The organism is Streptomyces sp. NPDC020597 (genome assembly GCF_044335095.1).
GTDB lineage: Bacteria > Actinomycetota > Actinomycetes > Streptomycetales > Streptomycetaceae > Streptomyces.
On record NZ_JBIRUL010000014.1, the window covers coordinates 168,101 to 211,885 of the forward strand.

The 43,785-nt window shown below is 71.3% G+C and carries 37 protein-coding genes and 1 pseudogene (1 of these 38 running past the window's edge); 21 read left to right on the top strand and 17 right to left on the bottom strand.

Annotation, left to right across the window (positions count from 1 at the left end; translation table 11 throughout):
* From ACH4ZA_RS24385 to ACH4ZA_RS24395, 3 genes are all read left to right on the top strand, one after another.
* Positions 1 to 500: the 3' portion of a YihY/virulence factor BrkB family protein gene (locus tag ACH4ZA_RS24385; RefSeq protein ID WP_398431598.1), read on the top strand. It extends 454 nt beyond the left edge of the window; 500 of the gene's 954 nt are visible here — the last part of the coding sequence; its start codon lies beyond the left edge, outside the window; it ends in the stop codon at positions 498 to 500.
* Complete coding sequence (locus tag ACH4ZA_RS24390) at positions 501 to 1,268, top strand: phosphatase PAP2 family protein (protein ID WP_398431599.1); 768 nt, start codon at positions 501 to 503, stop codon at positions 1,266 to 1,268.
* Positions 1,269 to 1,825: 557 nt separating this feature from the next.
* Complete coding sequence (locus tag ACH4ZA_RS24395; RefSeq protein WP_398431600.1) at positions 1,826 to 2,191, top strand: hypothetical protein; 366 nt, start codon at positions 1,826 to 1,828, stop codon at positions 2,189 to 2,191.
* A gap of 102 nt (positions 2,192 to 2,293) precedes the next feature.
* On the opposite strand, the gene ACH4ZA_RS24400 is transcribed toward ACH4ZA_RS24395, so the two are convergent.
* The 4 genes from ACH4ZA_RS24400 to ACH4ZA_RS24415 all read right to left on the bottom strand — a co-directional run bounded on the left by ACH4ZA_RS24400 (position 2,294) and on the right by ACH4ZA_RS24415 (position 5,624).
* Positions 2,294 to 3,127, bottom strand: a complete 834-nt coding sequence (locus ACH4ZA_RS24400; RefSeq protein ID WP_398431601.1) for a PIG-L family deacetylase — start codon at positions 3,125 to 3,127, stop codon at positions 2,294 to 2,296.
* Between the two features lie 186 nt (positions 3,128 to 3,313).
* Positions 3,314 to 4,012: a class F sortase gene (locus ACH4ZA_RS24405; protein ID WP_398431602.1), complete on the bottom strand. Its 699-nt coding sequence runs from the start codon at positions 4,010 to 4,012 to the stop codon at positions 3,314 to 3,316.
* 133 nt (positions 4,013 to 4,145) lie between these two features.
* A complete protein-coding gene (locus ACH4ZA_RS24410; RefSeq protein ID WP_398431603.1) occupies positions 4,146 to 4,637 on the bottom strand; it encodes a sortase in 492 nt (163 codons plus the stop codon).
* 294 nt (positions 4,638 to 4,931) lie between these two features.
* The gene (locus tag ACH4ZA_RS24415; protein WP_398431604.1) at positions 4,932 to 5,624 is read right to left on the bottom strand and encodes an NAD(P)-dependent oxidoreductase; all 693 of its coding nucleotides are present in this window, start codon (positions 5,622 to 5,624) and stop codon (positions 4,932 to 4,934) included.
* Positions 5,625 to 5,700: 76 nt separating this feature from the next.
* On the opposite strand from ACH4ZA_RS24415, the gene ACH4ZA_RS24420 reads away from it, so the two are divergent.
* From ACH4ZA_RS24420 to ACH4ZA_RS24430, 3 genes are all read left to right on the top strand, one after another.
* Positions 5,701 to 6,357, top strand: a complete 657-nt coding sequence (locus tag ACH4ZA_RS24420; protein ID WP_398431605.1) for a TetR/AcrR family transcriptional regulator — start codon at positions 5,701 to 5,703, stop codon at positions 6,355 to 6,357.
* Positions 6,358 to 6,457: 100 nt separating this feature from the next.
* Entirely contained in the window at positions 6,458 to 6,982 is a 525-nt protein-coding gene (locus tag ACH4ZA_RS24425; RefSeq protein ID WP_398431606.1) for a hypothetical protein, read from the top strand.
* Between the two features lie 229 nt (positions 6,983 to 7,211).
* A complete protein-coding gene (locus tag ACH4ZA_RS24430) occupies positions 7,212 to 8,045 on the top strand; it encodes a class I SAM-dependent methyltransferase (RefSeq protein ID WP_398431607.1) in 834 nt (277 codons plus the stop codon).
* Between the two features lie 132 nt (positions 8,046 to 8,177).
* Here the strand turns inward: ACH4ZA_RS24430 and ACH4ZA_RS24435 are convergent, their stop codons facing one another.
* The 4 genes from ACH4ZA_RS24435 to ACH4ZA_RS24450 all read right to left on the bottom strand — a co-directional run bounded on the left by ACH4ZA_RS24435 (position 8,178) and on the right by ACH4ZA_RS24450 (position 12,978).
* Entirely contained in the window at positions 8,178 to 8,945 is a 768-nt protein-coding gene (locus ACH4ZA_RS24435) for a class I SAM-dependent methyltransferase (RefSeq protein ID WP_398431639.1), read from the bottom strand.
* Positions 8,946 to 9,189: 244 nt separating this feature from the next.
* Positions 9,190 to 10,065, bottom strand: a complete 876-nt coding sequence (locus ACH4ZA_RS24440; RefSeq protein WP_398431608.1) for a geranyl diphosphate 2-C-methyltransferase — start codon at positions 10,063 to 10,065, stop codon at positions 9,190 to 9,192.
* Between the two features lie 15 nt (positions 10,066 to 10,080).
* Positions 10,081 to 11,481 (bottom strand): family 2 encapsulin nanocompartment cargo protein terpene cyclase, encoded by a 1,401-nt coding sequence (locus ACH4ZA_RS24445; RefSeq protein ID WP_398431609.1) that lies wholly within the window; start codon positions 11,479 to 11,481, stop codon positions 10,081 to 10,083.
* A gap of 81 nt (positions 11,482 to 11,562) precedes the next feature.
* Positions 11,563 to 12,978 (bottom strand): family 2B encapsulin nanocompartment shell protein, encoded by a 1,416-nt coding sequence (locus ACH4ZA_RS24450; protein WP_398431610.1) that lies wholly within the window; start codon positions 12,976 to 12,978, stop codon positions 11,563 to 11,565.
* Between the two features lie 1,492 nt (positions 12,979 to 14,470).
* On the opposite strand from ACH4ZA_RS24450, the gene ACH4ZA_RS24455 reads away from it, so the two are divergent.
* Complete coding sequence (locus ACH4ZA_RS24455) at positions 14,471 to 15,295, top strand: MHYT domain-containing protein (protein WP_398431611.1); 825 nt, start codon at positions 14,471 to 14,473, stop codon at positions 15,293 to 15,295.
* 81 nt (positions 15,296 to 15,376) lie between these two features.
* Here the strand turns inward: ACH4ZA_RS24455 and ACH4ZA_RS24460 are convergent, their stop codons facing one another.
* Positions 15,377 to 16,186, bottom strand: a complete 810-nt coding sequence (locus ACH4ZA_RS24460; protein WP_398431612.1) for an IclR family transcriptional regulator — start codon at positions 16,184 to 16,186, stop codon at positions 15,377 to 15,379.
* A 218-nt stretch (positions 16,187 to 16,404) separates the two neighbouring features.
* Between ACH4ZA_RS24460 and ACH4ZA_RS24465 the strand changes: the two genes are divergently transcribed.
* Genes ACH4ZA_RS24465 through ACH4ZA_RS24475 form a run of 3 tightly spaced genes read left to right on the top strand, consistent with a single transcriptional unit; the run spans position 16,405 to position 20,394 of the window.
* Entirely contained in the window at positions 16,405 to 17,490 is a 1,086-nt protein-coding gene (locus tag ACH4ZA_RS24465) for a homoserine dehydrogenase (protein WP_398431613.1), read from the top strand.
* Positions 17,483 to 18,970: an aldehyde dehydrogenase family protein gene (locus ACH4ZA_RS24470; RefSeq protein ID WP_398431614.1), complete on the top strand. Its 1,488-nt coding sequence runs from the start codon at positions 17,483 to 17,485 to the stop codon at positions 18,968 to 18,970. Before ACH4ZA_RS24465 ends, ACH4ZA_RS24470 begins: the two co-directional genes overlap by 8 nt.
* Positions 18,967 to 20,394, top strand: coding sequence for an aspartate ammonia-lyase (locus ACH4ZA_RS24475; RefSeq protein WP_398431615.1), 1,428 nt, complete (start codon positions 18,967 to 18,969; stop codon positions 20,392 to 20,394). The genes ACH4ZA_RS24470 and ACH4ZA_RS24475 overlap by 4 nt, the downstream gene beginning before the upstream one ends.
* Here ACH4ZA_RS24475 and ACH4ZA_RS24480 read toward each other — a convergent pair.
* The 5 genes from ACH4ZA_RS24480 to ACH4ZA_RS24500 form a co-directional block, all read right to left on the bottom strand.
* The gene (locus ACH4ZA_RS24480) at positions 20,375 to 20,815 is read right to left on the bottom strand and encodes an Lrp/AsnC family transcriptional regulator (RefSeq protein ID WP_398431616.1); all 441 of its coding nucleotides are present in this window, start codon (positions 20,813 to 20,815) and stop codon (positions 20,375 to 20,377) included. The two genes, ACH4ZA_RS24475 and ACH4ZA_RS24480, sit on opposite strands and share 20 nt — an antisense overlap.
* 158 nt (positions 20,816 to 20,973) lie before the next feature.
* Positions 20,974 to 21,765 (bottom strand): cyclase family protein, encoded by a 792-nt coding sequence (locus tag ACH4ZA_RS24485; protein ID WP_398431617.1) that lies wholly within the window; start codon positions 21,763 to 21,765, stop codon positions 20,974 to 20,976.
* Positions 21,762 to 22,463 (bottom strand): HAD hydrolase-like protein, encoded by a 702-nt coding sequence (locus ACH4ZA_RS24490; RefSeq protein WP_398431618.1) that lies wholly within the window; start codon positions 22,461 to 22,463, stop codon positions 21,762 to 21,764. The genes ACH4ZA_RS24485 and ACH4ZA_RS24490 overlap by 4 nt, the downstream gene beginning before the upstream one ends.
* Entirely contained in the window at positions 22,460 to 23,905 is a 1,446-nt protein-coding gene (locus ACH4ZA_RS24495; RefSeq protein ID WP_398431619.1) for an amino acid permease, read from the bottom strand. Before ACH4ZA_RS24495 ends, ACH4ZA_RS24490 begins: the two co-directional genes overlap by 4 nt.
* Positions 23,906 to 24,086: 181 nt before the next feature.
* Positions 24,087 to 24,560 carry a hypothetical protein gene (locus tag ACH4ZA_RS24500; protein WP_398431620.1) on the bottom strand — a complete coding sequence of 158 codons (474 nt, stop codon included), beginning with the start codon at positions 24,558 to 24,560 and terminating at the stop codon, positions 24,087 to 24,089.
* A gap of 564 nt (positions 24,561 to 25,124) precedes the next feature.
* Here ACH4ZA_RS24500 and ACH4ZA_RS24505 point away from each other — a divergent pair.
* Together ACH4ZA_RS24505 and sigJ are read left to right on the top strand one after the other, a co-directional pair.
* Positions 25,125 to 26,318 carry an NAD(P)/FAD-dependent oxidoreductase gene (locus tag ACH4ZA_RS24505; protein ID WP_398431621.1) on the top strand — a complete coding sequence of 398 codons (1,194 nt, stop codon included), beginning with the start codon at positions 25,125 to 25,127 and terminating at the stop codon, positions 26,316 to 26,318.
* Positions 26,315 to 27,205: an RNA polymerase sigma factor SigJ gene (gene sigJ / locus ACH4ZA_RS24510; protein ID WP_398431622.1), complete on the top strand. Its 891-nt coding sequence runs from the start codon at positions 26,315 to 26,317 to the stop codon at positions 27,203 to 27,205. Before ACH4ZA_RS24505 ends, sigJ begins: the two co-directional genes overlap by 4 nt.
* A 230-nt stretch (positions 27,206 to 27,435) precedes the next feature.
* Here the strand turns inward: sigJ and ACH4ZA_RS24515 are convergent, their stop codons facing one another.
* Entirely contained in the window at positions 27,436 to 30,033 is a 2,598-nt protein-coding gene (locus ACH4ZA_RS24515) for a SpoIIE family protein phosphatase (protein ID WP_398431623.1), read from the bottom strand.
* A 509-nt stretch (positions 30,034 to 30,542) separates the two neighbouring features.
* Between ACH4ZA_RS24515 and ACH4ZA_RS24520 the strand changes: the two genes are divergently transcribed.
* The 4 genes from ACH4ZA_RS24520 to ACH4ZA_RS24535 all read left to right on the top strand — a co-directional run bounded on the left by ACH4ZA_RS24520 (position 30,543) and on the right by ACH4ZA_RS24535 (position 35,955).
* Positions 30,543 to 32,858 (top strand): FdhF/YdeP family oxidoreductase, encoded by a 2,316-nt coding sequence (locus tag ACH4ZA_RS24520; RefSeq protein WP_398431624.1) that lies wholly within the window; start codon positions 30,543 to 30,545, stop codon positions 32,856 to 32,858.
* A gap of 313 nt (positions 32,859 to 33,171) precedes the next feature.
* On the top strand, positions 33,172 to 33,534 hold the full coding sequence (locus tag ACH4ZA_RS24525) for a bifunctional 3-phenylpropionate/cinnamic acid dioxygenase ferredoxin subunit (protein ID WP_398431625.1): 363 nt from the start codon (positions 33,172 to 33,174) through the stop codon (positions 33,532 to 33,534).
* Positions 33,531 to 34,694 (top strand): NAD(P)/FAD-dependent oxidoreductase, encoded by a 1,164-nt coding sequence (locus tag ACH4ZA_RS24530; RefSeq protein ID WP_398431626.1) that lies wholly within the window; start codon positions 33,531 to 33,533, stop codon positions 34,692 to 34,694. Before ACH4ZA_RS24525 ends, ACH4ZA_RS24530 begins: the two co-directional genes overlap by 4 nt.
* Positions 34,695 to 34,824: 130 nt before the next feature.
* Positions 34,825 to 35,955 (top strand): aromatic ring-hydroxylating dioxygenase subunit alpha, encoded by a 1,131-nt coding sequence (locus ACH4ZA_RS24535; protein ID WP_398431627.1) that lies wholly within the window; start codon positions 34,825 to 34,827, stop codon positions 35,953 to 35,955.
* A 1-nt stretch (position 35,956) separates the two neighbouring features.
* Here ACH4ZA_RS24535 and ACH4ZA_RS24540 read toward each other — a convergent pair whose 3' ends face one another.
* Entirely contained in the window at positions 35,957 to 36,703 is a 747-nt protein-coding gene (locus ACH4ZA_RS24540; protein ID WP_398431641.1) for an IclR family transcriptional regulator, read from the bottom strand.
* 201 nt (positions 36,704 to 36,904) lie between these two features.
* On the opposite strand from ACH4ZA_RS24540, the gene betA reads away from it, so the two are divergent.
* Both betA and ACH4ZA_RS24550 read left to right on the top strand, forming a co-directional pair.
* Positions 36,905 to 38,575 carry a choline dehydrogenase gene (gene betA, locus ACH4ZA_RS24545; RefSeq protein ID WP_398431628.1) on the top strand — a complete coding sequence of 557 codons (1,671 nt, stop codon included), beginning with the start codon at positions 36,905 to 36,907 and terminating at the stop codon, positions 38,573 to 38,575.
* Positions 38,576 to 38,578: 3 nt separating this feature from the next.
* Positions 38,579 to 39,415, top strand: a complete 837-nt coding sequence (locus ACH4ZA_RS24550) for a 5,10-methylenetetrahydrofolate reductase (RefSeq protein ID WP_398431629.1) — start codon at positions 38,579 to 38,581, stop codon at positions 39,413 to 39,415.
* Positions 39,416 to 39,514: 99 nt separating this feature from the next.
* Here ACH4ZA_RS24550 and purU read toward each other — a convergent pair whose 3' ends face one another.
* Entirely contained in the window at positions 39,515 to 40,387 is an 873-nt protein-coding gene (purU, locus tag ACH4ZA_RS24555) for a formyltetrahydrofolate deformylase (protein WP_398431630.1), read from the bottom strand.
* Positions 40,388 to 40,605: 218 nt separating this feature from the next.
* Between purU and ACH4ZA_RS24560 the strand changes: the two genes are divergently transcribed.
* The 3 genes and pseudogenes from ACH4ZA_RS24560 to ACH4ZA_RS24570 form a co-directional block, all read left to right on the top strand.
* Positions 40,606 to 42,075, top strand: a complete 1,470-nt coding sequence (locus ACH4ZA_RS24560; RefSeq protein WP_398431631.1) for an aldehyde dehydrogenase family protein — start codon at positions 40,606 to 40,608, stop codon at positions 42,073 to 42,075.
* A 20-nt stretch (positions 42,076 to 42,095) separates the two neighbouring features.
* Positions 42,096 to 43,184, top strand: a complete 1,089-nt coding sequence (locus ACH4ZA_RS24565; RefSeq protein WP_398431632.1) for a glycine betaine/L-proline ABC transporter ATP-binding protein — start codon at positions 42,096 to 42,098, stop codon at positions 43,182 to 43,184.
* A pseudogene (locus ACH4ZA_RS24570) lies at positions 43,181 to 43,785 on the top strand (ABC transporter permease); the annotation flags it as partial. The gene ACH4ZA_RS24565 and the pseudogene ACH4ZA_RS24570, both read left to right, overlap by 4 nt.

Sequence of the window (43,785 nt, forward strand, 5' to 3'; positions counted from 1 at the left end):
ACCGGCCCTTCGGCCAGAAGTACCTGCGCGGTCTGGTGATGTCCGTCAGCGCCGGACTGCCCCTCGGACTCGGTTTCGTCGTGATGGTGGCCGGCGGCGACCTCGCCTCCGCGGCGGTGACCGTCTACCGGCTCGACGGAGGGGCCCAGACAGCCTGGCAGATACTGCGCTGGCCCTTCGGACTGCTGCTCGCGCTGATCTCGGCCAGCGTGATCTTCCGCCGGTCGCCCCGCCGCAGACAGCCCGGATACACCTGGCTGGCCTTCGGCGCCGCCGTGTACCTGGTGCTGTGGACGACGCTCACCTGGCTGCTGAGCCTGTACCTCGGGATCAGCGGCTCCTTCGACACCGTCTACGGCCCGCTCAGCGCCTTCATGTCCCTGCTGCTGTGGGCCTATCTCACCTCGATCGCCCTCTTCCTCGGGCTGGCGTTCGCCGCGCAGCTGGAGGCCGCGCGCGCCCTGCGCTCCGCCCCCGTCGAACCCGACCCTGGAGTCTGAATGGCTGTGCGAGCCGCGGTCCTGCACCTTCGAGACCGCCGCCGGGCGGCCGACCGCAGATTCGGCGTCCGGCTCCTCGGGGCGGCCGTCGTCGCAGCCGTCGCAGCCGTGCCCTTCGCACTGCTGCTGGTCCTGGTCGAGGGCCGGTGGACGCCGTTGCGGCGGGTGGACGTCGGCGCCGCCGAGCGGCTTCACCGGACGGCCGTGACACATCCGGCGTGGACCAGGATCCTGCGCTTCCTCTCCGACTGGGTGTGGGACCCCGCCGTGCTGCGGACGGTCGTCGCGTTGCTGACGGTCTGGCTGCTGTACCGCAGAGCCTGGCGGCTGGCCGTCTGGTGTGCCGTGACTGCGGTGGCGGGCGCGCTGATCGGGCTCGTCGTCAAGACGGTCGTCGAGCGTGCCCGGCCGTCCCTCGACGATCCGGTGGCGCACGCGCCGGGATTCTCCTTCCCGTCGGGCCACGCGATGACGGGCACCACGTCGTTCGCGGTCCTGCTGCTGGTCCTGCTGCCTCTGGTGCCACGGGCCTGGAGGCCGCTGTGCTGGTGCGTGGCGGTGGTGTCCGTGCTGGGCGTCGGCTTCACCCGCGTCGCGCTCGGTGTGCACTGGTTCAGCGACGTGGTGGGCGGCTGGCTGCTGGGTCTGGCCGTCGTCGCCTCCACCGCCTGGGCCTTCGAGGCCTGGCGCGCCGACGCCGGCCGGGGTCGCACCGAGGTGGCCGAGGGACTGGAGCCCGAACTCGTCGATGCCCGCCCCGAGGCCTGACCGGCGGCGGAACGGGTTCCGCCTGCTCCCTCCTCGCCCGCCACCCGGCCGGGTACCCCGTGCAGCCGTGTAGGCCGTTCGCCGTTGTCGTCGTGCGCCGTCGCACAGCGGTGCCGACGATGCCGAAGGTGTGCCCACCGGGCGATGACGCCTGGCCGGTGTCCGGGCACGCGTACGGAGGTACGTGAGCGTGCGACGTCGTATCGGCGGTCTGGCCGTGGCAGGGGTGCCGGCAGCAGCGGTCGCGGTCGGCGCGACGGCCCCCGAGCCCCCGCCCGGATACGGGGACTCGCCCCCACCGGGACCGACCACCGCTCTGCCGGGCGCCGGCCTGGACGGTGAGGCGTGGGCCTGGACCCAGCTGACCGGCGACGGCATCCATGTCCGCTACGTGTCCACGGACTCCGGCCGAACATGCCCCAGCGTCGCTGCACCAACGGGGGAAGCGGGCGCACGGACTGCTGAGACCCAGGCCCTGATTCCCGCACGGCACAAACCATCGCCTTGCATCAGCCCCCTATGCTGGCACCCGGCAGGACAGGGGGAAGGGGCAGCCGATGGACTGGTTCTGGTGGGTTCTCATCGTCTTCTGGACGGGCGGCTTCGCCTGGGCCGCCGACAACATCCGCACCGCGCTCCGGCACCGGCACGAGCGCAAGTTGCAGCTGATGGAGGCGGCGAAGCAGGAACGACTGGCCGTCGAAGCGGCGCACAGGCCGCCGGAGCCGGTGTGCGGATGCACGCACCATCTCGCCAAGCACGACAAGCAGGGCCGCTGCCACGAACGCGTCGAACTGCCCACCGCCTGGGACGAGAACAAGAAACCGCTGCGCTACGAGGCCGGCCAGTGCAACTGCCAGCAGTACGTGGGACCGCAGCCTCTGTCACAGGTGTTCGCCGAGGACCTGACCGACCTCGCCTGACGCATACGGGCAGGGCGTGTTCCCCGGCTGATCGGGACCGCTGCGGTGCCGTGGGCGCGAGGTCGGCCGACCTCGCACCCACGGCACCGGGAGACGGGTGGATCAGCGGAGTCCGGCGAAGAGGTCGTTCTCCGGCGAGGCCGCGCCGGTGGTGTCCTGGACGCGCACGAAGGTCTCGACGCCCATCAACTCGGTGAACTTCTCCTTGCCCATCCGCAGGAAGAAGATGTTCTCGCCCTGGCTGGCGTGTGCGGCCAGCGCGTCGAACTTCTGACCGCCGAACGCGGAGGTGTCCACCCAGGTGGTGATCTCCTCGTCCGGGAGCCCGATCTCGGCCATCGCGGCGGCCTCGGCGGGATCCGGCTCCTGCCAGTCCGCTCCGAACTCGCGCATGACCTCCCCGAACCGCTGCATCATCGAGCGGGGCGCCGTCGTCCAGTACACCTTCGGCGTCGGCTCGGTCATCGCCAGCGCCGCCATCGTGATGCGGTTGGCCTGGATGTGATCGGGGTGACCGTAGAAGCCGTTCTCGTCGTAGGTGACGACCACGTCGGGCCGGTAGCGCCGCAGGAGTTCCGCGAGCCGGGCCGCGCCCTCCTCCACCGGCGTCCGCCAGAACGATCCGGGGGCGTCATTGGTCGCCCAGCCCATCATCCCGGAGTCGGCGTAGTCCAGCGTCTCCAGGTGACTGATCTTCAGGACGTCGCAGCTCGCCTCGAGTTCCTTGCGCCGCATCAAGGCGACGGCCGCCGGATCGTGCCCGGGATCGCCCGGCTTGACGCCTCCCGGTCCGTCACCGCAACCGCCGTCGGTACACGTCACGAGGACCGTGCGCACGCCCTCCGCCGCGTACCGTGCCAGGACGCCCCCGGTTCCCGTGGCCTCGTCGTCGGGGTGTGCGTGCACCGCCATGAGCGTCAAGGGCCGGTCAGTCATGAAACGTCCTCCTGTGTGAGTAAGAAGGGGCGGTAGGAGTCCCCTCCGTGACCTGGACGGACGTCGTCAGCACGGGTCCGGCCGTCCTGGCCAACCGCCGGGGAACCTCGTCCATTCCCCGGGCGTGCGGCTCACCGTGGTCGGTGGACATCGGCGAGGATGATCCCTCCGATCGGCGGACCGTGCTCACTCGACGGCGGTGAGCGTCGCGTAGACCACGATGTTCGCCTGGTAACCGGTGCGCCGGGAGTAGCCGCCGCCGCAGGTGATCAGTCGTAGTCCGGCCCGCTCGGAGCTGCCGTACACCTTCTCGCTCGGGAAGTGTTTCTTGTCGTAGACCTCGAGAGCGTCGACGGTGAACACGGCGGTGCGCAGGTCGGCCCGGTCGATCTCGATGGTGTCGCCCTTGGTCAGTGCGCCGAGCTCGTAGAAGACGCCCGGGGCGCCGCCGGGCAGGTCCACGTGGCCCGCGGTGACGGCCGTCCCGGCGGATCCCGGTGCCGTGCCCTCGCTGTACCAGCCGACGCGGTTGGGAGGGTCCGCGGGCGGGGGCTCGAGCGCCCCGGACGAGTCGAGGTGCAGCTTGGCGACGGGGGCGTCCACGTGGACGGCCGGGATGCGCAGCCGGAGCGGTTCCGCGGGCGGGAGCGGGGTCAGGACGGGGTCCACCGGTGCGGCGGTGCGGTGGACCGCGGCTCCTGGACGGGGCGAGAACGACTGACCCGCTGAAGGCTGCGGTGGTTGCTCGTCGTGTACGGCGCCGGCCATCAGCAGGGTCCCCACCACGAGCGTCCAGGCCAGAAGCCTGACCGACGGGACGCGCGAGGACGACGGCGGGGAAGAAGGCGGGGGAGGGGACGAGTCGGTGGTCTGCCTGGTGGCCATCGAGGTGGGTTCTTTCCTCGCAGCGGGGGAGGGGCGAGGGAGACGACACCTCCAGCGGCTCCCGGGACAGGGAAGGCTCCGGGAGCCGCTGGGGGTGAGGTGAGAGGGCCGGCGGGAAGCGGGCGGCGGGCGGTCAGGTGACGTTCGTGTTCGAGCGGTGACGCCTCCTCACCAGAACGCCGGCGGCGGCCGCGGCGACCAGCGCCGCGCCGAGGGTGAGCTGCGGCGCCTTCAGCCCGGCGTCTCCGAAGCCGGCCTCGACCGCACCGTCGGGCCGCCGCGTCGGGAGCTCGTACGAGTCCGTCATCATGATCCGCGGCGGGCACTTGACGACGACGGTGTCGCTGCCGGTCGACGCGCCTTCCGGCACGGTGAACTCACCGGTGAGAACGCCCTTGGTCTCGCCTCCGAAGAGGTGGAACGCCCCTGCCGCCTCGGACTCGCCCTTTCCGTAGGTGACGTCCGCACCGCATGCGGTGGTGCTGACGGTGACCGTGGAGCCGTTGGCGGTCTGCCGCGAGTGGATGTCGAGACCCGAGTCACCGGCGGCAGCGGCGACCGGAACCTGAAGAGCCAGAAAGCCGGCCATCAGGCCGATGCCGATGCCGACACGTGTATTGCCCACAAGAACCCCTCCAGCGAAGCAGCGTCCGGTCTGTCGTACGGCGCGCGAAGTGCGCACCACTGCCGAGACAACCGACGCTGCGTCACATCCGCAACGCGACGGACCGACGCGTACCTCGCTCGGACGGACGTATCGATGCTCCGATGACGTGCATTCACGCAGGTCAGAGAGGGTTGGGTCGAAGTGGCGGGGGAACCGCCTGAGGTCGGCGAACAGGCTAACGGGACGTCCGGGCGGGTGCGGACCGGACGAGGAACGCCCTTGTCCCGGCCTGAAGTTCGACGGCGGCCCGGCTCACCTCTTCTTCACGCCCTCGTTCCAGATCAGCTTGACGATGCTCGGCTTCACGGCCGTGGTGATCACACCCATGGCCGTACGGACGTAGTCCCGCGCCTCCACCTCTCGCAGCATGCTCGCGGCGAGATCGGCACGGGCGGTGAAGACGCCGTCGGCGCTGGTCTCGGCGGTGCGGTAGTCCGTGACGACAGGGTGCTCGAAGAGGCCCGAAGGCCGGACGAGGGTCCAGTCGAGGTCCGTCTGCCGGACCACGGCCTCCATGCGGCGCATGTCCTCGTGCAGGGTGCGCCCGAGGCGCCGGTTCACCAGCGGGTCGAGCACATGGTTGAAGAAGTGCGCATCTGTCGGGCGCCAGCTCGGGTCGGCGATGCTGGAGCTCACGACGAGCAACCGCTTGACGCCATGGCGGGACATGGCGCCGGTGATGGCCCTGGCGCTCGCCGAGTACGTGGTGATGTCCTCCTTGCTGAAGCGGACGCCGACAGCGGAGAGGACCGCGTCCGCCCCGCCGATCGCGGCCGCGACGGCGGTCGGGTCGGTGGCGTCGGCGACGGCCACGTCGAGCCCGGGCCGCGCGGCGAGGGAGCCGGGGCGGCGGGTCACGGCGACGACGTCGTGGCCGGCGGCGAGGGCCTGGTCGGTGAGGTGGCGGCCGGTCGGTCCGTTGGCGCCGAAGACTGCGATACGCATGGCGTCGGGTCATCCCTTCGAGTGGTCATCGGAACGCCCTTGACTGTGCCGATCACGAAACGCAAGCTCAACGCTGATGAATATCGCCGGCCCAGCCCCCGCCCGCACCCGAGGCCGCCCCCGCGGCAACCCACCGACCCGCGAGTCGATCGTCTCGGCGGCCCGTGCGCTGTTCCTGCGGCACGGCTACCGGGGCACCACGCTGCGTGCGGTGGCCGGGGCCGCCGGGGTCGATCCCGCGCTCATCGCGTACCACTTCGGCTCGAAGAAGGGCCTGTTCGCCGACGTGATGCAGATCCAGTGCGTCAACGCGCTGGCGATGGACACCGTCCTCGGCGGCGACCCCGCCACCCTTCCCGACCGCCTGATCGACGCGGTGACGGACCTGTGGGAGAACGCCGACTTCCGTCAGCTCACCGCTCAGGGCGCGGAGGCTGCCGAGGTGATCCGCGAGTACCTGGAACGCGAGCTGCTGGCCCGGCTTGCTGAATTTCTCGGCGGACGGGACGGGACCGCACGCGCCACGGCCGTGGTGACGCTCCTCGGCGGACTCATCTACACCCGCTACCTCAATCCCCTCCCCACCCCCTCCGCCCTCACCCCGTCCGAGACCCGCCACGTGCTCCTCCCTGCGCTGCGAGCGGCACTGGCTCCGAGACGCCGTACCGCGTCGATCGCCGGCGCGGGCCGTGGCGGCTCGCCGGCCGCCGGGGGAGGCGCCGTCCGGCTCTGACTCCCTGAGCCCGCCCGCGCGGGCCGCGGTGCGTCACCCGTGCCGGTGATCGTCAGCGAGGCGGCCCCACAGGTGTGCCCGGCGTTGCCATCCTGGGGGCATGCGCCGCCCGCTCTCCCTCGCCGCCGTCCTGGCCTGCGTCCTGTTCGCCGGAGGTTGCGTCTCCGTCCCCGCCGACGTCCCGCCGCCCGTCCCGCGCCTGGACGCGGCCGCAGTGCACACGCCGTCACCGTCGCCCGCGACCCAGGCCTCCGCTCGCACGGCTCTCGTCGCCACCACCCCCGTCCGAAAGGCGGCGAAGCGGCCCGCGGACCGCCGCGCCGCACAGCCGCGTCCCGCGGGCGCCACGGGGCGCGAGCACTCCCGCCGCATGCCGCAGGCACAGCAGCCGCAGCAGCCGCACAGGGCCGTGCGTGCGGCGCCCGCCCGGCCCGCGCCGCCGCGCACCCGCCACCGCGGGACCGCCCCGACCGTGCCCGGCCATCGCTCGACGCGGCCGCATCCCGCCCGGCCCCGTCCCGCCCGGCCGCGGTCCACCTACGACCTGCGCACCGTGTGCGGCTGGGCCCATCGGGTTCCGGCATCCGCCGGCGCCGCATCCCTCTGTGACTCCTACGTACGCTGAACCGCCCGGCGACCGGAACGCCGTCACCGGACCGCTGTGAACGGACCGCCACGAGCGGAGAGCGTCCGACGGCGGCCGCAGCGTGGTTCGTGCGAGTCCCGGCGCGGACGGTCGAACCGTGAGACAGTCGTAGGAGGCGCCGAGGCGGCTGAACGCGGGCGCGCCGGTCCGAGACGGCGGCCACCGCCCGGCACCGTACGCACACGGTGCGGCAGCGGAGGGATCCGTCATGACCGAGGCGAGCGAAGCGATCCGCGAGGACCAAGCGCTGAAGGCGAAGCACCGGGCCATGTGGGCGCTGGGCGACTATCCCCTGGTGGCCGCGGACGTGATCCCCGATCTGGGGCCGGAGCTCATACGGGGGACCGGCGTGCAGCCGGGTTCGCGCGTCCTCGACGTCGCGGCAGGCTCGGGGAACGCCGCCATCCCGGCCGCTCTCGCGGGAGCCGACGTGGTGGCCGTGGACCTGACACCGGAACTGCTGGAGGCCGGACGGGAGCTGGCCGCCGAGCGCGGCGTCCGACTGGAGTGGCGCGAGGGCGACGCGGAGGCGCTGCCGTTCGCGGACGCGGAATTCGACGCGGTGGTCTCCTGCGTCGGCGTCATGTTCGCCCCGCACCACCAGCGGGCGGCCGACGAACTGGTCCGCGTGTGCCGACCGGGCGGCAGCATCGGCCTGGTCAACTGGACCCCGGAAGGGTTCATCGGCCAGATGTTCGCCGCCATGCGTCCGTACGCGCCCCCGCCTCCGCCCGGGGCGCAGCCGCCACCGCTGTGGGGCAGCGAGGAGCACGTGCGTTCCCTGCTCGGCGACCGCGTGAGCGCCGTCGACGCCGATCGCCGGCAGTTGCGCGTCGACCGGTTCGGCCGGCCCGAGGAGTTCCTGGAGTTCTTCAAGTCCTGCTACGGCCCGACGCTCGCGGTGTACCGGGCCATCGCCGACGACCCCGACAAGGTGTCCGCGCTCGACGCGGCGCTGACGGATCTGGCCGCCCGGTATCTCGCTAACGGGTCGATGGAGTGGGAGTACCTGCTGGTCAAGGCAGAGCGGAACACCGGCTGAGCGGTTCGCTCCGACGGGATCGACGGCATCCCGGACGTCATCCGGGAAGGACGGCGGCTGCGGGCGCGGTGTCTGCCGGGTCGCCCGGCAGGAGCGGCCCGGTGGCGCGCCGTGCAGACCGGCCGACGAGCGTCATCGCCTGCGGTGCGCGGTGTAGACGGTCGCGGTCATCGCCGCCGTCACCGGGCCGGTGCCGAGCCTGTCGGTCATCTTCTGCGCGACCGAGGCGCTGACGGACCGCGCGTCCTGGCGGGCTTCCAGGGCGGCGCCGACCGGTGTGCCGGTGAGGAAACCGGTGGCCACGGAGGCGGCCGACACCGCGACGCCGTCCAGGGTGACCTCGTCGGTCGCGTCGAGGGTCAGTCCGGCCGCGGCGAGGTCCGAGGCGACCAGGGCCGGATTCGTGTAGCCGTGGGGCACGTCTTCGAGGAAGGCGGGCGCCCGGCCGGGCATGGCGTCCTCCAGGGCGTTCTGAAAGGCGGACGCGAACCCGTGCGTGGCCAGCGGGCCCCAGCTGTTGAACAAGAACCGCCCCGGCGGGGCCAGCACCCTGCGCACCTCTGCGTAGGCGGCCGGTCTGTCGGGAAAGAACATCACCCCGAACTGGCACACCACGAGGTCGAAGTCGCCGTCCTCGAAGGGCAGTTCCTGCCCGTCGGCCTGCCGCCAGTCGGCGCGCGGCTCTCGTGCCGACCCGGCGGCGACCATCGCCTCGTTGAGGTCGCTGGCCACCACGGAGGCCGTGGGCGCCGCGGTGAGCAGGGCCGAGGTCAACGCCCCGGTCCCTGCGGCGAGCTCCAGGACCCTACGGGGCCGTAGCGCGGCCGCCCTGGCTGCCAGGTCGGCGGCGAACGGGCGGAAGAAGACCGGCACGAGGTGCCGTTCGTAGGCCTCGGGCATGGATCGCGTCCATCGCCGGTCCGCGTCGTCTGCGTTCACCCGACAGACAGTAGTCCTGCGCCGGCCGCGACGGCGGGCGGCAGGCTGACCTCTGCTCCCACTGACCCGGACGGTCCTGGAGGGTCGTGGACGGCGGTGACCCGGCGTCGCGGGCGCGAGTTGCGGGAGAGGGGCGGGCGAGCTTCGCGCCTGGCGGGGTCGGGGTCGCCGGTGAGGGTACGGCCGCGGCCCCGCCAGGCCCGGCTCACACCCGGTCGGCCGCGATCAGGACGTACTGGAAGGAGCCGTCCCGATAGGACTCGATGAACGCCTCCTCGATCCCGGTGACCAGCGACGACGTGGCCCGCAGCTCCCAGTAGGGCAGCGTGTCCGGGGTGAGGTCCACGATGGTGTGCGGCACGAGCCGGTTGTCGGCCATGGCACGCAGGTACTCGCGACGGGAGTGGATGTTGCACTCGAAGTGGGCGTTGATCTGCGAGACCCACTTCGACGGCTGGCCGTAACGGGGGTTCCAGCAGCCCGTGATCGTCACGTACCGGCCGCCCACCTTCAGGAAGCGCGAGTGCTCGGCGAACAGGTCGTGCAGGTCGACGTACATGGTCGACTCGTTGTTCCACGAGGCCGTGATGCTGCCCTTGTCGAAGGGCGTGTCCAGCATGTTGCAGACGCGGGAGCGGACGTGGTCCTCGATACGCAGTTCCCGCGCGCGCCGGTTGCCGAAGTCGGCCTGGGCGGTGGAGAGGGTGACGCCCTCGACCTTGCAGCCGAAGCGGCGGTGCGCCATGACCATGGACCCGCCGCGTCCGCAGCCGGCGTCGACGAGGGTGTCGTCGGGACCGACGGCGCCGAGATGGTCCATGAGGAGCTCTGCCTGTGCCGACTCCAGACGGTGCAGTTCCGCGATGAGCTTCTTCTCGTATGCGCTGTCGGCCGGGTCACCGAGCGCGGCATGGTCCACGTCACCGATTCCGTAGTGGTGGTGGTACAGCCCGTCCACGTCACCGAGGCGGAGGTTGACCGGTCGTGCCTCGGCGTTCCAGTAGCGGGCGATGTCCTCCTGGTACGCGGTCGCCGGCGCAGGGATCTTCGCGGTGGCGGTGGAGGTCGTCTCAGTGGTCACAGAAATATCCGTTCTCTACCAGAAGTCGGGCAGGCTGTATCGGTAGGTGTTGGTGCGGTGCCAGTCGTGGTTGCCGTCGACCCAGGCGGCCACTCCCCGCAGGAAGCGCAGCACAGGGGGCAGGGGACAGGCCTTCGCGAGGTCGGCCGCGGCGGCCTCGAAGGCGTGCTGGAGTTCGTTGTGGATCTCGACGGCCTTGAGATAGGCGTCGCGCTCGGAGAGCCGCTCGCGTTGCGCGATGACCACCGGCAGGTTCAGGTGGAGGCCCGGGCTGTCGAGTTCCTTGGTGTACGAGTAGAGGTCGTTGACGATGGTGGTCGCGTTGCCCGCGAGGGCGATGACCCGCTGCATGTCCGGCCGCGCGTGCAGATCGGCGGGCAGCTCGTATTCGCCGACGGTGTCCGTGATGGTGGGGCAGGGACGGAAGTTGTTGAACTGGCGCATCGCCAGGTACTCCCACACCTCCGGGACGTGACCGGTCTGGGCCCAGGCGGCCTCGGCGAGGTAGCCCATGTGCAGCCGCGCCATGTCGTGCCGGTAGCGGTCGGCCTGCGAGGGCGTGGCCGCGCGGACGAAGTAGTCCATCGCGCTGCGGTACGCCCGGCGGGGAGCGTCCGAGACGAGCGACTCCTGCCATGCCGACGCGTACGCGGCCGTGGTGTGGACGTGGTCGAGCGCCGTGTGCGCGAGGAGGAGGCGCCCGCCGAGACCTACGGGTGACCCGCCGTGGTCCTCGCAGTAGCAGTCGTCCACCGCGTTCTCGGCGACCATGAGCCGCGTGGCGATCATCAGGTGGTCGACGGTCGGGGCGTCGGGGTGGCAGCCGACCATGTACCGGCCGACGGAGAAGCCGTCGAACTGCCCCTCCCACTCCTCGGGATAGAGCCGCACCTCGTCCTCGGCCCACTGCTTGATCCGGCGGCTGACCTCCTCGACGCGCACGGGGTCGGGCTCCGGGACGCAGTGGTGGTAGAGACCGGGGACGGCCCGCCCCGCGGCCGGCGGGGCGGGTGTGACGGACACCGGTTGCGGAAGCGGCACTTCGTCCCGGGCGGACAGGGCGAGACAGCTCGTGCCCAGTCCGGTGGGTCCGCGCAGGACTCCCCGCAGAGCGGTTTCCTGGAAGGCGGTTTCAGGGGAGGCGGTTTCGTGGGTGGCGCTCCCGCGCAGAGCGGAGCAGGCCGCCGCGGTGTCCGGCGGGTGTGGTGCGGCGGAGGTGGGCGCCGGGGGCGATGGCGGGTCGGGGATCGTGACCGGCGGATGCAGTGCCGCCAGAAATCCGGAGGCGGCCGACGGTGCCGGAAGGCCGGGGACCGGAGGGTCGGGGACCACCGGTGCGGGGGCGTCCGGCTGGGTCGTGCGCGGCGTCGGCAGCCGCTGAGGCGGGGATGATCCGAGGGGCCCGGAGTCGGGCATCGTCGGCTCCTTGCTGCGGTGGGGTGGGCGGTCCGGGCAAGCTCGGACGTGTCAGGCGTGGATCCGAGGCGGAGCAGGGCTTCAGCGCGGCCTTGGGGCGATCTGCACGTTCTCCATCACGCCGAGGGCGTCGGGCAGGAGCACCGCGGCGGAGTAGTAGGTGCTGACGAGATAGGAGATGATCGCCTGTTCGTTGATGCCCATGAACCGTACGGAGAGCCCCGGTTCGTACTCGTCGAGCAGTCCTGTCTGCCGCAGGCCGATGACGCCCTGGTTCTTCTCGCCGGTGCGCATCGCGATGATGGAACTGGTCTGCTCCTTGCTGATCGGGATCTTGTTGCAGGGCAGGATCGGGACCCCGCGCCAGGCGGGGACCGACTGTCCGCCGAGATCGACATGGTCGGGGTAGAGACCGCACGCGTTGAAGCCGCGTCCGATGGCGGCGATCGTCCTCGGGTGTGCGAGGAACAGTTTGGTGCCGCGCCTGCGGCACAGCAGATCGTCCATGTCGTCCGGGGTGGGCGGGCCGAAGCGGGGCTGGATGCGCTGCTTGAAGTCCGCGTTGTGCAGCAGCCCGAACTCGCGGTTGTTGATCAGCTCGTGTTCCTGACGTTCCCGCAACGCCTCGACGGTGAGCCTGAGTTGCTCCTCGCTCTGGTTCATCGGACCGTTGTAGAGGTCGGCGACCCGCGTGTGGATGCGCAGCACGGTCTGTGCGACGGAGAGCTCGTACTCACGGGGCTTCGGCTCGTAGTCGACATAGGTGCCCGGCAGTTCGGCCTCGCCGACGTGACCGGCCGACACGGCGATCTCCGCCTCGCCGTGCTTGTTCTGCCGCTGCCGCGCGCGGGAGCTGAACCGGGCGACGTGGGCCCGGAGTTCGGGTGCGCGCTCCAGGACGGCGCCGAAGTCGGTGCGGGAGAGGGTGAGGACGGCGCCGGAGGTCTCGGCGGTGACCGTGCAGTCGTGACGGGCGTCGGCGTCCGACAGGGCTTTCTCGCCGAAGTGGTCGCCGTCCGCGAGCACCGCGAGGGTGTTCTCTGCGCCGTACGGGCCCTCGGAGGTCTGGACGAGCCGGCCATGGGCGATCAGGTGGATCCGGTCTGCGGGGCTGCCGCGCTCGACGAGGACCTCGCCCGCAGTGAAATCGCGCTGCGTGCAGCGGTCCGCGAGGGCGCAGAGGACGTCCTCGTCCTCGAATCCGCGCAGAAGGGCCAGTTCACCGAGCTCTCGTGGGATCACCCGGACCGTGGCGCCCTCCTGGACGAACTCGATGTGCCCGTCGCCGAGGGTGTGGCGCAACCGCCGGTTGACCCGGTAGGCGCCGCCCTTGGCCTCGACCCAGGGCAGCATCCGCAGGAGCCAGCGAGAGGTGATCTCCTGCATCTGCGGGGCGGACTTGGTGGTGGTGGCGAGGTTGCGGGCAGCGGAGGTGCTCAGGGACTGCTGGGCCGCGACGGGTGGGGTGTGGGTATCCGGGACGCTGTCGACGGACATTTCGGGGGCGTTCTCCTTGCGCGCAGGCCGTCCGGCGCACAGGCGTGCGCCGGACGGGAGACAGGGAGGGGTGGGCAACGAGCGGGAGGGATCACGGGCATCCGTCCACCTGCAGAAAGCTAGCCGCTGGAACGGCCGCATCCACCGGGGAGACGGGATGCTTACCTCGAAGCGGTGACAATCAGTTGATTGCGGTTTATCGCCCCGGAGATCGTCTTTGTTGCCCCACACGCCACGGGTCTGCTCGCGGCCCGCCAGCGCAGGGCTGAGACGCCGGCGAGGAAGACGTCGACTCCGACGAGGAACTGTTCGCGGTCTTCGTGCTCGCCGAGTTGGATCGCCGCCGCGTGCACGAACGGATACCGGCCGGGATCGACCTGCGCCCACTGTGCGGCGGCGTTCTCCAGGAACGCCTCCCGGCCCTGGTCGCCGCGTTCGCGCAGCCGCGCGTTCGAAGGCGTTCTGCGCGGCGACGCCGAGGACGTGGTTCACAAGCGCGCCGGCCGCGTCGAAGCGCACCCGTTCCGGGACTTCGAGGGCGTTCAGCAGCCGGCCGATGCTCTCGTAGAAGTCCAGGAGTGCGGGCCGCCACGGCCGGCGGGAGAGTTCCGCCCCGATCCAGGGGTGGGCGTCGATCGCGTCCAACAGGCCGAGGGCGAGGCGGCGCAGAGCACACGCCCGAGGAGTCGGGCTGCGTCTAGTCCGGGACTGGCCGCTCACCCACTGGCGCAGGCTCGGCCCGCCCGCTTCACAGACCGACGGGACCGTGGTCCCGCACCGCGAACTGGCCGGTCTGGAAAGCGGCTTGTCGAACGCCTCGGTCGCGGAGGTGGACGGGTTCCGCATGGCGTCCGCGCTGACGTGCCGGTGCTCTCGCCGACCACGGTGATCGGCTTCTTCCCGATCATCGACCACATCGGTCAAGCGCTACGGGGAACTGCGCCCGATGCGCGCCCAGCACGTGCGCGCAGGGCTGATCAACCCGCTGAAGGTCGAGTACGTGCCTTGTCGGAGCTCAAGGTGAACGGGTGCAGCGGAAAGATCGTCCGGCTGATCGACGAGCGTCTGGACCGAGCCCGGCGGTCCGACCCGGCGGTCCGGGAGACGGCCTTTGCGAACCGGGCTGTCCTGAAACAGCGGTAGCACGACGGCCCGTGGCCGCGGTCCCGGGACCCGCTCCGGCGACCTGCCGGGGGCGCTGAGCCGGGGCCCCGGGGCCGTGACGCCGCGGAGCGGGGTGCTTTCGGGTGAAGCGTGGCGAAGTATCGATTCGGCGAATGAGTGTGCAGAGCATGGAGGATTGGTGTGCACGGCGTGGTTGAATCGTGTACAACTAGTCACCTGGCTTGATCCGGTCGTTCGGCATCTCCAGGCCTGCCCGTTCGCCGGGACGGCGGGGCTCCGAACCACCCGCGCCCGGTGGCGCGCGGACGCGCGCGCTGAACCGCTTCGGCTCAGCCGTCGGCCCTCACCCACCCCGAAGGACACGTCGATGACCGCCACCGTCTCCAATTTCTACTACGGGGCCGCGACGCCGATCGCGGCCTACCTGATGGCCTGCCTCGGTGCGGCGCTCGGACTGCGCTGCACGACACGCTCCCTGCGGCGCCCGCACCACAGAGCCAGATGGCTGGCCCTCGGGGCCGTGTCCATCGGCTGCGGCATCTGGACCATGCACTTCATCGCCATGATCGGTTTCAACGTCCAGGGCGCACTGGTCGAGTACGACTCGACGAAGACCGTGCTCAGCCTCGCCGTCGCCATCGTCGTCGTCGCCATCGGCGTCTTCCTCGTCGGCTACCGCGGCGGCTCGGCCGTGAACCTCGCCGTCGCGGGCACGATCACCGGGCTCGGGGTCGCGGCCATGCACTACCTCGGCATGGGCGCCATCCACACCAACGGCGGCCTGCAGTACGACATGCCGACGGTGGCGCTGTCCGTGGCCATCGCCGTCGCGGCCGCAACGGCGGCACTGTGGGCGGCGGTCTCCATCCGCGGCCTGTGGTCGAGCCTGGGAGCGAGCCTCGTCATGGGGGTGGCCGTGACCGGCATGCACTACACCGGCATGGCTGCGGTCTCCGTGCATCTCACCGGCGGTTCAGCAGTCTCGCAGTCCTCCACCGGTCTGCTCTCGTTCCTCCTGCTGATGCTGGCCGGACCGCTCGTGGTGCTCCTGGTCGCCGCCGTCATCGTCATGTTCGACCCCGACATGATGCTCGGCGACGACGAGCCGGCGGCCCTGCCGGCGCACCGCGCCGGGACCGACGTTCCGACACGCTGGGAGGCCGGGTCCTCGCAGCCCTACAACCCCTGGTGACGGGCCCGCGACGGCACAGCCGCCCGGCGCCTTCGGGCGGCCCGGGCGCACTCCACGACACGCTCCGAGCCGCGAAAGTCCCTACCGTGCGGGGTCGCTGCCGCCGAGGGTGTCCGTCAGCGCGGCGGCGGCAGCGGCGAGGTCCGTGCGGATCGCCCGCGCGTGCGGAAGCAGATCCCGCTCCCTGCCGACGACCGACACGGCGGCCCTGATGCGCCCGTCGGGGTCGCGCACCGGGACCGCGTACTCGGTGACCCCGTGTTCGAACTCCCCGTGTGCGGCGACGACACCGCGCAGACGGTCGTGGTCGTTGGCCGCGACGAGTTCTGCGGCGGTGCGCGCCGCGTTGGGGCCGCCGACACCGATCAGCTCGTAGTCGTCGAGCAGGGCCGCGATCTCCTCGGCGGTGTGGTCGAGGAGGAGCGCGCGGCCGGCGCCGGTGCACCAGCACGGGGTGACGAGACCGGCCCGGCCCTGCCACTCCTGGGCGAAGCCCGCGGCGGACTCGGCCCGCAGCAGCCGGACCTGGACGCCGTCGCGGACGGAGAGCCGCGCGCCGGCCCCGTGTGCCACGGCCATGTGGCGCAGCAGCGGACGGCTGCGGCGCGGCAGGCCCGGATGCAGGGACGCGGCCGTGGCGAAGAAGGCGTCGCCGGCGCGCAGGGTCGAGTCGTCGAGGCGTTCGAGGAAGCCCTTGTCGCACAGGTCCTGGACGGTGCGCGAGGCCTTGCTGCGCTCGATGCCGACCTCGCCCGCGAGCCTGCTGACGTTGAAGCCGGCCCGGCCGGAGGCCTCGCGGTCCAGCACGGCGTTGACCACGCGCAGGGCCATACGCAGCGAGGAGGCCGCTCCCGGGCCCGTCTGTCCGGGGGCGGGGCCGTTCGTCGTCACGACGGCACTATATGCGAGACGGTGATCAGCGGGCCGGGGCGGCGGGCCGGAGCCGACGGAGTCCGCACCGGGCCCCCGCCGCAGGACGAACGGCACAGGCCGGTGCGCTTCGGCAGTCCTTCCGGGCGTTTCGGCATGGCCGTGCTGACGTGCCGGGGCGTGACGCTGTGGGGGCCGCGCCGCCAGGGGGCGGCGTCTCACGGAAGGAGGAGGTCCGGATGACCCGATACGACCTCGCACTCATCGGATTCGGCGGTGTGAACCGTGCGCTCGCCGAGCTGATCGTCGAACGCGCAGACACCCTCGAGGCCGAACTGGGCTTCGCGCTGCGGGTGGTGGCCATCACCGACCTGCGGGCCGGATCGCTCGTGCGCACGGACGGCGCGGGGATAGACCTGGCGCCGCTGCTCGCGGTGGCCCCCGGTGAGCTCGACTTCTCGATGCTGGCGGGCGGCAGCCCGGACCCCCGCAACGAATGGGTCATCCGCGAGGCGCCCGCCGACATCGTGGCCGAAGCCACCTTCACCAACCCTGCGGACGGCGAGCCCGCGCTCTCCCACGTGCGGTGGGCCCTCGAGGCCGGCAAACACGTGTGCACCACCAACAAGGGGCCGGTCGCCCTGCACCGAGGCGCCCTGAAGGAGCTCGCGCGACGGCACGGCGTGCGCTTCGAGTTCGAGGGAACCGTGATGTCGGGGACGCCGGTGCTGCGCACCGCGCGCCGCATGTTCGGCGGGCTGACCGTGAACGGTTTCGAGGGTGTCATGAACGGCACCTCCAACTACGTCCTCGGCCGGGTCGAGTCCGGCCTGTCCTTCGCGGACGCCGTCGCCGAGGCCCAGGCCCTCGGATACGCGGAGGCCGACCCGACGGCCGACATCGAGGGCCACGACGTCCAGCTCAAGGTCATGATCCTCGCGGGCGAGGTCCTCGGTGCGGACCTCGGACGCGCGGACGTGCCCTGCACCGGGCTGTCCGCCCTCACCGAGGCCGACGTGCGCCGCGCCGCGGCCGAGGGCCTGCGCTGGAAGCTGGTCGGCTCCGCGTCCCGGCGTCCGGACGGCGCCGTCGAGGCCCGGGTCGCGCCGGTCGCCCTGCCCACCGAGCACGCGCTCGCCGGTGTCTCCGGGCCCGTCAACGCCGTCGCCTTCCACACCGACCTGCTGGGCACGGTCACGGTCGCCGGGCCCGGCGCCGGACGCGTCGAGACGGCCTACGCCCTGCTGTCGGACGTCATCGCCGTCCACGAGCGCACCACCGCGCCCGCGTCCGTCGCGACCCTCCTGGAGGCCGGCCGTGCCTGACACCGTCCTGAACACCGCCACCCTGACGGCCACCGCCCCGGACACCGCGTCCGACAGCGGTGGGGACGCCGGTCTGAGGGGCCACGACCAGGCCGGCGACGGCATGGCCGTCGTGCGCAGCCCCTACGGCGCCGAGGCCATCGGTTCGGTGTGTCTCACCCCGGCCGCCTCGGTGGACGACGTCATGCGGAGGGCCCGTGAAGGGCGCACGAAAGCGCGCCGCCTCTCCCGCGCCGCTCGCGCGGCCGTGCTCGACGGCGCGGCCCGGCTGGTCGAGGAGCGCGCCGAATCGTTCGCCCGGCTGATCGTCGCCGAGGCGGGCAAGACCCTGGTCCAGGCCCGCAAGGAGACCTCCCGGGCCGTCAACACCCTGCGTCTGTCGGCCGCCGAGGCGCGCCGCAACGCGGGAGAGGTGGTGCCGTTCGACGCGTACGCGGGATCGGAGGGGCGGCTGGGCTGGTTCACGCGCGAGCCGCTGGGCGTCATCGCGGCCGTCACGCCGTACAACGACCCGCTCAACCTGGTCGCCCACAAACTCGGGCCCGCGATCGCCGGCGGCAACGCCGTCGTGTTGAAACCCTCCCTGCTCACCCCGCTGTCCGCGCTGCGCCTCGTCGACACGCTGGTGGAGGCCGGGTTGCCCGAGGACGTGGTGACGGTGGTCAACGGCGACGCCGACCTGGGGGCCGCCGTGGTGTCCGCGCCGGACGTGCGCATGGTGTCCTTCACCGGCGGCTTCCGCGCGGGTGAGGCGGTCGCCCGCTCTGCGGGACTGAAGAAGCTCGCCATGGACCTGGGCGGCAACGCCCCGGTCGTCGTCCTGGCCGACGCGGACCTGGAAGCGGCGGTCGAGGCCTGCGTGTCGGGCGCGTTCTGGGCGGCCGGGCAGAACTGCATCGGCGCCCAGCGGATCCTCGTCGAACGCGACGTGTACCCGGCGTTCCGGGACGCCTTCGTCGAACGGACCCTGCGGCTGCGCACCGGCGACCCGATGGACGCACGCACCGACGTCGGCCCCATGATCAGCGAAGGGGCGGCGGCCGCCGCCGAGAACAAGGTCACGGCGGCGATCGAGCAGGGCGCGCGGCTGCTGTGCGGGCACGAACGGCAGGGAGGCCTGTACGCCCCCACCGTGCTCGAGGACGTGCCGGGGACCTCGGACCTGTGGCGTGAGGAGGCGTTCGCGCCGGTCGTCGTCCTCCAGGCGGCGGACTCCTTCGAGGAGGCCGTGGAGCTGGCCAACGAAATCGACTTCAGTCTGCACGCGGGCGTCTTCACCGGTTCACTGGACCGGGCGATGGACGCGGCGCGACTGCTGGAGGCAGGCGGCGTCATGATCAACGACTCCTCCGACTACCGCTTCGACGCCATGCCCTTCGGCGGCTTCAAGTACGGGAGCATGGGCCGCGAAGGCGTGCGATTCGCCTACGAGGAGATGACCCAGCCCAAGGTCGTCTGCCTCAACAGGGAGCCGGCGTGAGTGACTCCGCCGCCGCGTCCGCCGCCCGCTCCCCGGCGCCGTCCGGTCCGCGGACGCGCGTCGAGACCGACGCTCTGGGGGAGATCGAGGTGCCCGCGCAGGCGTACTGGGGCGCGCACACCGCGCGCGCCCTGGACAACTTCCGCGTCAGCGGTGTCCCGGTCTGCGTCCACCCCCATCTCGTACGGGCGCTCGCCCAGGTCAAGCACGCCGCGGCCCTGGCGAACGGCGAGATCGGAGCCCTCGAGCCGCACAAGGTGCGGGCGATCGCGGCGGCCTGCCGGGCCGTCGCGGAGGGCCGTCATCATGAGCAGTTCTGCGTGGACGTCATCCAGGGCGGCGCCGGCACCAGCACCAACATGAACGCCAACGAGGTGATAGCGAACCTCGCGCTGGAACATCTGGGACACGCGCGCGGGCGCTACGAGCACCTCGACCCGCTCGACGACGTCAACCGCTGCCAGTCCACCAACGACACCTACCCCACGGCGCTGCGGATCGCGGTCAGCGCCGCACTGAGCGAACTGAACGCCGAACTGACGCTGCTCGCAGCGGAGTTCACGGCCAAAGGCGCTGAATTCGCCACCGTGGTCAAGGTCGGCCGCACACAGTTGCAGGACGCCGTGCCGATGACGCTGGGCCGCGAGTTCGGCGCGTTCGGCGTGACGCTGGCGGAGGACGTCGACCGGATCCGCGAGACGCAGCCGCTGCTGGCCGAGACCAACCTCGGCGCCACGGCGATCGGCACCGGCATCGCCGCCCAACCGGGCTACGCCGCCGCGGCCGTGCGCCACCTTCGCGCGCTGACCGGGCTCGACATCACGCCGGCCCGGGACCTCGTGGAGGCCACGTCGGACACGGGTGTGTTCCTGCTGGTGTCGGGGGTGCTGAAGCGGACGGCGGTCAAGCTGTCCAAGGTGTGCAGCGACCTTCGGCTGCTGACCAGCGGACCGCGCGCGGGCCTCGCGGAGATCTCCCTGCCGCCGCGGCAGGCCGGCTCGCCCGTCATGCCGGGCAAGGTGAATCCGGTGATCCCCGAAATGGTCAACCAGATCGCGTTCGCGACCGTCGGCGCGGACGTGGCCGTCACCATGGCCGCCGACAACGGTCAGCTGCAGCTCAACGCGTTCGAACCGCTGATCGGCCATCTGCTGCTGCAGCACATCGGCTGGCTGACGCACGGCTGCTCGGCGCTGCGCACCCTCTGCGTGGCGGGCATCACCGCCGACCGGGAGCGACTCGCGCGCGGGGCCGCCGGCGCGGTCGGCGCGGTGACGGCGCTCGCCGCACGCATCGGACACGAGGCCGCCACGGAGGTGGCCCGGGACGCCGCGCGCACCGGGGCCGACGTGGTGGACGTCGTCGTACGACGCGGGCTGCTGGACCGCGAGAGCGCGCTGCGTCTCATCGCCGCGGCCGGCTGACGACGCGGGACAGCGCCAGCGCCGTCACCGTGTCCCGTACACCGGGCATCTGGGCCATCTGCTCCCAGATGCCCTGTACGCGTTCCAGGGAGTCCGCCTCCACACTGACCAGCAGGTCGAACTGGCCGCTGAGGACGTCGCAGGAGACCACCTCGGGGATGCGCTTGAGGGCGGCGAGGACGTCGGCCCCGCGCATCCGGTCCTCCCGGTAGACCAGGACGTGCGCGGCCACCGTCTCGCGGTCCTGGCCGTACGACGGACGCACGATCGTGTAACCGCCGATGTGCCCCTGCCGCTCGAGCCGTTCGACGCGCTGGCGCACGGCGTTGCGTGACAGCCGTACGCGCTGGCCCAGTTCGGCGTGGGAGATCCGGGCGTTGCGGGTGAGCTCGGTGATGATCCGCTCGTCGATGGCGTCCATGGCGCTGTGTGTCTCCTGACTGGCGAAGGCTCCGGTGGCCGGGGGGCCACCGGAGCCTTCGTGCCGGTTCGCGACGCCGTCCGTCGTCGTGGCGTCGTCCGTCCTCGTGGCGTGGGTCGGTTCTCGTGGGTCGGTTCGTGCGGGGCGGTTCGTGCGGGTCAGTTCTCGTGGTGGAGGGCGAAGACGCGGGCGGGGAAGCCGGAGCCGCCCTGCGGTTTGGGCCAGGTGGCGACGATCAGCGCGCCCGCCTCCGGCACCTTGTCCAGGTCGGCCATGAGCTCGATCTGCCAGCGGTCGCGTCGCAGGACGTAGTCCTCGAGGCTGAAGTCGCCCGCCGAGGTGGCCAGTCCGGGGTCGGTGTCGGTCTGCTCGTGCCCGATCGCGGTGACGCCGGCCTCCTCGAAGAGGTGGTGGAGCACCTCGGCCGACCAGCCCGGGCAGTGGCTCACGCCCGCCTCGTCCTTGTTGGCCATGGCGGCCGGGTCCGGCCAGCGGCGGCCCCAGCCGGTGCGCAGTGCGACGAACGCGCCCCGGGGGATCCGGCCGTGGCGGGCCTCCCAGGCCGCGACGTCGTCCAGGGTCGGCACCGCGTCCGGGTCCTTGGCGACGCGGTCGGTGATGTCGAGGACGACGAGCGGCAGGATCATCTCGTCGACGGGTATCTCGTCCAGGGTCCGGGCGCCGGCCACGAAGTGGACGGGCGGGTCGACGTGGGTGCCCCACTGCCCGACGATCGTGTACAGGTGCACGTTGAAGCCGTCGCCGCGGGACATGTCGAAGGGCATCTCGCGCTTCTCGTCCGGGAAGGCGGGGAAGTGCGGCTGACCGGGATGGAAGGCGTGGGTGAGGTCGGTGCGGACCGTCCTGCCGATGAGTTCCCGGTGCAGGGCCCACAGCGGGGGCTCGGTGACGGTCGCGGGGGTGGCCGTGACGGCTGTTTCCGGTGTCATGCGTGTTCGTCCTCCAGCTCGGCGCCGTACCCGGCGTTCTTGTCCAGCAGGTCTATCCAGTCGAGGAGTTCGGCGGGCCGGGCGACGGAGGCGACCGCGTGGGCCGACTCCGCGGGCCCGCCGTACCCCCACCGCACATGGACGGCGGGGATGCCCTCGGCGGCGGCGCTCTCGACGTCGTAGGCACGGTCGCCCACCATGAGCGGCCGGCTGACGTCGGCGCCCGCCGCCCGCAGGCGGGCCACGCACGTGCGGATCACCTCCCGCTTCGTCGTGCGGCCTGCCTCCTCGCGCACACCGCACACGGCGAGCAGCCGGGACCCGAGACCGAAGCGGTGGGTCATCAGCTCCGCCTGGTCCTGCACCTTCGAGGTCGCGACGCCCATCGGCAGACCGCGTGCGACCAGGGCGTCGAGGAGTTCGGGGACACCGTCGTACAGCGCGGCGGCCGACGTGCCGTCACGGGCGTACGCGGCGCGGTAGGCCGTGAGGGCGGCCCGTGCGGCGGGCTCGTCGAGCCCGACCACGCGGCGGAAGGTGTCGTGCATCGGCGGGCCGACGAAGGAGCGCAGGGTGGCCGCGTCGGGGACCGGGGCCCCGACGGAGCGCAGGGCCTCCGCGGCGCTGGCGGTCACGCCGGGAGCGGAGTCCACCAGGGTGCCGTCCAGGTCGAGCAGGACGCAGGTCGGCGCCCTCATGCCGCCGCCCCCGCGGTGCGGCGGCGGCCGTGCCGCAGCCAGTGGTAGAGGTAGCAGCCTGCGACGAACGGAACACCGAAGTACAGGGCCGTCGCCTGCGCGGGATCGAGCGCGATGCCGACGAGCGAGGCGAGGCACAGGACGAAGGCGAGGACCGGCACGACCGGGTAGAAGGGAGTCCGGTAGGGCAGGGTGCCCGGGTTCCCGCCCGCGCGGACGAAGGCCCGCCGGTGGAAGAACTGCGAGGCGGCGATGGACATCCAGACCCCGACCGCGGCGAATCCGGCGATCGACACCAGCACCAGATAGACCGTCTCGGGCGCCGCGACGCTGCTCACCAGGGAGGCGAGGCCGCCGAGCATGCTCAGCGCCAGCGCGGTGAGGGGGATGCCACGGCGGCTGAGCCGGCGCAGCGCCTGCGGCGCCTGCTTCTCCTCAGCGAGCGAGAAGAGCATGCGGGCGCAGGAGTACAGGCCGCTGTTGCCGGCCGACAGCAGCGCCGTGATGATCACGAAGTTCATGACGTCGGCCGCGTAGGGGAAGCCGATGGCGGAGAAGACGGTGACGAACGGACTCTCGTCCAGGCCCACTTGGTCGTACGGGATGGTCGCGGCGATCACCGTGATCGCGCCGACGAAGAAGACCAGCAGGCGGACGACGGTGACGCGCAGGGCCTTGGGCACGGCCTCGGCGGGGTTCTCCGTCTCGCCCGCTGCGACGCCGATCAGTTCGGACCCCGAGAAGGCGTAGAACGCGGCCAGCACGGTGACCAGGACCCCCGAGAAGCCGTTCGGGAAGAGGCCGTCGGGGGTGTGGAAGTTCTCCAGCAGCAGGGGATGGGCGCCGCCCTGTGCGAGCGGGTGGAAACCGGCCAGCGCGGCGCCGCCGAACACGATGAGGGCGACCACGGCGATCACCTTGACCAGCGAGAACCAGTACTCGGTCTCGCCGAAGACGCGCGCCGAGAACGCGTTCACCCCGAAGACGACGGCGGCGAAGACCACACACCAGACCCAGACGCTGACGCCGGGGAACCAGCGCTGCATCAGCAGCCCGCACGCCGTGAACTCGGAGCCGAGCGCGACGGCCCAGGTCAGCCAGTAGAGCCAGGCGGTGGCGAACCCGGTGGCGGGGCCGATCGACCGGCTCACATAGACGTGGAAGGCGCCCGAGACGGGATAGGCGACGGCGAGTTCGCCGAGGCAGGCCATCACCAGCCAGACGACGAACGCGCCGACGAGGTAGGCCAGGACCGCGCCGAGCGGACCGGCCTGGGAGACGGTGAAGCCGGAGCTGAGGAAGAGCCCGGAACCGATGACGCCACCCATCGCGATCATGACGAGATGGCGGGAACGCATGGTGCGGCGCAGGCCGTCGCCGGGCGGCCGGGGAGCGTTGTCTGCGGCGGCCGGAGCGTTGTCCGGTGCTGCTGAGACGGACATGGCGGTCTCCTCTGCGGAGCGGAGCGGGGAGAGGGGGACGGGCGTGGGGGGCGATCGGCACGGCATGGCTGCGGGGTGAGGCCACTTTCGGGGACTGCCGGCGCGCGTCGGGGTGGTCGCGGGCCGAGGGGGAGCGGGCGCCTCGTGCGGGCGACGGGCTCACGGGAACGGGGCCAGGCGGTCAGGCCCGGGAGACGAGGTCCAGCGGGGCGGAGAGCTCGATCACCGGGACCTCCCAGGGGTGGGCGTCGGTGAGGCGGGCGAGGATCCGCGCGAGGGCGTCGTCGTCCACCTCCGCGTCGACGTAGGTCGTCACGGCGAGCGTCGAGGACAGGAACCGCCCGCCGATCGAGCCGAGTGCGGGGCGGGCGCCGGGCCGGACGGTGAATCCCTCGGCGCCGAGGGAGACCTCGAAGACGTCGCCGTAGACGCCGAAGTCCCCGAGCTCGGGGGAGGTCTCCACGACGCGCAGGAGAGAGGCGAAGGAGTCGTCGGCCCGCAGCGCGTCGAGGTCGCCCTTCGCGCAGGCGCTCAGGGTGGCGCTCGCGACCGGCCAGAACACCTTGATCGTCCGGACCCTCCGGCGCCGGACGGACGCGTGGGCGTCCGTCCGGTCCTGTGCGGTCGGTTCCGGCGTGATCGTCGTCGTGGCCATGCGCGTCTCATTCCTTCGGCATCCGGCGGCGGGTGATGAGAGGATGCTAGGCGCGCATTAAATGCACGGCAAGATGCAAATGCTGCACAGCTTGCCCTGGCGGTCGTCGAACGCGCGCTGCGACCGAGTGCGGACGCCGGCGGGTACCGATGCCGGGGGCCCGTGCATGGGGGAGCGCATGGAGCGAGCGAAGGGGTGGCGCCGCGGGTGAAAGAGGCGGTGCTGGGACGGTTGCGCCCGCCTGCCCCTGGGGCGCGTCGGGCCGCGCGTCAGTGGCGGCGACTCGAGCTGCGGCTGAGCGGGATCAGTGGGCTCACCTGGAGTTCACCGACGAGGGCGCCCGGTGGGCCGCCGGCCGAGGAGTGCACCTGCTCGACGGCGATCGCCTGGAGCAGCGGGCGACGGAAGGGTGTCCGTGCGACCGGGTGACCCTCTGGAGGTCCTCGCCCGCCTCGCATGACGTGGCCGAGGAGTGGGCCGACATGGCTCCCGTTGTCCTGGTTCAGTGACGCAGGTCACGTCGTATGGTGTCACGTGTCCGCCCGCCCGCGGTGTCTTGAGGGCATGAGCGAACACAGCAACCCCAGCAAGGTCGTGGTCGTCGGCGGTGGGTACGCCGGGACGCTCGCGGCCAACCGCCTGCGGGTACGTCCCGACGTCGATATCACCTTGGTCAATCCGCGCCCTGCGTTCGTCGAACGCATCCGGCTGCACCAGTTCGCGGCCGGCACCGGCGAGGTCACGATCGACTACGGCACGCTGCTCGGCGAGGGCATCGGGCTGGTTGTCGACAGCGCCACGTGCATCGACACCGCCGCCCGCACGGTACGGCTGGCATCCGGACGCGAACTGGCCTATGACTACGTGATCTACGCGGTCGGCAGCACCGGAGCGGCACCTGCATCGGTGCCCGGCACAGCCGAATTCGCCTACCAGGTCGCCGAGTTGGAGTCCGCGCAGCGGCTGCGCACCAGACTGGCAGAGTTGCCCCTCGATGTGCCGGTCACCGTGGTGGGCGGCGGGTTGACGGGCATCGAGACGGCAGCCGAGCTGGCCGAGCGAGGACGCAGGGTCACGCTGGTGTGCGGGCGCACTCTGGCGCCGGCGTTCAGCACACCTGGTCGCCGGTACATCGCCACATGGCTGTCCCGGCACGGTGTTGCCGTACTCGAGGCCGTCGAGGTGAGCGAGGTCCGGCAGGACGCGGTGGTCCTTGCCGACGGAGGGGTGCGCCCCAGCGCCCTGACGATCTGGACGGCGGGTTTCGGAGTGCCGGAGCTGGCGGCGGCGAGCGGGCTGCGCACCGACGCGCTCGGCCGGCTGCTCACCGACGAGACGCTGACCAGTGTCGACTGCGACCGCATCGTCGCGGCCGGCGACGCCGTCGCACCCTCGGGGCAACCCCTGCGGATGAGCGGCTACGCCGCCGGGCCGCTCGGGGCGCAGGCCGCCGACACCGTGCTGAGCCGTATCGCCGGAACCGAACCCGCCGTGATCGATCTGGCCTTCACCGGGGCGTGCGTCAGTCTCGGCCGGCGTGCCGGCATCCGACAGCTCGCCCGTAAGGACGACACCGCGGTGAACTTCTACATCGGCGGCCGCGCAGGAGCGGCGATCAAAGAGGTGACCTGCAGGTTCGTGGTCGCGAAACGGATCCGTCGCGAGGCGGCCGAACCGGGTTCCATGCGCTGGCCGAAGGGCGGTCCGCGTCCCGCAGCAGGGGCGGACTCCGCCGCGCGGGAGGCCACCTCTCCGTGAGTGCCGACGAACATGCGGAGCGGTTCACCCTGTTGCGGCCGCTGCTGTTCACGATCGTCTACGAGATCCTCGGCTCGGCGACCGACTCCGACGACGTGCTGCAGAACAGCTACCTCCGGTGGGCCGAAGTGGACCTCGCGACGGTACGGGACACCAAGTCGTATCTGGCGCAAATGGTGACCCGGCAGGCGCTCAACGCCCTGCGGGCGAGCGCACGGCGCCGCGAGGACTACATCGGCCCGTGGCTGCCCGAGCCGCTGCTGCTCGACGAGAACGACGCCTCGGCGGACGTGCTGCTCGCCGAGTCGGTGTCGATGGCGATGCTCGTGCTGCTCGAAACGCTCACCCCCGATGAGCGTGCGGTGTTCGTGCTGCGCGAGGTGTTCGGCTTCGAGTTCCGCGACGTCGCCACAGCGATGGGCAAGTCCGTGGCGACGGTGCGTCAGGTGGCGCACCGTGCCCGTGGGCACGTACGGGCTCGGCGCAAGCGCTTCGAGCCCGTCGACGCCGTCACCACCTCGCGGATCACCGACCAGTTCCTGACCGCGGCGACCACCGGCGACCTGGACGGGCTGCTGTCGCTGCTCGCGTCGGACGTCACCTGGACCGCCGACAGCGGCGGCAAGGCCACCGCAGCGCGCCGACCGGTGGTGGGCGCGGAGAGGGTGGCCGCGGTCCTCATGACCCTGTTCCGCCTGGAGCGGCTGGCGGACCTGCGGATCGAGAGGGTCAACTGCAACAACACGCCCGCCCTCGTTCTCAGCGGCGAGCGCCTGGAAGCCGTCTTCCTGATCGAGATCGCCCACGGGAAGATCACCAACTTCTACGCCATCCGCAACCCGGACAAACTTCTCGCGATGGCGATCCCACGGCGGATCAGCCGGTAGGGCTGCCGTCGCGTCCACACCTGGGTGCGGCGCGGCCTGAGACCGTCGGCAGCAAGGGCTCGCGGCGGACTCGGCGACCGCTCGTCACAGGGGCCGGAGCCCCCACCGGTGCGCCGGCGCCGGCCGTCACGCCCGGGACGCCGCGGGGCGGCTGACCGGTCCCCGCGGGCACCGCGCCGGCGCGTACCGCTCTCCACCCGGTTCTGGTCGCCCGGGCGGAGACGGGCGGCTCAGCGTTGCGGCAGTGCGTGCTCGGCCCAGATGACCTTGCCGCGGGGGGTGTAGCGGGTGCCCCAGCGCTCGGTGAGCTGCGACACCAGGAACAGGCCCCGGCCGCCCTCGTCGGTCGTCGCGGCGTGGCGCAGGTGGGGTGAGGTGCTGCTGCCGTCGGTGACCTCGCAGGTCAGCGTGCGGTCGTGGATCAGCCTCACGTGTATGGGCCCGCTGCCGTAGCGGACGGCGTTGGTGACGAGCTCGCTGAGCACCAGTTCCATGCTGAAGGCCAGCTCGGACAGCCCCCATGCGTCGAGCTGGTCGTTCGCCGCGGCGCGCACCCCGGCGACGGCGGCAGGGTCGGGCGGCACGTCCCAGCCGGCGATGCGATCCGGTGGCAGCGTGTGGGTGCGGGCGATGAGCAGGGCCACGTCGTCGGTGGGATGGTCGGGCAGCACCGATTCCAGAACGGCCCGGCAGCTCTCCTCCGGCGCGCGCTGCGGGTGGCCCGCGAGGGCCTTGCGCAGGATCTCCATCCCTTCGTCGAGGTCGCGGGTGCGGTTCTCGATGAGCCCGTCGGTGTAGAAGACGAGCTGGGAGCCTTCCGCGATGTCCATCTCGACGGCCTGGAAGGGCATGCCGCCCAGACCCAGCGGCGGACCCGGCGGCAGGTCGGGGAAGACCACGTCTCCGTCGGGGTCGGCCAGGGCGGGAGCCAGGTGCCCGGCGCGGGCCATGGTGCAGCGGAGCGTCGTGGGGTCGTAGATCGCGTACAGGCAGGTGGCGCCCACGACGGCAGCGGGCTCGTCCGTGCACGCCTCGTCCTGGTCGATGCGACCGACCACGTCGTCCAGGTGACTCAGCAGTTCGTCGGGCGGCAGATCGAGCGTGGAGAAGTTGTGCACCGCGGTCCGCAGCCGTCCCATGGTCGCGGCGGCGTGCAGGCCGTGGCCGACCACGTCACCGACGACCAGCGCCACGCGGCTGCCGGGCAGGGCTATCACGTCGAACCAGTCCCCGCCCACCCCCGACCTCGCCGGGAGGTAGCGGTAGCCGACGTCGACCGCGCTCTGCGCGGGGAGGCCCTGCGGCAGCAGGCTGCGCTGGAGGGTCACCGCCAGGGCGTGCTCGCGCGTGTACCGGCGGGCGTTGTCGATGCTGACCGCGGCGCGAGCCACCAGCTCGTCGGCGAGCGAAAGCTCCTCCTGGTCGAACGGGGGGTGCTCCTCGGAGCGCCAGAAGTTGACCATGCCGAGGACGACGCCGCGGGCCTGGATCGGAGTCGCTATGAGCGAATGTATGCCGTAGTCCACTATCTGTTCGGTGCGTTCCGGGTCCTGCAGGTGCCAGCCCGTCGCGGTGGACAGGTCGGCCACCAGCTCCGAGCGGCCGGTTCCGAAGCCGCGTGCCTGGGGCGTGGAGGGGAGGAAGTCGATCAGCCGGTCCTTCTCGTAGAGCGGCTGGTCCTCCCGGATGCCGCACACGGCGACACGTCGCATCCCCTTCGCCGTGGCGGCCGGCTCCTCGCCGCGCAGCACGGCGTCGGCCAGGTCCACGGTGACGAAGTCGGCGAAGCGGGGCACGGCGATCCGGGCGAGCTCGTCGGCCGTCCGCACGACGTCGAGGGTGGTGCCGATGCCCAGTCCGGCGTCGTAGAGCAGCTTCAGCCGCTCACCGGTGATCTCGGCCCTGCCCGACACCGCCTGCAGTTCGGTGGAGTCGCGCAGTGTCACGACCGTGCCCCGGGGGCCGGCGCCGCGGCCCGTGGACCTCTGGTTGACCACCAGCAGCCGCGGTCCGGCCAGGTGCACCTCGTCGCTGGCCTCGCGGCCGGTACTGAGCAACGACAGGATCTCGGGTTCGAGGGACGACAGCTGCGAGACCAGCTGCCCCTCCGCCTCCGGGGGCAGCTCCAGGAGCCGCTCGGCCTCGTCGTTCGCCAGCAGCAGCCGCCCCTCGTCGTTGACGATGAGCACTCCTTCGCGCACCGAGTGCAGCACCGCGTCGTGATGCTCGTACATGCGGGTCATCTCGTTCGGGGCCAGGCTGTGCGTCTGCCGCCGCAGCCGCCTGCTGACCAGCACCGTGGCGGCGGTGGCCGCTGCGAGCGCGATCGCTCCGGCGGTCAGGATGATCGGAATCTGCTGCTCAACCAGCCCGGTGACGTTCTTGACCTTCAGCCCGGCGGAGACGAGGGCCGTCACCTGTCCGCGGGTGTCCCGGATGGGCACGGTGGCCTGGACCTCGTGCCCGAGGGGTCCGTGCACGCTCTCGGTGTAGACCTTTCCCGCCAACGCCGGCCCGATCCGCCCCACGAACCGCTTGCCGATCCGGTCAGGCAGCGGATGGGTGTAGCGGATCCCCTTCGTGTCCATCACCACGATGAAGTCGACGCCGGCGGACTTGCGCCCGGACTCGGTCAGCGGCTGGAGGATCTTCGAGGGGTCGGGGGCTCGCAGTGCGGACAGCACGCCGGGGGAATGGGAGAACGTCTGGGCGACCGCGATGGATCTCCTCTTGGCCTCGGCGCTGGTGTGCCGTTCGGACTGCACGACCAGGGCGAGGACGGCCAGCGCGACGAGCAGCACGACCAGGGTCACCTGCAGGAGGAACATCTGGCCCGCGACGGTCCGCGTGCCCTTCCGTGCCGGCGGCCAAAGCCGCGATAGGTGTCGAAAGCTGGCAAAACGGTCTCCCATTCGGTCTTTCTAGCACTGCTGGACCCGTCCAGTCACGGGTCCGCCCTCGCTCCGCCCGACCGGAAACCGTCCGCATGCGTTCCGTGTCGCACAGTCACCGGTCACGGACGGCGCGAGGGGAGCCGCGCGGGACGAGATCGCCGCGTCGGCACGTGGCGCCCCGTGGCGAGTCGTGCATTCGTGCTGCGACGGATCCTTGACCCCGGGGCGGGATCTCCAGGATGCTGTGTTGCGTTACATGCGATGAGTGCCGCAATGAGAAACATCGACTCACGTCTCGGCCCCGTCGAGGAGGGGTCGTGCCTCGCGGGACCGGCGCGGTCGAGAAGGCCTTCGAGCGCATGCACCAAGGCGACGCACTGCGTTGCGTCGCGCTCCTGTGATGCCTGACGCATGATCCCCTACACCCCGGAGCGACGCCTCAGATGACTCGCAACGCACCTGTCGACGACCCCGGAGACGCCCGCCTGCGCGTCGGCCCCCCGAAGGAGTACGCCGCCGGCATCCCCGCGGTCACCTCCTCGCTCCGGCACGCCGGCGAGCAGATGGGAGCCCGCCGGGGCCTGCTCACCCTCCTGCGGGTCAACCAGAAGGAGGGCTTCGACTGCCCCGGCTGCGCCTGGCCCGAGCCGGAGCACCGCCACGCAGCGGAGTTCTGCGAGAACGGCGCCAAGGCGGTGGCCGAGGAGGCCACGGTGCGCCGGGTCACCCCGGACTTCTTCGCCCGGCACCCCCTGGAGGACCTGCTCCCCGCCAGCGACTACTGGCTCGGCCAGCAGGGCCGCCTCACCCACCCCGTGTACCGTGCGGCCGGCGACGACCGCTACCGGCCGATCTCCTGGGACGACGCGTTCGCCGTGATCGCCCGTGAACTCGCCGCGCTCGACCACCCCGGCCAGGCCGCCTTCTACACCTCCGGCCGGGCGAGCAACGAGGCCGCGTTCCTCTACCAGCTGTTCGTCCGGATGCTCGGCACCAACAACCTGCCGGACTGCTCCAACATGTGCCACGAGTCCAGCGGCTCGGCACTGACGGAGACCATCGGGATCGGCAAGGGAAGCGTCACCCTGGAAGATCTCCACGACGCCGACCTCATCCTCGTGGTCGGCCAGAACCCCGGCACCAACCATCCCCGGATGCTCTCCTCGCTGGAGACCGCCAAGCGCCGGGGCGCCCGGATCATCGCGGTCAACCCGCTCCCCGAGGCGGGGCTGCTGCGCTTCAAGAACCCGCAGCGACCCTCCGGCGTCCTCGGCGGCGGCACCCGTCTGGCCGACCGGTTCCTGCAGATCAGACTGGGCGGGGACCAGGCGCTGTTCCAGGCCTTCAACCGCATGCTGCTGGAGGCCGAGGACGAGGCCCCCGGCACCACTGTGGACACCCCCTTCATCGAGCGGTACACCCACGGCTTCCAGGAGTTCGCCGAGCACGCCCGCAAGGTGTCCTGGGAGGAGATCCTTACGGCGACCGGCCTGCCCGAGGAGGAGATCCGGGGCGCGTTCGACGACGTGCGGGGCGCCGAGAAGATCGTCGTCTGCTGGGCGATGGGCCTCACCCAGCACAAGCACTCGGTCCCCACCATCCGGGACGTCGTCAACTTCCTGCTGCTGCGCGGCAACATCGGCCGCCCCGGCGCCGGCCTCTGCCCGGTGCGCGGCCACTCCAACGTGCAGGGCGACCGCACGATGGGCATCTACGAGAAACCCGGCGACGCGTTCCTGGACGCGCTCGGCGCCGAGTTCGCCTTCACACCCCCGAGGCGCCACGGCCACGACGCGGTCGAGAGCATCCGCGCCATGCGCGACGGCGACGTACGGGTCTTCGTCGCCCTCGGCGGCAACTTCGTCGCCGCCGCCCCCGACACCGACCTCACCGAGCGAGCCCTGCGCAACTGCCGTCTCACCGTGCAGATCTCCACCAAGCTCAACCGCTCGCACGTGATCGCCGGTGAACAGGCGCTCATCCTCCCCTGTCTCGGCCGGACCGAGGCGGACCTGCGGCCCGCCGGGCCCCAGCAGGTCACCGTCGAGGACTCGATGGGCATGGTCCACCTCTCCCGAGGGCGTCTCGCCCCCGCCTCCGAGCACCTGCTGAGCGAGCCCGCGATCATCTGCCGCATGGCACGGGCCGCGCTCGGGGAGGCGGGCTCCCACGTGCCCTGGGAGGAGTTCGAGAGGGACTACGACAGCATTCGCGACCGCATCGCCCGCGTGATCCCCGGGTTCCAGGACTTCAACCTGCGGGTGCGACGGCCGGGCGGTTTCGCGCTGCCGCACCCGCCGCGCGACGAACGCCGGTTCACCACCGCCACGGGGCTGGCCAACTTCACCGCCAACCCGCTGGAGCGCCCCCATGTGCCGCCGGGCCGGCTGCTGCTCCAGACGCTCCGCTCCCACGACCAGTACAACACCACCGTCTACGGCCTGGACGACCGCTACCGCGGCATCCACCAGGGCCGCCGGGTCCTCTTCGTGCACCCCGACGACCTCGCCGACCGGGGCCTGGCCGACGGCGACCTCGTCGACATCGTCAGCGAGTACGACGACGGTGTGGAACGCAGGGCGCCGGCCTTCCGCGTGGTGTCCTATCCGACGCCCCGTGACTGCTGTGCCGCGTACTTCCCCGAGACCAATGTCCTCGTTCCCCTGGACTCCACGGCGGCGATCAGCAACACCCCCACCTCGAAGTCGATCGTCGTCCGCCTGGAACCGGCGCCCGGCGGCCCGCCCACGGGGACTTGAGCCCCGAGGAGGGGACAGCGCGGCTCCTCACCCCGCGGCCCGCCGTCCGTCCCCGTGGCGGTCCACCCCGGCCTTCGCCGTGGCGGGAGTCGCGCTCCCCGCTTCCGCCCCGGGAACTTCCGCCTGCCCTCTCCCGCGGTCGCCGCGAGTCGAGAGGGCAGGCTTGCGTTGTTTCATGTGAGGTGAGTTTTTGATAACGCAACGCCCCGGGAGCCCGAGAGGGGCCTCTGAACTCCTTGACAAGGGTTCTGGGCGACTCCAGACTGATGTTGCGCTTACCGCAAACCGTTTCGTTATACGCACCCGAGGTGTCATGATGATTCCCGCGTGCCGTCTCGCGGATCTCCCGCGAGGCGAGGCCTTCCGGCTCGACGTCGACCCGCCTGTCTCGGTGTTCCACACCGACGACGGCGAACTCTTCGCCATCGACGACACCTGCACCCACCAGGACGCCTCGCTCGCCGACGGCTGGCTGGAGGGCTGCGAGGTGGAATGCCCGCTGCATGCCTCCAAGTTCGACCTGCGCACCGGCGCGGTCGACTCTCCGCCGGCCAAGCTGCCGGTCCGGACGCACGAGGTCGTCGTCGAGAACGACATGATCTACGTCCGGGTCTCCACGGAGGCGCCCAACCTGCCGCCCTGCATCTCCGCCCGGCTCGCCGGGGGTCCCGCGTGAGAACCGTCGCCGTGGTCGGCGCCTCCCTCGCCGGCCTGTCGGCGGCCCGCTCGCTGCGCAAACAGGGCTTCGACGGACGCTTGGTCGTCATAGGGGACGAACTCCACCGCCCCTACGACCGGCCCCCGCTGTCCAAGGAGTTCCTCGCCGGCACCCTCGGCGAGGCCGAACTCGCCCTGGAGGCGGAGGGCGAGGACCTGGCGGCGGAGTGGCTGCTCGGCGCCCGCGCCACCGGGCTCGACCACGCCACGCGCACGGTCCGACTCGCCGACGGGCGTGAGGTGCGCGCCGACGGCTTCGTCATCGCCACCGGCGCCGTGGCGCGCACCCTGCCCGGCTCCGCCGGTCTCGCAGGAGTGCACACCCTGCGCACCCTGGACGACGCCCGCGCCCTGCGGGACGAACTGAGCCGCGGGGGAAGGCTGGTCGTGATCGGCGGCGGTTTCATCGGCGCCGAGGTCGCCTCCACCGCGTACGCCCTCGGTCTCGACGTGACCGTCGTGGAAGCGGCCCCGACCCCGCTCGCCGGGCCGCTCGGCGCGACCATGGGCGCCGTCGTGTCCGGCCTCCACACCGACCACGGCGTGCGGCTGTTGTGCGGCGTCGGCGTCAAGGGGCTCAGCGGGGAACGCCGGGTCGACGCCGTCCTGCTGGAGGACGGCCGAAGCGTCCCCGCCGACATCGTCGTCGTCGGAGTCGGGGCACACCCGTGCGTCGAGTGGCTGGAAGGTTCCGGCATCGCCCTCGACAACGGCGTGAAGTGCGGCGCGGACGGCCGTACGAGCCTTGCCGGCGTCGTCGCGGTCGGCGACTGCGCCAACTGGTACGACCCCCGGGCCGGCCACCACCGCCGCGTGGAGCACTGGACCGGCGCGCGCGAGCGACCGGAGGCCGCCGTCGCCACCCTGCTGGCCGCAGGTGCGGTCGAGCCCGGCGTGCCCAGGCCGCCCTACTTCTGGTCCGACCAGTACGGCGTCCGCATCCAGTTCGCCGGCCACGCGGCCGAGGCCGACAGCGTCACCGTCGAGGCGGGCGCGGCTGACGACCGCGACGTCCTCGCCGTCTACCGGCGCGACGGTCGGCCGGTCGCCGTGCTCGGCATGAACCAGCCGCGGCTGTTCATGCGGGCGCGCAAGCAGCTGGCCGCCACGACGCCTTGACACCGCCCCGGTGTCACCCCATGCTGCGGTTGCCCACAGCGCGAAGTGTTGCTCCATGCACAACGCCGTTCGGAGTCGTTCCTCCCGGCGTCCGAATGCCCCCTCCGCGACGTTCCCCGAGGAGTGCCCCGTGACCTCGACCAGCCTGCCCGACAGCCTGATCGCCACTCTTCCCGGCTCCTCCTACACCGATCCCCAGGTCTTCGCCCAGGAACAGGAGCGCATCTTCGAGACGATGTGGTTCTGCGTCGCCCGGGCCTCGGAGCTGGCGAAGCCCGGCGCCTTCCGCACGGTCGACGTGGGCCGCGAGAGCATCCTCGTCACCCGGGCGCGCGACCACTCCGTGCGCGCGTACTTCAACGTCTGCCGGCACCGCGGGGCCAAGCTGTGCACCGAGGAGTCGGGCGAGGTCAAGCGGGCCTTCCAATGCCCGTACCACGCCTGGACGTACGGCCTGGACGGCAAGCTCGTCGCCGCGCCGAACCTGACCAAGATGCCTGATGTGGGCCGGACCGAGTACGGCCTGGTGAGCGTCGCCGTGCGGGAATGGCTCGGCTATGTCTGGGTCTGCCTCGCGGAGAACCCGCCCTCCTTCGAGGAGGACGTCATCGGCGAGGTCGTCACCCGCCTCGGCGACGTCGAGTCGATCGAGCGCTACGACGTCGACAACCTGTCGGTGGGGCGTCGGATCACGTACGACGTGAAGGCGAACTGGAAGCTCATCATCGAGAACTTCATGGAGTGCTACCACTGCGCCACGATCCACCCCGAACTGACCGAGGTCCTGCCGGAGTTCGCCGACGGCTACGCCGCGCAGTACTACGTGGGGCACGGCGCGGAGTTCGGCGAGCAGGTCCAGGGGTTCACCGTGGACGGCTCGGAGGGCCTGGACCGCATCCCCGGCGTGGCGGAAGAGCAGGACCGGCGCTACTACGCGATCACCGTCCGGCCGCAGGTCTTCATCAACCTCGTGCCGGACCATGTGATCTTCCACCGGATGTACCCGGTGGCTGCGGACCGCACGATCGTCGAGTGCGACTGGCTCTACCTGCCGCACGTCGTGGAGAGCGGCAAGGACGTCAGCCGGTCCGTCGAGCTCTTCGACCGGGTCAACCGGCAGGACTTCGACGCCTGTGAGCGCACCCAGCCCGGGATGAGCTCGCGGATGTACGCCAAGGGCGGTGTGCTGGTGCCGAGCGAACACCACATCGGCGCGTTCCATGACTGGGTGAACGAGCGCCTCGGCGGTCGCCAGGGGTGAATCAGCCCAGGAAACCCATGCGGTGACTGATCTCGGCGGCGCCCTTGACCAGCACCGGTGACATCTCGTGCAGACGCTCCTCGGTGAACCGGTAGGAGGGTCCGGAGGCGCTGAGGGCGGCGATGACCTCGCCGTCCCGGTTGCGCACCGGCGCGGCCATGGCGTGCAGACCGATCTCCAACTCCTCCAGGGTGAAGGCGTAACCCTGCTCCCGGGCGGCGACGAGGTTGTTCTCCAGCTTCGTCTTCGCGGTGATGGTGTGCGGGGTGACCTTTTTCATGCCCGCGGCCGTCAGCAGCGTGGCGCGCTCCTTGGCCGGCAGGTGCGCGAGCAGGATCTTGCCGCTCGAGGTGGCGTGCAGCGGGGTCAGCTGACCCACCCAGTTGTGCGCGGTGACGGCACCCGGCCCGCGTACCTGGTAAAGGTTGATCGCGTACTGCTCCTGCATCACGGCGATGTTGACGGTCTCGCCGATCTCCTCGGCCAGGCGTTCGCACACGGGACGGCCCTGCTGCGTGATGTCGATACGGCCGGTGACCGCGCCGGCGAGGCGCACGATGCCGAAACCGAGGCGGTACTTGCCGCGTTCGCCGGCCTGCTCGACCAGGCCGCGCGCCTCCAGGGCTCCGAGGAGACGGAAGGCCGTGGACTTGTGCACCTCGATCTCGGCCGCCACCTCGCTGACACCGGCCTCGCCACGCTGCGCGAGGATCTCCAGGACGCTGATGGCGCGGTCGACCGACTGCACTCCGCCGGTGGGCGGATTCGACGTTTCTGTGTCAAGGCTGTAGTTGCTCACAGTGCAACTATACGCGCAGTAAACAACACACTTGCAAGCGACCGCCCTGAAGCGAAGCAATATAAGTTGCGTCGTTCGCAACCTGGTGCGTATAGCGCGACCGGGTCTAGCATGCCACGCATATCTACGGCGCGAGTGAGACGAGGCACCATGGCTCCTGTGCAGTACGACTTCGTGATCGTCGGCGGTGGTTCCGCGGGCAGTGCACTGGCAAACAGGCTGTCCGCCGACCCGGCGAACCGGGTCCTGGTCCTGGAAGCGGGCCGGTCGGACTTTCCGTGGGACGTCTTCATCCACATGCCGGCGGCGCTGACCTATCCGATCGGCAGCCGGTTCTACGACTGGAAGTACGAGTCCGAGCCGGAGCCGCACATGGGCGGGCGGCGCGTCTACCACGCGCGCGGCAAGGTGCTGGGCGGCTCCAGCAGCATCAACGGCATGATCTTCCAGCGCGGCAACCCCATGGACTACGAGCGCTGGGCCGCCGATCCCGGGATGGAGACCTGGGACTACGCGCACTGCCTGCCCTACTTCCGGCGAATGGAGAACTGCCTCGCGGCCGACCCCGACGACGAGTTCCGCGGCCACGACGGCCCCCTCGTCCTCGAACGCGGCCCGGCCTCCAACCCGTTGTTCGGCGCCTTCCTCAAGGCCACCGAGGAAGCCGGGTACGCCCCCACGGACGACGTCAACGGCTACCGTCAGGAGGGCTTCGCCAAGTTCGACCGCAACGTCCACCGCGGCCGCCGGCTCTCGGCCTCCAAGGCCTACCTCAAGCCCGTGCGCAAGCGCCCCAACCTCACCGTCCGCACCCGCTCGCTCGTCACCCGCGTCCTCTTCGAGGGCAAGAAGGCCGTCGGCGTCGAGTACCGGCGCGGCAGGGGCGCCCTGCAGCAGGTCCGCGCCAAGGAGGTCATCCTCTGCGGCGGCGCGATCAACTCCCCGCAGCTGCTGCAGCTCTCCGGCGTCGGCAACGCGGAGGAACTGCGCGCCCTCGGCATCGACGTCGTCCACGACCTGCCGGGCGTCGGCGAGAACATGCAGGACCATCTGGAGGTGTACATCCAGTACGCCTGCGAGCAGCCCGTCTCCATGCAGCCGTACCTCGCGAAGTGGCGCGCCCCCTTCATCGGGCTGCAGTGGCTCTTCCGCAGGGGACCGGCGGCCACCAACCACTTCGAGGCCGGCGGGTTCGCCCGCAGCAACGAGGACGTGGACTACCCCAACCTGATGTTCCACTTCCTGCCGATCGCGGTCCGCTACGACGGTTCCGTACCGGCCGGCGGCCATGGCTACCAGGTGCACGTGGGCCCCATGTACTCCGACGCCATCGGCTCGGTGAAGATCAAGAGCAGGGACCCGAGGGAACACCCGGCCCTGCGCTTCAACTACCTCTCCACCGAGCAGGACCGCCGCGAGTGGGTCGAGGCGATCCGGGTGGCCCGCAACCTCCTCAACCAGCCCGCGCTCGCCCCCTACAACGGCGGGGAGATCTCCCCCGGACCGTCCGTCGAGACGGACGAGGAGATCCTCGCCTGGGTCGCCAAGGACGGCGAGACCGCACTGCACCCGTCCTGCACCTGCAAGATGGGCACCGACGACATGTCCGTCGTGGACCCCACGAGCATGCGCGTGCACGGCGTGGAGGGACTGCGGGTGGTGGACGCCTCGGTCATGCCGTACGTCACCAACGGCAACATCTACGCCCCCGTGATGATGATCGCCGAGAAGGCCGCCGACCTCATCCTCGGCAAGAAGCCGCCGGCCCCGTCGAAGGCCGCGTACTACCGCCACCGCGACATGCAGAAGCAGGCGGAGTAGACGTTGGCCGCCCCAGGGCTGCACGCGCTGCTGAGGACGGTCCGCTACGAGGTGCTGCCGGCGAGGACTACCGAGGAGAAGGTCCTCGCTCACGTCCCGCGCGACGTCGTCGTCACCGTGACGGCGTCACCGGTCAAGGGCCTGGAACCGACCCTCGACCTCGCCGGCCGGCTGGCCGCGCACGGCTACCGTACGGTCCCGCACGTCCCCGCCCGGCTCCTGCGCGACGACGTCCACCTCAAGGACGTCGTCGACCGGCTGCGCGAGGCGGGCGTGGACGACGTGTTCGTCCCGGCGGGTGACGCCGACCCGCCGGCCGGGTCCTACGACGGGGCGCTGCCGGTGCTCCGCCGGCTGAGCGAGCTGGGCGGGCCGTTCGCCCGGGTCGGGGTCACCGGCTACCCGGAGAGCCACCCGCTCATCCACGACGACGTCACCGTCCAGGCGATGTGGGACAAGCGCGAGCACGCCACGTACATCGTGAGCAACCTCTGCTTCGACCCACGGGTGCTGGGCGGGTGGCTCGCGCGCATCAGGCGCCGGGACGTGACCCTGCCGGTCCATGTGGGCGTCGCGGGGCCCGTGCAGCGGGCCAAGCTGCTGTCCATGGCGACGAGGATCGGCGTGGGGGAGTCGGCCCGCTTCCTGACCCGGCACCCCTCGTGGTTCGTGCGCTTCGCGGCGCCCGGCGGCTACGCGCCGGAGAAGTTGCTCACCCGCACGCGGAACGCCCTCACCGACCCCTCGTCCGGGGTGGCGGGGCTGCACCTGTTCACCTTCAACCAGATCGCGGAGACGGAGCGGTGGCGTCGGGCGCTGCTGGAGCGTCTGAAGGGCTGAGCGCACCGCTCACGCGTTCGCCGGTGGCCGGACGCGGAACGCCGGACGGGCTCTCGGCCCGTCCGGCGTTGCGGCGTTCGTATACGGACGCGGTGCCGCTCAGCGGAAGACGACCGTGCGGTTGCCCTCGACCATCACACGGTTCTCGCTGTGCCACTTCACGGCGTGCGCGAGCACCTGGGCCTCCACGTCACGGCCGACCGTGACGAGCTCGCCCGGGTCCAGCGAGTGGTCCACCCGCACCACGTCCTGCTCGATGATCTGGCCCTCGTCCAGGTCCGACGTCACGTAGTGGGCCGTCGCGCCGACGAGCTTCACCCCGCGGTCGTAGGCCTGGTCGTAGGGCCGAGCGCCCTTGAAGCTGGGGAGGAAGGAGTGGTGGATGTTGATGGCGCGCCCGTCCAGCTCCTTGCAGAGGTCGTCGGAGAGGATCTGCATGTAGCGGGCCAGCACCACCAGGTCGATGTCCAGCTCGCGGACGAGCTCGAGCAGCCGGGCCTCGGCCTCGGGCTTGGTGTCCCGGGTCACCGGGACGTGGTGGAACGGGACGTTGTACGTCTGCGCGAGCTTCTCGAACTCCCGGTGGTTGGAGACGATCGCGGGGATCTCGATGTTGAGCGCGCCCGCCCGCTGGCGGAAGAGCAGGTCGTTCAGACAGTGCCCGAACTTGGACACCATGATGAGCGTCCGAGTCGGCGTGGAGGCGTCGCTGAGGGACCACGAGATGCCGTAGGCCTGGGCGACGGGGCCGAAGCGGTACCGCAGTCCCTCCAGGTCGACGCTGGGGTCGGAGACGTCGAAGTGGACCCGCATGAAGAACCGGCCCTGAAGTCGGTCGTCGAACTGCTGGCTTTCCAGGATGTTGCCGGAGTTCCTGACGAGAAAGCCGCTCACGGCGTGAACCAGCCCTGCACTGTCGGGGCAGGAAAGCGTCAGGACGAACTCACGGCCGGGTTGCGGTCGGGGGGACATGGGCGGCCTCCGTTGGTGCGCATTGCACAACATGGTGAGCGATACGCAACATGGTCGGCTCGGTGACGCCTGCGGTCAAGAGTGGGCGGGCAAGTGACCGCATGGCCAAATCGTCATCCGTCAACGTCTTGACGTGTGTCGGGTCAGCCGACAATGTGTTCCATCACAAGCAATTGGATGCACGATGCGCAACGAAGTTCTCTTGAAAGGCTCGGGGCGTGGCAGACCTGTATGTGAATGGCGAATGGCGGGCCCCGCTGGCCGGCGGGCATCGGGAGATCCGATGTCCTTCTGACGGGACGCTCGCGGCGACCGTCTCGGAGGGGACGCGGGCCGACACCGAGGCGGCGATCACTGCGGCCCGGGAGGCCTTCGACTCCGGCCCCTGGCCGGACGCCCCCGAGCGGGAGCGCGGCGCACTGCTGCTGCGCACCGCCGACATCATCGAGCGCGACGCCAAGAGCTTCGCCCGCGCGGAGTCGATGGACACCGGCAAGCGAGTGGTGGAGAGCGAGTACGACATCGCCGACGTCGTCTCCTGCTTCCGATACTACGGAGGTCTCGCGGGAACCGACGCGGGCCGAGTGATCGACACCGGCCGTGACGACGCGGTCAGCCGGGTCGTGTATGAGCCGGTCGGCGTGTGCGCGCTGATCACCCCCTGGAACTACCCTCTCCTGCAAGCCAGCTGGAAGGTCGCCCCGGCCCTTCTGGCCGGCAACACGATCGTCCTCAAGCCCAGCGAGCTGACCCCCTCCACCTCGATCCTGTTGATGAGGGCCCTGGAGGAGGCCGGGCTGCCGGCCGGCGCCGCCAATCTGGTGCTGGGCGCCGGTCCCGAGGTGGGCGCCCCGCTCTCCGAGGACCCGCGCGTGGACATGGTCTCCTTCACCGGCGGGCTGGACACCGGCAGGCGCATCATGGCCACCGCCGCCGCGTCCGTGAAGAAGGTCGCGCTGGAACTGGGCGGCAAGAACCCCAACGTCGTCTTCGCCGACGCCGACTTCGAGACGGCCGTGGACTTCGCCCTCACCGCGGTCTTCCTGCACTCGGGCCAGGTCTGCTCGGCCGGGGCCCGGCTGATCGTCGAGGACTCCCTGCACGATCGCTTCGTCGACGAGGTCGTCCGCCGCGCCCGGCTCATCCGGCTCGGCGGACCCTATGACACCGAGGCCGAGACCGGGGCGCTGATCTCCGCGCAGCACCGGGAGAAGGTCGAGGCGTACGTCGCCTCCGGCCTCGCCGAGGGCGCCGTGCTGCGCTGCGGCGGCGCCCGCCCCGACGACCCCGCTCTGGCGGACGGCCACTACTACCTGCCCACCGTGCTCGACGAGTGCCGACAGGACATGCGCGTCGTGCACGAGGAGTCCTTCGGGCCCGTGCTCACCGTGGAGCGCTTCACCGACGAGGACGACGCCGTACGCATCGCCAACGACACCGAGTACGGGTTGGCCGGCGCCGTGTGGACGCAGGACGCCGGCAAGGCCCAGCGGGTCGCCCGGCGGCTGCGGCACGGCACCGTCTGGATCAACGACTACCACCCCTATGTGCCGCAGGCGGAGTGGGGCGGTTTCGGTCGTTCGGGTGTGGGTCGGGAGTTGGGGCCGTCCGGCTTGAACGAGTATCGCGAGCCCAAGCACATCTGGCAGAACATCCGTCCCCGGCCGCAGCGCTGGTTCAGCGGCTGAACGCCGAAGGAAGGTCGAACATGACCACCCAGACCGAGGTGCCGCAGCGGCGCGGCACGCCCCAGGACTCGGGTCCCACCCCGGTCATCTCCGTGCGCAGCCTGTGGAAGGTGTTCGGGCCGAAGGCCGACCGGGTGCCGCAGTCCGAGGAGCTGTGCGGGCTCACCCGCCGGGAGCTGATGGACCGCACCGGCTGCACCGCCGCCGTGCGCGACGTGCACTTCGACGTCTCGCCCGGCGAGGTCTTCGTCGTCATGGGCCTGTCCGGCTCCGGCAAGTCCACGCTGGTGCGATGTCTGACCCGGCTGATCGAACCCACCGCGGGCGAGGTCGTATTCGAGGGCGAGGACATCCGCCAGGCCGACGACAGGCGTCTGCGCGATCTGCGCCGCCGCAAGTTCTCCATGGTCTTCCAGCACTTCGGACTGCTGCCGCACCGCCGGGTCGTCGACAACGTGGCCTTCGGGCTGGAGATCCGCGGCATGGGCAGGGCCGAACGCGTCAGGCGGGCCCAGGAGGTCGTCGAACTGGTCGGCCTCGCCGGCTACGAGAAGTCCTACCCCGACCAGCTCTCCGGCGGTATGCAGCAGCGTGTGGGCCTGGCCCGCGCGCTGGCCGGCGACCCGGACGTGCTCTTCTTCGACGAGCCGTTCTCCGCGCTCGACCCGCTGATCCGCCGCGACATGCAGAACGAGGTCATCCGGCTGCACCACGAGGTCGGCAAGACGATGGTCTTCATCACCCACGATCTCTCCGAGGCCCTCAAGCTGGGCGACCGCATCCTGATCATGCGCGACGGCAAGATGGTCCAGTGCGGCACCGGCGACGAGTTGGTGGGGGCCCCGGCCGACGACTACGTGCGCGAGTTCGTCAAGGACGTGCCGCGCGGCGACGTCCTCACCCTGCGATGGATCATGCGGCCGCCGACGGACGGCGACGCCCTGGACGGACCCGAGCTGGGACCGGACGTCGTGGTCAAGGAGGCCACCCGCGCGGTGCTCGCCGCCGACAAGCCCGTCAAGGTCGTCGAGAACGGCAAGCTGCTCGGCATCGTCGGCGACGAGGAGATCCTCGCCGTGGTCGCCGGACAGGAAGGCGGCGCCCGATGACCGTCGTCGTGGAGAAGGCCGAGCCGCCGGGCGGGCCGGAGAAGACCCGGCCCGCCGAGCAGCCCGCCCCGGCCGCGGAACCCCGCCGGATCGGCCGCTCCATGGTGCTCGGCGCGATCCTGGTGGTCTGGCTGGTGTTGTTCGCCGTCCTGCGCGGCAGGCAGACCCTCACGCTCGGCGCGGCGGACCTGACCGATCTGCACCGGTGGTTCAACGACGTCAACGACTCGATCGGCGCGAACCGCAACTCCAATCCGCTGTTCTTGTACTTCTTCAACGAGATCCGTCTGGTCATCGACGCGCTGGCGGCGTTCGTGCAGGAGTTGATCTCGCAGCCTTCCGCGGGGCGGCCGCTTCCGCAGATCGGCTGGCTCGGCGTCGTCGGCATCGCGGGCTACGTCTCCTGGGCCTTCGGCAACTGGCGGGTGGCGGTGCTGGCGGTGGCCGGCTTCGCCTTCCTCGGCCTGCAGGGTCTGTGGCAGGAGAGCATGGACACCCTGGCGCTTACCGTCTCCGCGGTCCTGGTGGCGCTGCTGTTCGGGATCCCGCTGGGTGTGTGGGCGGGGCTGTCCGACCGGGTCAACCGGATCGCCACGCCCCT

Coding starts and splice junctions, on each gene's coding strand:
- ACH4ZA_RS24505 (WP_398431621.1), top strand. CDS start 25,125: ATGAGCGAACACAGCAACCCCAGCAAGGTCGTGGTCGTCGGCGGTGGG.
- ACH4ZA_RS24465 (WP_398431613.1), top strand. CDS start 16,405: ATGACCCGATACGACCTCGCACTCATCGGATTCGGCGGTGTGAACCGT.
- ACH4ZA_RS24395 (WP_398431600.1), top strand. CDS start 1,826: ATGGACTGGTTCTGGTGGGTTCTCATCGTCTTCTGGACGGGCGGCTTC.
- ACH4ZA_RS24445 (WP_398431609.1), bottom strand. CDS start 11,481: ATGCCCGACTCCGGGCCCCTCGGATCATCCCCGCCTCAGCGGCTGCCG.
- ACH4ZA_RS24515 (WP_398431623.1), bottom strand. CDS start 30,033: ATGTTCCTCCTGCAGGTGACCCTGGTCGTGCTGCTCGTCGCGCTGGCC.
- ACH4ZA_RS24425 (WP_398431606.1), top strand. CDS start 6,458: ATGCGCCGCCCGCTCTCCCTCGCCGCCGTCCTGGCCTGCGTCCTGTTC.
- ACH4ZA_RS24450 (WP_398431610.1), bottom strand. CDS start 12,978: ATGTCCGTCGACAGCGTCCCGGATACCCACACCCCACCCGTCGCGGCC.
- ACH4ZA_RS24400 (WP_398431601.1), bottom strand. CDS start 3,127: ATGACTGACCGGCCCTTGACGCTCATGGCGGTGCACGCACACCCCGAC.
- purU (WP_398431630.1), bottom strand. CDS start 40,387: ATGTCCCCCCGACCGCAACCCGGCCGTGAGTTCGTCCTGACGCTTTCC.
- ACH4ZA_RS24420 (WP_398431605.1), top strand. CDS start 5,701: ATGAATATCGCCGGCCCAGCCCCCGCCCGCACCCGAGGCCGCCCCCGC.
- ACH4ZA_RS24495 (WP_398431619.1), bottom strand. CDS start 23,905: ATGTCCGTCTCAGCAGCACCGGACAACGCTCCGGCCGCCGCAGACAAC.
- ACH4ZA_RS24405 (WP_398431602.1), bottom strand. CDS start 4,012: ATGGCCACCAGGCAGACCACCGACTCGTCCCCTCCCCCGCCTTCTTCC.
- ACH4ZA_RS24390 (WP_398431599.1), top strand. CDS start 501: ATGGCTGTGCGAGCCGCGGTCCTGCACCTTCGAGACCGCCGCCGGGCG.
- ACH4ZA_RS24565 (WP_398431632.1), top strand. CDS start 42,096: ATGACCACCCAGACCGAGGTGCCGCAGCGGCGCGGCACGCCCCAGGAC.
- ACH4ZA_RS24435 (WP_398431639.1), bottom strand. CDS start 8,945: ATGCCCGAGGCCTACGAACGGCACCTCGTGCCGGTCTTCTTCCGCCCG.
- ACH4ZA_RS24490 (WP_398431618.1), bottom strand. CDS start 22,463: ATGAGGGCGCCGACCTGCGTCCTGCTCGACCTGGACGGCACCCTGGTG.
- ACH4ZA_RS24520 (WP_398431624.1), top strand. CDS start 30,543: ATGACTCGCAACGCACCTGTCGACGACCCCGGAGACGCCCGCCTGCGC.
- ACH4ZA_RS24525 (WP_398431625.1), top strand. CDS start 33,172: ATGATGATTCCCGCGTGCCGTCTCGCGGATCTCCCGCGAGGCGAGGCC.
- ACH4ZA_RS24485 (WP_398431617.1), bottom strand. CDS start 21,765: ATGACACCGGAAACAGCCGTCACGGCCACCCCCGCGACCGTCACCGAG.
- ACH4ZA_RS24455 (WP_398431611.1), top strand. CDS start 14,471: ATGACCGCCACCGTCTCCAATTTCTACTACGGGGCCGCGACGCCGATC.
- ACH4ZA_RS24430 (WP_398431607.1), top strand. CDS start 7,212: ATGACCGAGGCGAGCGAAGCGATCCGCGAGGACCAAGCGCTGAAGGCG.
- betA (WP_398431628.1), top strand. CDS start 36,905: ATGGCTCCTGTGCAGTACGACTTCGTGATCGTCGGCGGTGGTTCCGCG.
- ACH4ZA_RS24500 (WP_398431620.1), bottom strand. CDS start 24,560: ATGGCCACGACGACGATCACGCCGGAACCGACCGCACAGGACCGGACG.
- ACH4ZA_RS24415 (WP_398431604.1), bottom strand. CDS start 5,624: ATGCGTATCGCAGTCTTCGGCGCCAACGGACCGACCGGCCGCCACCTC.
- ACH4ZA_RS24480 (WP_398431616.1), bottom strand. CDS start 20,815: ATGGACGCCATCGACGAGCGGATCATCACCGAGCTCACCCGCAACGCC.